Below are 54723 nucleotides of genomic sequence, written 5' to 3' on the forward strand. Positions count from 1 at the left end.
GCCGGCTGTGCGGCGACCGCCCTCCTGGTCAGCCCGATCTCCTGGTCGCACCACTGGGTGTGGTGCGTACCGACGCTGATCCTGCTCGGCCGCCGGGGTGTCCCGGCGCCGCCTCGCCAACCCCGCCTTGTGCTATTCGACCGGGTCCGGGAGGGGGACGGCCTGGCCCGTCACCTTGATCCGGGCGTCGTCCGGGTGCACGTCGACGTAGAGGTCGCTGGGGCGGCCCATGTCCTCGCCCTGCCGGATGTGCACCCGCAGCGGCTCGGTGACCAGGCCCAGGGTGCGCAGATAGCCGCCGAAGGCCGCCGCGGCGGCGCCGGTCGCCGGGTCCTCCACGACACCGCCGACGGGGAAGGGGTCGCGGGCGTCGAAGTCGAAGCGGTCGGGGGCCGCACGGTGGACGAGGTGCACGGTGGTCCAGCCGTGCCGGCGCATGAGGTCGTGCAGGGCGTCGAAGTCGTAGTCGAGGGCGGCCAGTCGGGCCCGGCTGCCGACCGCCAGTACGAGGTGCTCGTTGCCCGCGAAGGCGATGTGCGGCGGGAGGCCGGCGTCCAGGTCGTCCCGGCTCCAGCGCAGGGCCCGCAGCACCGGCTCGACCTGGGCGTCCTCGGCGGGGCGGGAGTGCGCCGGCACGCTGGTGAGGGTGGCGCGCACCGCCCCGCCGTCGGCGGTGGTCCCCACCCGGATCTCGCCCGCGGGCGTCTCGAAGACCAGCTCGCCGGTGCCCGTCCGGGAGGCGAGGGCGACCGCGGTGGCGATGGTGGCGTGTCCGCAGAAGGCGACCTCGGCGCGGGGGCTGAAGTAGCGCAGCCGGTAGCGGCGGGCGGTGGGGTCGAGTGCCGTGACGAACGCGGTCTCCGAGTATCCGACCCGGGCGGCGAGGGCGAGCATCTGCTCGTCGTCCAGGGCGTCGGCGTCGAGCACCACGCCGGCCGGGTTCCCGCCCGCGGGGTCCGTGGTGAAGGCGGAGTAGCGCAGTACGTCGGTGGTGACGGGGCTGGTGTCCGGGCCGGTGGACTTCTGTGTGCTGGTCATGTGCTCACCCTGACAGCCTGGCCTCATCGAGTCCAACGATTCTTCTCGCTTACAGCCATCGACAATCGCGATAGCGTGCGGGGATGGACACCAGACTTCTGCGGACGTTCGTCACCCTCGCCAGGACGGGCAGCTTCACCGCCGCGGCTCGCGCGCTGCATCTCGCGCAATCCACGGTCACCGTTCAGATCCGCACGCTGGAGCGCGAGTTGGGGACGCCGCTGTTCGACCGGATGCCCTCGGGGACGGTGCCGACCCGCACCGGCGAACGGCTGCTGGAGGCGGCCGAAGAGGTGCTCGACGCGGTGGCCAGGCTCCGTGCGACGGCCTCGGCCGGGCAGGGGGACGAGCCGGGCGGGGCGGTCGGGGGCGAGGTGGCCGTCGGGGCGGGTGATTCGCTGTGCTCATCGCGGCTGCCCGCGGTGATCGCCGCCCTGCGGCATGCCCATCCCGGCCTCGACGTCCACCTGCACGCCGTCAGTACGGCCGCGGCGGTGGACGGGCTGCGCACCGGCCGGCTCGACCTCGCGCTGCTGCTGGAACCGGAGGTCGTCGAGAGCGATCTGCTGGCGCGCAGGATCGCGAGTGAACCGCTGGTGTACGTGGCCTCGCCGGGCCATCCGCTCGCCGGCCGGGCGGCCGGCTGGGACGAACTGGCGGAGGAGAGCTTCTTCGTGCATGAGGAGGGGTGTTCGTACAGCGACCGGCTCGTACGGACATTGCAGGGTATGTCCGGCGCCCGCCCCAGGATCACCCGCTTCGGCAGCATCGACGCGGCCCGGTCGTGCGTGGCGGCCGGGCTCGGCCTGACGCTGCTCCCCCGGGTGACGGTCGAACAGCACCTGTCAGAAGGCGGGTTGACCGTGCTGGACGGGCCCGAGGCCGAGCCCGTGCCCGTGCAGCTGGTCCGGCACCGCAGGCGGTGGGTCTCACCGGGCGCCCGGGTCGTCACGGAGGAGCTGACGCGGATGTTCGGCGGGGGCGGCGGTGCGGCAGCGCACGAGGCCTGACGGACGGCCGCGGCCCGCCACGCACCGCGGTCCGCGCCGCCCGCGAACCGCACCCTGTGATATCCGCCATAGCAATTCCCGGCGTCAACTAATCCGTTTAGTAATTGATCTCCCGGCGACATAGGAGACTTGTCCGTCTTGATAGCGGAATACGCGACACGGGATGGAGCGGTATACGGACGGCACGCCGCGCCGGCCCTCGTCTCGGGCTCATAACGGCTTCTGACGAGGCAACAGGAATTCCCGGAAGAGCCGCATGCGGACCAGCACGCACATACATCCATGGCAAGGGCGGACGCGATCTACTAATGGCGGTAGTAGTTCATCTTTCTTGTGTTGCCCGGCGGTGGTCCGAAGAATGACGACCCCACGGCATCTCCGCAGCTCAGGAGCGGGGATAAGGCGGAGCAAGCCGCGCTGGAGGCGCTCCGCGATTACCGAGTGAGGTCATGGATGAGCAAGCACCGCAAGACGAGGCACCACCGGAAGATAGCCATCGCCGCACTCGCCATCGGGGCCGTGGGCGTGCCCTCCGTCGCGCTGGCTTGCATGGGTGATGACCAGGGGGGCCGGGACGGCCACCGGGCCCAGGACCGGTGGGAGCGCTCCTCGCACGAGCAGCACCGCGCGGACAAGGACGAATGGCAGCACCGGGCGAGCAAGCACGACCGGCACCACCGCGCCGACAAGGGCGAACGGCGCCACGGGGCGGGCAAGGGCGACTCGCGCCGGGCACCGGCTTCGGCTGCCTCGCAGGCACCCACCGCGACTCCGAGTGCCCCCGCGACCCCGCGCGCCACCGCGACGCCGCGTGCCACCGCGACTCCGACTGCCACTGCCACGAAGACCGCCGCTCCGGCGTCGACGACGGCCACCGCCCGTGTGGTGGAACTCGTCAACAAGGAGCGCAGCAAGGTCGGGTGTTCGCCGCTGACCGTGAATGCGAAGCTGACCAAGGCCGCGCAGGACCACAGCAAGGACATGGCCGCGCATTCGAATATGTCCCACACGGGATCCGACGGATCTTCTCCCGAGGACCGGATCCAGCGCGCCGGCTACAACTGGAGCTCATACGGCGAGAATGTCGCCTATGGATACTCGACCCCGGAGAGCGTGATGCAGGGCTGGATGTCCAGCCCCGGTCACAAGCGGAACATCCTTGACTGCTCGTTCAAGGAGATCGGTGTCGGCCTGGCGCAGCCCGGCGATTACTGGACGCAGGATTTCGGAACCGCCGGATAACTTCGTAAATTCCGCTCCCCGCCCGCTCATCGGGGCATCGTCTGAGGCCCCCGACGGAATTCCGTCGGGGGCCTCAGCGCTGTCCGGAGGCCGGCGTTCCCGTACGGTCGTGCGCGATCAGCAGATGGCGCGGGCCGCGCAGTACGGGGCTGCGCCGGTAGGGAGGGGGGTCCTCGATCAGGCGGGGGTTGTCGAGGTGCCCGAAGAGCTCGGTCAGGGCGATCTGGGCCTCCAGACGGGCGAGCGGCGCGCCGAAGCAGCTGTGGACGCCGCTGCCGAACCCCAGGTGCTGGATGTCCTCCCGGGCCGGGTCGAAGCGGTCGGGGTCGGGGAACCGCTGGGGGTCCCGGTTGCCGGAGGCGAGCATCAGGATGAGGGGGGCGCCCTTGGGGATGGTGACGCCCGAGACCTCGATGTCGGCCAGCGGGGTGCGCTGCGGCAGCATCTGGACGGGCGGCTCGTAGCGCAGCAGTTCCTCGACCGCCGTCGGCATCAGCACGGGATCGTCGCGCAGCCGCGCCAGCTGGTCGGGGTGGCGCAGCAGGGTGAGGACGCCATTGGTGATCAGATTGACGGTCGTCTCGTGGCCGGCGATGAGCAGCAGGACCGAGGTGGTCATGATCTCCAGCGGTGTGAGCTGCTCGTCGGGGCCCTCGCCGGCGCCGGCGGCGAACGCGGAGAGCATGTCGTCGGACGGCCGGGTGCGGCGCTGTTCGGCGAGCCCGCCCAGATACAGCCCCATCGCCTGACGGGCCTCAAGCGCCGCGTGTTCCCGGTCGGCGGGGTCCTCGCCGGGGGTGGGGTCGAAGCCCGCGACGATGGTGTCCGACCACTGGCGGAACTGCGGCTCGTCCTCGGTCGGTACGCCCAGCAGCCGGCAGATGACGGTGACGGGGAGCGGGTAGGCGAAGTCGTCGACGACGTCGATGCGGTCCTTGTCCTGGCAGCCGGCGAGGAGGTCCTTGACGATCCGGGTCATCTCGCCGTGCAGGGCGTCGACCCGGCCCGGGGTGTGCGGCGGGCCGAAGGGCCGCATGGCCAGGCTGCGCAGCCGGTGGTGCTCGGGGTCGTCGAGCCCGATGAAGGACGGCGGAAGTGCGCTCGCGGCCGCGACCTCGTCCGGCGCGCTGCGGTTGCGGCGGTCGGAGCTGATCCGCGGGTCGTGGAGCAGCGCCATGATCTCGTGGTACGTGCCGACCAGGTAGCTGCCGTCCTCCTGCCGTGCCACTCCCGCCTCGCGGAGCTCGGCGTAGAGCGGATAGGGGTCGGCACGGCTGGCGTAGTCGGTGATCCGTCGGAACAGGGTGTCCGCAGTGTCCGCGGCCATGGGCGGGGGCTCCTCATCGCTCTGTGTCGCCGGGGAGTGACGGGTCTCAGCGGGCCGGCTGCACCAGCCTCAGGCGCCGGTCCGGCAGGTGGCCGGTGAGGGCGACGGTCGGACCGTGCGAGAGCACCTTCGGGTCCGGTACGTCGGAGGGGACCGGGTCGAGGGGTGCGGCCTGGTCGGCGGCTCCCGGTCCGGGCGGGAACGGCGCCGCCGTCTCGATCATGCGCTCGTAGTGCTCCAGCGACCTGGCCTGGTTCACGCTCACCGCCGCGGTGACCCGCCCCCGGTAGCCATAGACGGCGACCAGCCGGGCCTGCTCGACCGAGCCCTGGGCGATGACCACCTGGTCGGAGAAGGTGGGGACGCCGACCGACTTGATGTTGAGGCCGAACTGGCTGGACCAGAAGGCGGGTACGGACAGATGCGGGCGTCTGCGCGGCCCGGGGTTGACCATGTTGTGGGCGGCGACCTCGGCCTGTGCGACCGCGTTGCCCCAGTGCTCCAGGGACAGCAGCTGGTACTCGAAGAGCGGGTGCGGGAACCTGGCCACATCGCCGGCGGCGAACACGTCGTCGGTGACGATGCCGTACATGTCGAAGGCCCGGCACCCCGCGTCGCAGGTCACCCCGCGGGGCCCGGCGGCGAGGCCGGATTCGGCCAGCCATTCGGTGTTGCGGGCCGCGCCCAGGGCGACCACGGCGATATCGGCGTCGATCCGTGTGCCGTCGGAGAACCGTGCGCCGGTGAGCTGCCCGTTGCCCTCCAGCGAGGTCACTGTCACTCCGCAGCGCAGGTCGACGCCGTGTGCGCGCTGGAGCTTCGTGGCGAACTCCCCGAGCGTGCCGCCCAGCGCACCGACCAGGGGCGCCGGCCCCCGCTCGGCGACCGTGACCTCCAGGCCGCGCTCCCGGCAGGCGGAGGCGATCTCCGAACCGGTGAAACCGGCGCCGATGACCAGGACCCGTCGCGGCCCGGCGTCGAGCCGCTCGGCGAGCCGGCCCGCGTCGTCGCTGGTCCGCAGGGTGAACACCCCGTCCAAGGCGGCCTCGGCCGGGTTCGGCCAGGGCCGGGCGCGGGTTCCGGTGGCGATCAGCAGCCGGTCGAAGGGCACGTCCGTACCGTCGGCGAGCAGCACCCGTTTCCCGTACAGATCGAGTCCGGTGGCCCGCACGCCGAGTCGCCACTGCGCGTCCACCTCCCGGCGCCGCGGCAGCCCCGTGCGGTCGGCGGGCACCTTCCCCAGGAGCACCTGCTTGGACAACGGCGGCCTGTCGTACGGGGGGTGCGGCTCCTCACCGATCAGGGTCAGCGAGCCGTCGAACCCCTCCGCGCGCAGCTTCTCGGCGGCCCGCAGCCCGGTCAGTGACGCGCCGACGATGACGATCCGGCGGCCGCCGGGTTCAGCTCCCACCGGCGCCCGCCTCCTCGCCCACGAGAATAGCCCGCACCGGGCAGGCCACCGCGGCCCGTCGCACACGTTCGTGCTGGTCTTCCGGAACGACCGGGGTGTACAACAGGGCCTCCTCGCCATGCATCGTGAACACCTCCGGGGCGAGGAACGCGCACTGCGCGTAGCCCTGACAGCGATTGAGGTCGACGACGACGTTCATCCCCAACGCCCACTCCTCCCGCCGGCACACCCGTGCTCGTCGTCTCCGTCCTACTACCGATCACGGCACCAAGCAGGCGGTGCTGGTCCGTCGGAGGGGTGACGCACGGTGAGAGAAGCGCATTTTTGTCATGCTCATGGTCTACACGCGGCGGTCGATGAGATACGCCGCGACCGGAAGAAACAAGGCCCGGCCCCCCTTCCTCTTCTCCCCGCCGCCCAGCACCCTTTTGGGGACGAAGACGGAAAGTGAGTCACCTCATGGACACTTCACCCCCCGCCGGCTGGTACGTGGACGACCGCTGCAACAACTGCGATGTCGCACGGCAGCTCGCGCCGACCCTCATCGGCGAGGTCGACGGACGGTCCCGGATCCTGCGTCAGCCGCGCGACGAGACGGAAGAACGCCTGCTGCACACCGCCGCGTTCGCCTGCCACTCCCGCTCCATCCGCCGCCCGTCCCGCACGCTGGACGCCGCGCTGGACCCGTTCCCCCTGCCGCTCGACGGCACGGACGACGCGGTCCTGCTCTGCGGCCACAACTCCCCGCACACCGCCGCGGCCAACTCCTACCTCGTACGGCGCCCTTCCGGGACGCTGATGATGGTCGACACCCCGCGCTGGAGCGAGGCGCTGGCCTCGCGCTACGAGAGGCTCGGCCCCGTCACCGACGTACTCCTCACCCACCGGGACCATGCCGCGCACGGCCGTCGCTACGCCGACCGCTACGGCGCCCGGTTGTGGATCCACGAGGGCGACCTCGAAGCCGCGCCCGATGCCGACCACGTGCTGCGCGGCACCGCGCCGACTGAGATCGCCGACGGAGTCCTCGCCCAACCGCTGCCGGGGCACACCAGGGGCAGCGTGGTCTACGTCGTCGACGAGCGGTTCTGCTTCAGCGGGGACAGCTTCTACTGGTCGCGCGCGACGGGCGACGTCGAGGTGGCGGAGAGCGTCACCTGGTACTCCATCGAAGAGCTGGCGGCCTCGCTGGCCCGTACCGCCGACCGGCTCCGCTTCGAGTGGCTGCTGCCCGGACACGGCGACCGCAAGCGCCTGCCGGCCGATCAAATGGCCCGGAGAATGCGGCAGTTGACGGCTCGCGTCGGTGAGTTGAGGCCCCAACCGATCGACTTCACCGCGGTGCGCTGGTGAGCGCCCGGAGGCGGGGGCCCGTCGCCGCGGCGTAGCGGCGGCTCAGCGGACCGACGCGGCCGGCGGGCGTTCGCGTACGGCGCCGTAGGCGAGGAAGTAGGCCGGTACCCGGTTCAGCCACCGCGAGGTGGTGACCAGCTCGGCCATCCGCTTGGCCCGCCTGGGGTTGCCGAACGGCGAGTCGCCCGCCAGCACCGGACCGATGACGCGCGCGTGCGCGAACCGCTGCAGTGCCTGGGTCAGGGCCGTGGTCGGCCACCGGCGGCGCTGGACGGCGCGTACGTCGCGCAGGCCGACGGCGCCCGCGCGCAGCGGCCCGACGAGGTGCCGGGCGGCGGCCACCGCGTCCTCGACGGCGAGGTTGATGCCGATGCCGAAGACCGGCGACATCGCATGCGCCGCGTCGCCGATGCACAGCAGCCCCGGGCGGTGCCACCGCCGCAGCCGGTCGAGCCGTACGTCCAGCAGCTTGACCTCGTCCCAGGACCGCAGCGCCGGCACCCGGTCCGCCAGCCAGGGGGCGGCGGACGCGAAGTTGGCCATGAACGGCCCGAGGCCGGCGGCCCGGCGCTGCGCGTCGGTGCCCTTGGGGATCAGCGCGGCGCACTGCCAGTAGTCGCCCCGGTCGATCATCGCGGCGAGGAGCCGGTCACCGACGCCTCCCACCAGCCCGTGCGGATCGCCCTCGCGCCGTGGCAGCCGGAACCACCAGGCGTCCATCGGGCAGGTGAAGCTGTGCAGCCCGAGTTCCGGCAGCAGCCGGGCCAGCGAGCCGCGCCCGTCGCAGGCCACCGTGAGCGTGGCCCTCAGCTCACCGGTGCGGCCGTCGGACGTGCGGTACCGCACTCCGGTGACACGGCCCCGGTCCACCAGGAAGGACGTCGCCTCGGTGCTCATCCGTACGGAGAAGGAGGGCTCCCGCCGGGCCTCGTCCGCCAGCAGGTCGAGCAGGTCCCACTGCGGCACCATCGCGATGTAGTTGTACGCGCCGCGCAGCGCGCCGATGTCCCCGATGGTGACCAGCGAACGGTCCGGGCCGAGCGGCAGCTGAACCCTCTTCACCCGCCGCTGCGGCAGCCGGGCGAACCGCTCGCTCAGCCCCAGCTCGTCGAGCAGCGCCAGCGTGGACGGGTGCACGGTGTCGCCGCGGAAGTCGCGCAGGAAGTCCCCGTGCTTCTCCAGGACGGTGACCGCCACACCCGCCCTGGCCAGCAGCAGGCCGAGCACCATGCCGGCCGGGCCGCCGCCCACCACACAACAGGTGGTCCGCTCCATGGCAACCGCTCCCTTCGCGCTCAGACGGCATCCGGGCCGGTACGCGGACGCGCTCGCACGCTCACCGCGTCACCAGGTATGTGCCACGTCCACGATCAGCTGGTCGCCGGTCTGCTGCACCCGGAACGGCAGCTTGGCGCGAACGCCCAGCCCGACCTGGGTCTGCCCCTCGAAGCTCGCCCCGAACCTGGTGTCCTTGAACGTCTTGTATCCGGTGAGGTTCACGCCCGGCAGCGGCTTTCCGGCGGTCCCGGCATAGCTCTGCTTGCCGGTCGACGGGTCATAGCTCGGCGCGGATACGTAGATCTCCAGGATGGCGCCGCCGCGGACCGGTATCCGCTCGCCGGAGCCGTCCTGGTGGAACGCGTCGACATAGCCGACGTGGTAGCCGGCCTTGCCGTTGGCACCGCTGATGTCGAAGACCATGCGGTCGTAGCAGGTGCTGCGGCTGGTCTTGATGTTCTTCAGCGGTGCCCCGTTGCCGTCCGTGGCCGACTTGTCGCCGCTGCCCCAGTGCGTCGAGCAGACCGTGGCCGCGCCCGCGGGTCCGGTCGCGGCGCCGGCCGCCCCGGCCGCTCCCAGCACACCGGTGCCCGCCAGCACGAACACCGCGGCCGCTGCCCCCAACCGTCGCATGACATACCTCCAAGAGAGTTCCGTTACAGGCGAATTCGCAATGCATCGGTACCGATGCGTACAGGAGGACGGGCTGCGGTGCGCGCGCGTTGCCTCCGCGTCGGCTTTCGGCCAGCACGGGGCCGAAGTTGTCGGGTGGGCGGACCGTCGGTGGTCACCGCACACCGTGGGGCCGGAACTGGATGCTGATCCGCGGTCCCGCCGCCCGGCTGCTCTTGGGGACGGCGTGCTCCCAGGTCCGCTGGCAGGAGCCGCCCATCACCACCAGATCGCCGTGCCCGAGCGGTCTGCGCACCGTGCTGCCGCCGTGACGCGGGCGCAGCAACAGGTCGCGCGGCGCGCCCACTGACAAGATGGCGACCATGGTGTCCGCGCGCCTGCCGCGGCCCGTCCGGTCGCCGTGCCAGGCCACGCTGTCGCGGCCGTCCCGGTAGTAGCACAGGCCCGCCGTGGTGAAGGGTTCACCCAGCTCGGCGGCGTAGTGGGCGGAGAGCGCGTCCCTCGCCTCGGTCAGGACGGGGTGCGGCAGCGGGTCGTCGGCCTGGTAGAAGGCGAGCAGCCGCGGTACGTCCACCATGTGCTCGTACATCTGCCGGCGCTCGGCCTGCCAGGGAACCTCGGTGGCGAGCCGCAGGAACAGGGCGTCGGCCCCGCTCAGCCACCCGGGCAGCAGATCGATCCAGGCCCCGTCACCGAGCCGGGTCCGGTGCAGCCCGTCCAGCGGGCCGAGGCGGATGTCGTCGGTCTGATCGAAGAGCGAGCCCTGAAGATGCGTGCTCATGGTTACAGCGTACCCAGGGAATCGAATGCGTGTTCTGTGAGGGGTTTGCGGACCGGTCAGGAGGAGGCCTGTGCGGCGGCGCGTTCGCGGGCGGCGGCGGCCCGGTCCGGGGCGCCGAGCTGGTCCTCCAGGCGGGCCTTGGCCGACCAGTTGTACGGGCAGATCGGGCGCAGCTGGATGCGTTCGCTGAGCAGGGTGCGGGCCAGGTCGGTACGCCCGGCGCGCAGGGCCGCCTCGACGAGGGTGCGCTGGATCGCGTCGCGCTGGGCATGGCTGCCGCCGAAGGTGTGCAGGCGGTGGCGGACGGGCAGCAGCAGCTCGGCGGCCCCGGCGTAGTCCTGCTGCCCGTAGGCGATCAGCGCGCGGCAGACCGGCAGGCCGATCTCGGCGGTCATGGCGCGGTTGGCCCCGCCGGGATCCGCAGCCAGCCAGCGCTCCCGGTCCCGGACGAGGCGCCGGGCCCGGGTGATGCGGCCCGCTCCCACATAGGCCATCACGGCATGGGCGTCGTTGAAGGCGTAGTGGGGGCCGTCCTGACGGCTCTCCCAGGCGTCGGCGAGTCGGTCCCACCGTGCGCTGCGGACGTCCTGGGCCAGGTAGAGCCGCCACAACAACGCGGCGGCGTCCAGCAGTTCCATCGCCGCGCCGGCCGATCCCTCGTGGTGCAGAGCCGCGTCGTAGATCTCCAGCACCCGGGCGGTGTCGCCGGCCTCCAGCGCGTAGAGGGCGTAGTGCCACCAGTTGTGGACGGTCAGCAGGGTGCCGCTCGCCCAGTCGTCGGTACGGGCGTCGAGGAAGCGGATCCCGTCGCCGAACCGGCCGCGCATCTCGTACGTGTGGACCACGCTGTGGATGCCCCACACATCGTGCGGGTGCTGGGCGAGGGCCGCCAGCCCGGCCTCCTCGGCGCGTTCGTAGTGGCCCGACTCCTCCAGTCCGAAGGCGTACATGCCGAGCAGCGGGCCGTGGTGGGGGTCGTCCTCGTCCCAGGCGTCCAGTGCTCCGCCGACGCGGTCGCGCAGGCGCTGGGCGTCGCCGGTGAGGAAGTCGTGCTGATGCCCGGCGAAGAGCGCCAGCACATCGCGCGGGAAGGCGATCGAGATATCGCCGAGGACGCGGCCCGCGCCGTGCAGATCGCCGTCCAGCCATGCCGCTGCGGCGGCGAGGTGCATACGTTCCCGGGGCGCCAGCCGCTCCGTGTCCACGCCGGCGCGGAAGCGGAGGAAGGCGTCGCGGGCCGCGACCGCGTCCCTTTCCTCGGTCCCCAGCACGCCCAGGTAGGCGACCAGTGCCCGGCCCATCACGGAATCCGGCGCCGCCGCGAGCACCGACCGCGCGGTTTCCATGACCTGGGGGCGGAAGAAGAGCAGATCGTCCAGCGCCTGTTCGTAGCGGGTGAGGGCGTCGGCCCCGGTGTCGGTCATCGTGTGGCCGTGCCGGTCCGTTGTCATGGGTACCTCCCGTGGGGCACAGGTCACCGCCGCGAGAGCGGAGGCCGTCGTTCACCACGCCATGGTCCCCGTACCGGAGACGCCCGTCAGGCCCTTTCAGGCAACTGGCCGATCCCCGCGCGGTGCTATGCGTCGCCGCCCGCGGCGGAGCGGCAGTCCGGGTGGCCCCAGCCGTCCGGGTTCTTGGCGATGGGCTCGCCCGCGGCGTACGCCCGCCCGCAGCGGCAACGGCCGGGGAACTTGGCCTTGAGCGTCCGCGTGGCACCCGCTGCGGAGCCGGGGGTGCGCCGGCGCGGCGAGGACGCCGTCTTCGCCGACGCGCCGGAGGTACGGCGACGCGCGCTGCCGGGCCGCACGCTGTCCGGCGCGGGCGGCGGCTCCGGGGACCCCAGCTCGCTGCCCGCGGCCTCCTGGACGGTCGCGGCCTGGCTCGCGGCCCGGTCGGCGAGGTCGTTGAGACGGTCGCCGTCCACTTGGTGCGCGGGCACATACCGGAACTCCACCGTACGGCCCGTGAGCAGGGCGTCGATCCGTACGACGAGTTCCTGGTTGGCGACCGGCTTGCCCGCGGCCGTCTTCCACCCCTTGCGCTTCCAGCCGGGCAGCCAGGTCGTGACGGCCTTCATCGCGTACTGCGAGTCCATCCGGATCTCGATCGGGACGGCCGGGTCGGTGGCGGCCAGCAGGCGTTCGAGGGCGGTGAGCTCCGCGACGTTGTTGGTGGCGGTGCCCAGCGGTCCGGCCTCCCAGCGGACGACGGTCTCGTCGGCGCCGGCGACGACCCAGGCCCAGCCCGCGGGCCCGGGGTTTCCTTTCGATGCACCGTCACATGCGGCAATCACGCGTTCAGCCATGCGCGCGATCATGCCAGGCAGCGCCGCGCGGGGCGAAGTCGCGTCCGCGCTGGCTGCCGGCCCGATCAGTTGCCGGCGGCCTTCTCCGGACGGAGCTCACTCGGCCGTACGATCACAAAACCCTCGCCGTCGAGGCGGAGTTGAACGGCCTCTCCGGAGCCGCCCCGGAGCATGGAGCCGAGGCTCTGCGAACGGTGCAGCGCGGTCTGCAGGCTGCTGCTCCAGCCGACCACGGCGTCGGTGTCGACGAAAACCGGAGACTGCGGTGATACGGGGATCACGATGGCTTCTCGAACTGCAGGTCACCGCGGTAGGCAACCATCGAGCCCTGGCGGGCGTAACACTCACCGTCCAGCGCATACTTGATCGACTTCGCGTTCTGCTGCGTCATTCCGGGCGCGGTGGCCGGTATCGCCATGTGCGCCGAGGCGAAAAGATCACTGTTCATGGCCCTCATGGTAAGTGTTTGCGCCGGTGCCTCCGCCGGAAATGACGGGCGCTCGCGGCCAGTTCGCACCGTCGTCAACTCGGGCCGCGATATCACCTGGATGCCTGGTCTTGGTGCGTCATGTCTCTGGAGCGGGAGTCGGCGGGGAAACAACAGCCGTGTACGCACAGAGCGGCTCACCGCCGTGGCGCGGGGCGCCCCCAAAGGGACGCATCGCCCAGGAGCCGCTTCCTTCATCAGTGAGGAGAGATCGATGGCTCACCGGATCAAGAGTGCCTTCCTTTCCGCCGGCGCCTTCGCCGTCGTACTCGGCGGTGCCGGTCTGGCCACCGCCGACAGCGGTGCACAGGGCGCATCGCTCCATTCACCCGGAGTTCTGTCCGGCAATACGATCCAGGCCCCCACCGATGCCGCGACCAACCTCTGCGGGAACACGATCAATATCGTCGGGCTGCTCAACCCCGCATTCGGCAATACCTGCGTCAACGACTGACCCCTGCTGACACGGAGCGTGCGGGGCGAGCACCCGCCCCGCACGTGTCGGCCGAGCGGGCCCTCGGTTCCCATCCCGAGGGCCCGCTTCTTCGTATCCTCCATGCATGGAACGGGCACATAGCCTCGCGCAGCGCTCTTGCCCGGCACGATCGCCCTGGTCGGAAAGGTTTGCGCGGCCACCCCTAGGCAAGCGTCGCCTCCCGTAGCACGATCGACTGTAAAGGTAAAACTTTCCTTGAAATCGACCCAACAGGAATTCAACCCAACAGGAATGCAATACGTCGTCCACCAGTACACACCCCGTATTCGCCTCGCACCCCACCAGACTTTCGGGAAGCGACACCGTCATGAAACTGCTCGCTGAGCGACGGACGGACGCAAACGCCCGGCCCCACGCACTCCATTCCCCCTCGCTCGCCGCCGATCTCGGCCTGCTGCTCCTCCGTCTGACCGTAGGACTGATCATGGCCGGGCACGGCGCCCAAAAACTCTTCGGTCTCTTCGGCGGCCCCGGGCTCACCGCCACCGGCAGGCAATTCGAGGCCATCGGCTACAAACCCGGCGAGTTCCATGCGGGCCTCGCCGGAGCCTCGGAGCTCCTCGGCGGCCTCGGCCTCGCGCTCGGACTGCTCACCCCGCTGGCGTCGGCCGCATTGATCGGCGTGATGATCAACGCGATGGTCCTCGCCGCCCCCAAGGGTCTGTGGGCGCAAACAGGCGGCATGGAATATCCCCTGACCATCGCCGTCGTCGCCCTCGCGGTCGCCGCGATCGGCCCCGGTCGCTTCGCCCTCGACAGGCCCTTCCGCTGGCGCGACGGCGGACTGGCCAGCGCCGCCGTCGCACTGGGAGCGGGCGGCCTCGGCGCCGCACTCGTCCTTGTCCTGTGATCCGGCAGAACAGCGAAGGAGGCGGTGGCTGACGACGAGACCGGCCACAGACGAGTAGAGCTACAGACGCAAAGGGCTACAGCTGGCGCAGGAATGTGGCGTTGTCCGGCGTCTGGCGAAGCCTGTCCAGCAGTGCCTCCCCGTTCGCCGGTCCGCCACCGGTGTGGAGGACACGCCGCAGTCGACGCATGGCGGTCAACTCGGCCGCCGGGAGCAGCAGTTCCTCGCGGCGGGTGCCGGATGTGGTGATGTCGACCGCCGGGTAGAGACGCTTGCCCGCGAGCGCGCGGTCCAGACGGAGTTCCATATTGCCGGTGCTCTTCAGTTCCTCGAAGAAGTAGTCGTCGGCGCGGGAGCCGGTCTCCACCAAAGCAGTGGCGAGGATGGTCAGCGAACCGCCCTCCTCCGCGCAACGCGCGGCCCCGAAGAGCCGCTTGGGACCGTACAGCGCGGCGGCGTCCACACCTCCGCTCAGCGTTCGGCCGCCCGACGCGGCGGCGTTGTTGTGCGCGCGGCACAGACGCGTCAGGGAATCCAGGAGAATGACGACGTCCTGTCCCTGCTCGACGAGTCGTTTCGCGCGCTCCACGGCCAGTTCGGCGAGCGAGATGTGCTCTTTCGGCGACCGGTCGAAGGTGGACGCGAGCACCTCACCACGTACGCAGCGGCGCATTTCGGTGACTTCCTCCGGTCGTTCGTCGACCAGGACCACCATCAGCCGGCATTCGGGGTGATTTTCGGCGAGGGCGGCCGCGAGCCGTTGCAGCAGCATCGTCTTTCCCGTCTTGGGCGGGGCGACGATCAGCCCGCGCTGGCCCTTTCCGACAGGCGCGATCAGATCGACGATGCGCGACGTCAGACCACCTGTCGTGCTTTCGAGGCGGATACGGTGACGCGGGTGCAGCGGCGTCAGGTCCCGGAAGTGCGGCCGGCCCCGCCATTCCTCCGGTGGGCGTCCGTTGACGGACTCGACCCGGGTGAGCGACCGCGTACGGCCGCGCTCGCCCACGACGAAATCACCTTTGCGCAGGCCGTTTTGGCGGATCAGCGCCCCGGGCACCCGGACGTCGGCGGGCGAGGACAGAGAGCCTTGCGCACGGAGAAACCCGTATTCATGCTTCTCGTTCGCGATATCCAGTATCCCGGCCGCCGGCACGGCGACGGTGTCGGTGTCGGTGTCGGTGTCGGTGCTGTGATTATCGCTCTTGGTGCGGGTGTGGGTATGAATTTGGGTTTGGGCTTGGGTGTTGATGTTGCCGGTCAAGGGGTTTCCTCTCGGGATGTACGGAGGTGAGCAGGCGGTGGCAGGGGAGCCGGCGGAAAAGGGGCGGTGCCTTCACGCCCCACGGGCGGGCAGAGAGCCCGCAGCCGGAGAGAGAGGGTGCGACTGCTGAGGCGCAGGGATGCGACCCGGAATGTCAGCGCGGTGAATCCGCGGGATGTGCGAGTCGATAGGGACGCGCAAGCGATGCGGAGGGAAAGACGGTGAACAGGGAGCCAGGCACCGGCGCCGGAAGATGCGGCGAACGAACACGAGTGCGCTCTCCAGCGCACTGTACCACCCGGTGCGGACGCGTGTGACGCACCGGCAGACTCATGAGGAGCCGCTCCGCCCCGCGGGCTGCGGGCTCTCGGCCTCAGATGCGGACGCGCCCTATGCTGAGCGCGATGTTCGCACCCCAGGGCCCCACACTCCGTGAACTCGCCGTCCAGGCACTGTCCTCCGTCGAGCGCGGCTACGACCTGCTCGCCCCGAAATTCGACCGCACTCCCTTCCGGACCCCCGATTCCGTGCTGTCGCCCGTGGCGCGGGCGCTGCGGAGCATGGGGCCGTTCGACAGCGGCCTCGACCTGTGCTGCGGCACGGGCGCGGGGGTGGGCGTACTGCGGCAGGTGTGCCGGGAGCGGGTCACCGGGGTCGACATCAGCGCGGGGATGCTCGCCGTGGGGCGCGCGCGGGAGCGGGCGTCCGCGGACGGCCCGCGCGTCGACTGGGTGCGGGCGGATGCCCGGGCCCTTCCGTTCGGGCCGGTCTTCGACCTCGCGGTGAGCTTCGGTGCGTTCGGGCACTTTCTGCCGTATGAGCGGCCGGGGCTGTTCGCTCAGGTCCACTCCGTGCTGCGCCCCGGCGGCCGGTTCGTCTTCCCCCTCGGTGCGCCTCCCCGCCCGGGGTCGCCGCTGTACTGGACGCTGCTGGCCTTCGATGCGGCGATGCGGGTGCGCAATGCGCTGTGGCGTCCGCCCTTCGTCATGTACTACCGGGCGTTCCGCCTCGCCGACGTACGGGCGGAGCTGACGCGGACGGGCTTCGACGTACAGCTGCACACGCTGCCGGAGCTCGGCCGCCGGCCCGACGGCAGCCCTCGGTGCCGGTTGCTGGTGGCCACGCGAACCTGACGCGACCTCCGTTTCGTATCCCCCTAAAGGGACTGTTCCTCCATCAACTACAACTTTACCGACTCTTGGTGTAGTTGAATCAGTTTTCACACCAGTCTCGAACGCAACAGCGGCGGGGCGCGACGCGCACCCACTCCACTCCGGAACCGTCGCCCCCACAAGGCCGCGTGTGAACTGGGCAACAGGCACGAGAGGCAACAAGCAAGATGGTGAAGAGGAACCGCAGAACGCTCCGGTACGGAAGCCGGCTGATGGCGCTGTCCACGGCCTCGTTGGGCATGGTCGCGGCGATGGCCATGCCCGCGGCCGCGGCCGCGGACGACGGACCCACCCGGGAGCAGCTGATAGCCGACTGCGCCTCCGGCGAGGGCAAGTGCAGCTTCAACGAGCCCAAGCTCGGCAAGGCGTACCTCGGCGACTTCCGACAGGTCTCCAACTCCCTCTACAACTGCAGCACTTCGGACGCGACCCAGTCGATGGGCTGGTCGGACACGGTGGGTTCGACGGACTCCGCCGGAGTCTCGGTCACCGCCGGCGGTAAGATCGCCGGTCTTATCGACCTGAGTGTGACCGCGACCTACAGTCACACCTGGTCGAGCTCGCACACCGAGAACAGCTCCCTGAACATGACGGTGAAGCCGGGCGAGGTGGGCTGGATCTCCCGCGCCCAGGTCATGCAGACCGTCTCGGGCACCTGGCAGACGCACTACGACAGCCCCAAGTGGGGGCACTACTTCTGGTTCGTGCCGGACACCGTCACGGGTCCCGCACCCAACGGCACGGACGGGCAGAGCAATGCGGTGACCGTCAAGACCCGCAAGATGACCGCGGCGGAGAAGGCCTCCTGCTCCGCCGACACGAAGAAGGGCCGGTCCTTCGTGGTGAAGCGCTGACCACGGCGGTGACCGGCTGACGGTAGCGGCTGATGCGGGGGCGCGGGCCGGCCCCGCGCCCCCGCGAAACCGCCGGCCCGGCACCTCCCGGCGCGGCTCTGCCGGACTGCGCCGGGAGGCGGCCCGCACCACGGCGGGTTCGGGGGCGGTGGCGGATTTGGCCGTCCGTGGCGCGACAGCGACCTGAATGGCCGTCATTTCGGCCATGTCCCAGGGTTGTCGGCCCGTTGCGCTGGGTGTTCTACATACAGTCCCGCCATGACACATGGGCATGACAGGGCCGGTGGTCCGGTGCTGGTGGCCGGGGCGTACTCGGTCGATCTCGTGTTCCGCGGGCTCACGGGACCCGTCGCGTACGGGAGGGAAGTGTGGGCCGAGGGCTTCAGCATGGTGCCCGGCGGGGCGTTCACACTGGCCATGGGGCTTCGGCGGCTGGGGCGCGAGGCCGTGTGGGCGGCGGACTTCGGCGATGATCCGTTCAGCCTGGCGGTCCTGTCGGCCGCGCGGGACGAGGGCCTGGACGAGCGGGGTTTTCGGCACCATCCGCGCCCGCTGCCCCATGTGACGGCGGCGCTGTCCCGGCCCGGTGACCGGGCGATGGTCTCGTACGCGGAGCCGGTCGCCGCCCGTCCGCTGGCGGAGCTGATCGAGACATACCGGCCGGTGCTGGTGATGCTGCCGTTCCTGCAGTACGGTCCCGCGGTCTCCGAGGCGCTGGATGTCGCCGCGCGGGTGGGGGCCGAGGTGTTCATGGACTGTCAGGACTTCGCCGGCAGCGTCGATATGCCCGAGGTGGCGAAGGCGCTCGGGCAGGTGGCCGTCTTCGCGCCCAACGAGGAGGAGGCCCTGCGGGTCAGCGGGACGCGGTCCGTGGATGACGCGCTGGAGGTGCTGGCGGGGCTGGTGCGCACCGTGGTCATCAAGCGGGGCGGCCGGGGCGCCGTCGCCGCGGAGCACGGTGTACGGGTCGCGCGGCCGTCGCCGCCGGTGGACGTGGTGGACACCACGGGAGCGGGCGACTGTTTCAACGTGGGCTTTGTGCACCGCCGCCTCGCGGGCGGGTCGCTCGCCGAGTGTGTGAGCGCCGGAGTCGCCTGCGGAGCGGCGTCGGTCACCGCCGCGGGGTCGGGCGCCGCTCCGGACCCGGCCGGGCTGGAGCGGTGGCTCGCACGGCTCTCCATATAGGCGGAGCCACGGCAGGAGGGTTCCGTGGGCTGAGCACGCACCGCGGAGACATGCACGTCCTACGACAACGGGAGAGACATGGCAGCGCTGGAGTCGGACGAGCGGGCTTCGCGCGAGCCGTCGGCCGCGGGGGCCGGAGTCCGGGTGCTGGTCACCGACCTGGACGGCACACTGCTCGGCGGGGACGGCACGGACCGCCGGCGGCTGCGCGCGGCCCTCGACCGGCATCCGGAGGTGACCGTGGTGTTCGCGACCGGCCGCTCGCTGTCGTCCGTCGAAGGCCTGCTGCGCGACGATCCGCTCCTCCCCCGCCCCAGGTGGATCATCGCGGACGTCGGGGCGAGTGTGATCGACGGGGCGGACCGGACGTGCGTCGGCCCGCTGCAGGAACAGTTGCGCCGTGGGTGGCCGGGGCAGCGGCGCGTACGGGAGCAGCTGGCGCGCTTTCCCGAACTCGTCTATCAGGACGGGGTCGTCCAGGAGGGACGCTGCTCGTTCTTCCTGCGTCCCGAGCAGCTCTCGGCGGCGCTCACCGACGCGGTGCGGGAGCTGGGCTGCGGATGGACGTACTCGGCGGGCCGCTACTTCGACGTCCTGCCGGCGCCGGCCGGCAAGGGCAATGCCCTCGCGCTGCTCGCCCGGCGCAACGGGTGGCCCATGGACGCGGTCCTCGTGGCCGGGGACTCCGTCAACGATCTGTCGCTGTTCCAGGTCGGCGCGCACGGCGTGCTCATGAGCAATGCCGAACCCGCCCTCCGGGAGGGGATCGAGCGGATTCCCGGCCGTGCCGGCGTCCACCGGCCGGACCGTCCGGGGGCCGGCGGCATCCTGTCCGCGCTGGAGAGCCTGGGCTGGACCGAACGTACGCGCCCCGTCGTGATCGGGTACCACCGCCCGCCGGTGCGCTGGGCCGACGGGCAGTGGCAGCGGCCGCTGAGTCCGAACGGTGTGCTGCCCACCCTGCAGGGCCTGTCCCGCCCCGACGGTTCCAGCGCCGCAGGTCCCGACGCCGTCTGGGCCACGACGCTGGTCGAGGAAGGGACCGGGGGCGACGCGGGCGCGGACTCGCACGGCGAGGGTGCGCGCACCCGCCCCGGCCCGCCGCACCAGACCGGTCTCCCGCTGGCGTTCCTGCCGGTGGCCGCCGCGCAGTGGACGGAGTACTTCCACCGGGCGTGCAAGGAGACGCTCTGGCCCGCGCTGATGTCCCAGCCCGACCGGATGCGGCACAGCGCCTCGGCCTGGCGGCAGTACGAGACGTTCAACGCGCGCTTCGCCGACCATGTGAGCGCCCATGCGGCGCGCGGCGCCACGGTCTGGCTGCACGACTACAACCTCTGGCTCGTGCCCGGCATCCTGCGCGCCGCACGGCCGGACCTGCATGTGGGGCTGTTCCACCACACGCCGTTCCCGCCGCCGGACGCGTTCGCCCGCATCCCCACCGCCGAGCAGCTCCGCGACTCCCTTGCCTGCCTGGACTGGGCCGGTTTCCACACCGCCGAGTTCGCCGGTCACTTCCGGCGGGCGCTGGCCGGCGCCCGCCGGACACCGCGCACCGGCGTCCACCCCCTGGGCATCGACCGGCAGGCCGTCGAGGAGCTCGCCCGTACGCGCTCGGCGCCGGCGGCACCTGACCCGTACGGGCGGCCGGGGCCGATACTGATCCTGTCGGTGGAACGGCTCGACTACGCCAAGGCGCCGCTGGAGAAGGTCCATGCCATCGCGACCCTGCTGGACCAACACCCCGAATGGGCGGTCAAGTTGAAGTTCCGCCTGGTGTGCCCGCCGCCCGAACCGGGGATCCGCGTCCACGACACCACACGCGCGGCCCTCGAGCGCGCCATCGCCGATCTCAACGGACGCTGGCGCACCAGCGGTGGGGAACCCGTCGAATACCTCCCCCGGACCCTGTCGTTCGGCGAGGTGGTCGACCACTACCTGGCGGCGGATGTGTTCTGGGTGACGTCACTGCAGGACGGTATGAACCTCACCGCGAAGGAGTTCATCGCCAGCCACGCCGCCACCGGCCGGTCCGGGGTGCTGGTTCTCTCCCGCCACACCGGAGCGGCCTCCCAACTGGGCGCCGCGGCCCTCCTGACGGATCCGCGCTCCCCCCGGGATCTCGTCACGGCCCTGCACCGCGCGCTGACCATGACGCCCCCGGAACGCGCGGCCCACCTCGCGCACCTCGCCGCTCTCCTCGACGACCAGACGCCCGCCCGGTGGGCGCGTCAGATCATCGCCGCCATCCGGCGACCGCCGGCGCGGGCGCCGGGGACGACGAGTGCGGCGGCCACAACGGGCACAACAGATCTGCCGCGTACGGCGGTTACGGAGCGCACCGCGGAGACGACGGGCGCCGCGGCGGGTGCGGAAGGGGCCTTCATGCGCTGAGCCGCTCCCCGGCAGGTTCCCCGAAACGCGGTGCGCGCGCCCCGACAGCGGGTATCACCCGTGCGAATCCGCATTTCTGCGCCCCCCGGGAGCTGCTCATGAAGCACACCCGTCCCCAGCCCGGCGACATCGGACTCACCCAGATCTCCGGTGTCACCGGCCGGTTGATCCGCTTCGGACAGTGGCTCAACGGAGACGGTTTCGCCGACTACCAACACGCCTTCCTGGTCCTGCCCGACGAGCGGCTGCTGGAAGCCCAGCCGGGCGGGGCCCGTATCCGGCCGCTCACCGCGTACGCGGACACCGATGTGCTCTACGTGTACCCGGCAGGGCTCACCGAGCAGCAGCGCGCCGGTATCTGCGCGGCGGCCACCCGGTATGTCGGGGTGCCCTACAGCTTCCTCGACTACCTCGCGATCGCCACGCACCGGCTGCATCTGCCCGTGCCGGGGCTGCGACGCTATATCGCCAGCACCCGGCACATGATCTGCTCCCAGCTCGTCGACCAGTGCTATCTCGACGCCGGCGTGCACCTGTTCGCCGACGGGCGCTGGCCCGGCTATGTGACGCCGATGGCGCTGTACAACGTGCTGGCCCGCTGATCCGTCCGCTGCTCAGGTACCGGACTTACGGCCGTAGACGTAGACGTCGTCCCCGTTCCTGAGCAGGGACCAGTACTTCTTCGCGTCATTGGTGCGCATGTTGACGCAGCCGTGCGAGCCGGGGGCCGACCAGACGCTGCCGCTGATGGAGTGGAAGGCCTGTCCCCCGTCGAAGAACTGGCTGTAGGGCATGGGCACGTCGTAGAGGGTCGAGACGTGGTGCAGGTTGCGCCAGTAGATCTTCTTGGCGCCGGTGCGGGTCTCGTGGCCGTCGCGGCCGGTGCGGACCGGGACAGGACCGAACACCAGCCGCGACCCGTCCTGGATCCAGCTGAGCTGCCGGGTCAGATCGACACAGGCTATTCGCCCCTTGTTGGTGGGGCACTTACGGGCCTTGTTCGGGTTGTGGCCGGCCGCCTTCTGCTGGGCTACCAGGCTCATCACGCCCCAGGTGACGGGTCCGGCGTAGCCGATGTTCGGGGTGATGCCGTGGCTGGTCTGGAAGGCACGGATCGCCCGGCAGTCGTCCGCCGACTGCCGCCCGTCGACCCGGAGCCCGAGGAACTTCTCGGCCTGCTTCTGGTAGGGACCACGCAGCGCGGTGCAGGGGGACGCGGATGCCGTGGTGGCGGCCTGGGCGGTGGAGCCGAAGGCCACCGTCAGCGGGAGGGTCAACGCGGTGAGGGCGAGGGCCGCACCCGCGCGGCGGCCGGCGCCGGAGGACTGCCGGCCCAGGTTCAGTCGTCTCTTCATGCCGGGTAGGACTGTTCACCCGACCCGCCGGTTGCAGGCGTGACCGACCCGAAATCTCCGGGTACGTCATATCCGGCCTGACCGGATCCTGCCGGGGTGACGGATCGGCCTCTCACCATTTGTGCCGGATCGGCCTCCCACCATTTCCACCGCTCCCTTGCGACCATGGGCGCGCCGCCTGGGCTGACGCCCGCCGCCCTTCGCCGCAGAGGAGCCCGTATGACCGCCAGTGCGGACCTGCTTGTCGACGCCTTCGGCCGTATCCGCGAGGCCGTCGAGGACGCGGTCGACGGGCTCAGCCCCGACGAGCTCGCCGAGCGCCCCGACGACGGCGCCAACTCCGTCGGCTGGCTGGTCTGGCATCTCACCAGGATCCAGGACGATCATGTCGCCGGTGCGGCCGGGACCGAGCAGATGTGGACCTCCGACGAGTGGTATGAGCGCTTCGGGCTGCCGTTCCCGGCCGATGACACCGGGTACGGCCACTCCCGCAAGGAGGTGGCGGAGGTGCGGGACCTCAGCGCGCAGCTGCTGACCGGCTACCACGAGGCGGTCCACGACAACACGGTGCAGTTCCTCGCCGGGATCGACGACAAGGATCTCCAGCGCGTCGTCGACCGTGCCTGGTCGCCGCCCGTCACCCTGGGCGTCCGGCTGGTCAGCGTCCTCGCCGACGATCTGCAGCACGCCGGCCAGGCCGCGTACGTCCGCGGTCTGCTCGGTCGTTGAGGGTGCGTCTCAGCGGCCGCGGGACGGCAGGGTGTGCAACCGCACGTCGGTGAGCCGGCCCGCGTGCACCTCGGCCGTCATATAGGTGCAGTGCGGCTGGCGCCGGCGGTCGGTCGGCGAACCGGGGTTCAGCAGGCGCAGCCGGTCGTCGGCCAGGGAGTCCCAGGGGATGTGGCTGTGTCCGAACACCAGCACATCGAGGTCGGGGAACCGCTCGGCGCAACGACGCTCACGCCCCTGTGCGGGGCCCGTCTCGTGCACCACGCCGAACCGCACGCCCTCCAGCTCCGCATACGCCACCTCCGGCAGCCGGGACCGCAGCTCCGGCCCGTCGTTGTTGCCGTACACCCCGATCAGCCGCCGGGCGCGGGCCTCCAGCAGGTCCAGGGTGGCGGTGTCGACCCAGTCTCCGGCGTGCACGACGACATCGGCGCGCGGCAGTTCGTCGAGCAGCTGCGGCGGTAGCGCCTTGGCGCGCCGGGGCAGGTGGGTGTCGGAGATCAGCAGGAGTCGCACGGGGTGACGGTATCCGTCCAGGAGCGTCCGGGGGCCCGGGCGCCGCGATGTCCGGCCCGCGGGCCGCGCCCTTCGCCGCCGGTCAGCGCTCCTGGGCCGTCGGCCGGACCATGATCTCGTTGATCGCCATATGCGCCGGCTGGGTGATCATGAAGGTGATGGTGCGGGCGATGTCGTCGGCCCGCAGCCAGGATTCCTGGGGCACGCCGTGGGCCGCCGCGGCCGGGCTGGCGCCGACCGTCATCTCCGTCGCCGTCAGGCCGGGTTCGACGAGCCCGACCCGCACTCCTCGCCCGGTCACCTCCTGGCGCAGCGCCTCGCTGAACGAGCACACCGCGTGCTTGGTCGCCGAGTAGACGCTGTTGTCCTTACGGGGCACCCGGCCGGCGACCGAGCTCACGGTGACGAGGTCGGCGACGCCCCGGGGCCCCTCCCCCGCCGCGCGCAGCAGATGCGGGAGCGCGGCATGGGACATCCGCAGCACCGCGGTGAGGCTGAGATCGACCATCCGGTCCCAGTCCGCCAGGCTGCTGTCCGCCACCGGGCCGCGCGCGCCGAAGCCCGCGTTGTTCACCAGCACGTCGAGCCGCCCGAAGTGGTCCACGGCCCGCTCGACCGCCTGACCGGCCTGGGCGGCCTCGCTCAGATCGGCGGGCACGGCCAGCGAGGCGCTGCCCTGCTCGCCGAGCGCCTCCGCGAGCTCGGCCAGGCGCGCGGGACGACGGGCGACCAGGGCGACCGAGCAGCCCTCGCGGGCGAGCGCCCGAGCGGTGGCCGCGCCGATGCCGCTGGAGGCGCCGGTCACCAGCGCGACACAGCCCGACAGCGGTTGCCGGGCGGGGTGCGGCTGTGCGCCGGCTGCGCCCCGGCCTGCGGCCGTGCCGCTGTCCTCGGTCCGTTCGCTGTCCATCGTGCCCGTGCTCCTCGCGTTCGACGATCGTTGCGGCACACATACCCGGAACGCCGCTCTCGCGTCCCACGGTTCACGCGGCTGTCCGGCGGGCGTACCACCCGCCGGACAGCCGCACCAGGCCTCCTCGCTGCCCGGCCTCGCCTTCCTACTGCGTGACCAGCCCCCGGGGCAGATGGTTCTGCTGGAGGAAGGTCTGCAGGCTGCGGTCCCAGGTGCGGGCGAAGCCCTGGGCCAGCTCGGAGGAGCCGCGGATGGGGATGGGCAGGTGGAGGTCGAGGGCGAAGCCCATCATCCGGGCGATCGTCCGCCACAGCCGGGCGTCGGTGGTGCGGCCGACCGCGGCGTGGTGCACGGCCAGCAGATGGGCGGCGAGCTCGTCGCCGGCACCGGCCGCGAAGCGCCACCAGTACAGCGCGCTGTCCCACTTGTCGAGGGTGTAGAGGAGACAGGCGAAGGTTCTCGCACCGGCCGCGTCGTAGTCGGCCGCGAACGCGCCGAGCGTGTCGATGTCCTTCGAACGCAGCACGACGTTGCACAGCCGCCGGGCCTCCGCGAGGACGACCGCGGACGGGATGGCCGGGGTGAGGATGGGCGTCGGACGGCGCCGCCGGCGGCCGCGGGCCGGGGCAGGGCGTACGGGCGTGGGCCGGATGCCGCCGACCGTGGCGCGGGTGACGGGCTCGGGTTCGCGGCCGGCGCCGTCGGCGATACGGGCCGCCAGGCGCTGGGTGAAGGCCACCGGGTCGTGGTCGGCGAACTCCAGGTTGAGGGCTTCGGCCTGACGTCGTAGCAGGTCTTCGAGCATCACGCGTCCTCTCCGGTCCTGGCAGAACCATTCGTCATGATCTCTTTGAGCCGTTGCAGTCCGATGCTGGTGCTGACCTTCGCGGCGCCGGGGGTGGTGCCCAGCCGCTCGGCGATCTGGTCGTAGGACAGGCCCGCCAGGTGGCGCAGGCGCACGGAGTTGGCCTGCAGGGGCGCGGTGGACTCCAGTTCGTCCAGGGCGAGGTCGAGCGGCTCGTAACTGCGCAGCTCCTGGAGGTAGGCGGTGTCGGGCGGGTCGGCGAAGGGCTGCACCCGGCTGTGGCGGATCTCGCGGCGGTAGAAGTCGGAGATGACGCCGTTGAGGATGGTGTACGTCATGGCTTTGGGGTTTACGTGGGCCAAAATGCGCTCCCACTTGGAGTACATACGGCAACCGGCTTCCAAGGTGGCCTCCTCCGCGTCCCGGCGGTCCCTGAGGCGGGAGGCGGCGATGGCGAGGAGCGCCTTCTGTTCGCGCTGGAAGAAGACCTCGAAGTCCAGCGGCAGGTCGGTCGGGCTGGCCAGGGGCGAGTGCTCGTTCACCGGGCCTCCTCGCAGGGATGGCCCGTCGGTGGCAGCGGAACGGAGGGGACGGCGGGGACGGCGGGATCCGCGGATGCGCCGTAGCGCGGGCGGTCCTGGAAGAAGGCGCCGCGCGGTGGTGGCACGGCGGTGGTTCGGGTGGTGGCGATGGCGCGGTGGTGCTCCGCACGGGCCTGAGAGGCGGTGCGGACCACGCGCCGGACAAGGGCGTCGAGTCCTGTGGCGGTCAACCGGTAGACGCCGACCAGTGCCAGCGCGTACCAGGGCCATGAGTGCCCCAAGTGCTCCACGAGCCCTCCCTTCATGAGAGTTACTGCCACCCGCGTCGTTGCGGGTGGGGCGCAACGTGCGATGCGCTTCTTGCCCCTCTCACCGACGAGAGGGGCCCTCAGGGTTAATCAGGCTGCGTACACAATCAGCAGAAAGTGATCGATCAATTGCATACTGTGCTTCCGACCTGCACTTTTGCGCAGCGGGCGTGATCAATGCCACATTGACGATAGGTTTAACGACCAGTAACTCCTGTTCGAGAAACGGTGGTTCGCCTTCCGTGCGGACAGGACGGGGCGTCGGGGACGGGCAACACCCTTCGCGCGGCGGCCGACTCGGGCCGCACACCGCATGCCGCGCCCCTCCGGTCCCGGCCCGGCCCGTTCCGAACTGCCCCGGCAGGACGGGTGGTTGCACCGTCGCACCGGGCCAGGACGAGCCGTTGCACTGCCCAGAGGTCCGTGCGCGGTGCGTGCGTGCCTGCGCAGCGCATGCACCAAGCGCCCCGGATGCGCTCGGCGGACACCCCCGCGGCGGGTGAACGATCACCCGGCCCCGGGGAGGCATGCGCCTACGGCATGAGGGGTGCGCCCCCGCCCGTCAGAGCGGGTGCGCCGTGGGCAGGCATGCCCGTGCTCCGGAGGCAAGGGGGCAGGGCGAGCCGCGGCGGCGCTACCGCGCGCTCTGCCGATGCGAACTCGGTGCGTGGTTGTCTCGTCCCCGTCGAATTCATGGCGCCGCACGGAAATCGCGGTACGGGCACCACTCGAACGCGATTTCCGACAAGGCGTCACGTTTCCTGAATGGCCGCCAGGGAACTGCGCGGCAAGCGACGGGAGCAAACGCATGGAATTTCCGCAGGTATCGGAGTCGACCGACCGGAACGAATTCCGGAGCTACGGGGTCCGGGGCATCACGGCGGCGGCCGTACTGCTGGCGGCCGGCGCGCTGAACGTGGCGGCCGAGCAGCCGGCCGAGGCGGCGGCAGGCGGGACGTGGGACCGGCTGGCCGGGTGCGAGAGCGGAGGCAACTGGCGTATCGATACCGGCAACGGGTTCTCCGGCGGGCTGCAGCTCGCCCACTCCACCTGGCGTTCGTTCGGCGGCCGGGCGTACGGGGCACGGGCTGCGCACGCGAGCCGGGCACAGCAAATCCACGTGGCGGAGCGGGTGTTGGCCCGGCAGGGATGGGGCGCCTGGCCCGCCTGCTCGGCCCGGCTCGGCCTCAACTCGGCCAGCCGGCACACCGCACCGCGGGTCACCACCCCCCGCCCGGCACCACAGCGGGCGGCCCAGGCGCCGGCCCACCAGCCGCCGCGGCACCCGCAGTTCCACCAGAAGCGGTACAAGCCGCGCCCGCACCGCAGCGCCCACGGCAGCACCGTCGTCGTCAACACCGGGGACACGCTCAGCGGTATCGCCTCCGCGTTTGGATTCCGCTGGCAGGAATTCCACCGGGTGAACCGCGAGGTGATCGGCAAGAATCCGGACCTCATTTTCCCCGGCACCCGCCTCGCGGTACCGCGCAGCAATTCCCACTGAGCGTCAATTCGGCGCGAAGTGCGCACGAAACGAGCACGAAGTAGTCGCGCTCCGCAACACGAAGTAGTCCCGATCCGAAACCCGTTCTGAGACCCGTAGCGGAATACCCGGGTATTCCCCAGCGGTGGGTTGCAGGCCGTCCGTGGCGCCGCGGACGGCCTGCCCGCGCGAGCGGACCGGCCCGGGAACACCCCGCCTCGCCGGACGAGGTGAGCCGGACCGGCCCCGCGGCGCCGTTCGAACGGGGTGCCCGCCTCAGCGGGTCAGGTCAGACCTTGGTGAAGCAGAGTGTGTAACTGCCGCCACTGCGACGACGGCCCGAATAGTCGATGCCGTAGTCGGCGCGCTTCCCGTTCTGCCCGCACTCCTGGCCGGCGCCGTACAGCCGCTCCACCATCTTGTACTCGGCCTCTGCGGAGCTGCAGTCGACGATCGTCGGCACCGGGGTGCCGTTCGGGTCCTGGACCTTGACGCAGTCACCGACATCCGGATTGTGCTTCTCGGCCTCCTTGGCCCGCGCGGACGCCGAGGCCTCCGCCTTCGCCTTGCCGCCGTTGGGATCGGTGTTGTAGTTCCACACGTACCAGCCGACGCCGCCGAAGACGGCCAGCACGACGACGGCGGTGATCAGCCCGCGCAGGGGGCTCCGCTGCGGCGGCCGCTGCTGCCCGCCCCGCTGCTGCGGGTACGCGTGCGGCTGCGGGGGCTGCTGACCGTACGGCTGCTGCGGCTGTTGCTGCCCGTACGGCTGCTGCGGCGGATACCCGTAGGGCTGCTGCGGCGGCTGGTTCTGGTAGGGCGGCGGTGCGGACACGGCTGAGGTCCCCCATGGTTGACTGCACTGACAGAGGTCAACGTGATGTTGACCGGTGCAGGCTACCTGCCGGCATCGGCCCGCTATCAGGCAGTCCCCGCGCCGGGGGCGCGCCGGGCTGAAGCTCTCCCGACTCCAGTTCGCCGGTGCGCCAGGGCGTGTCTGCGCGGATTCTCAGGCGGTCGCGTACACGCGGGTCGCGAACTCCGCGATCTGTTTGTCGTTGAGGTTCTTGGCGACATTGGCCTCGGTGATCATTCCGACCAGGCGGTGGCCGCCCTTCACGTCGATCACCGGCAGGCGCTTGATGTGGTTGTTCTCCATCGTCTCCAGCGCCTTGGTGGCATCCGCGTCAGCGTCGATCCAGTGCAGTTCTCCGGCCAGGGAACCGGCCTGCACGCTCGCCGGGTCCACTCCTTCCGCGCAACAGGTGACGACGATGTCGCGGTCGGTGATCATGCCCGTCAGCTTGTTGTTGTCGCCGCAGATGGGCAGAGCCCCGACGTCGAGGTCGCGCATCATCTTGGCCGCGTCGTAGAGCGACTCGTGCGCACCCACGCAGCGCACGCCGCCGGTCATGATGTCTCGGGCTCGCAGTTTGCCGGCCATGGTTCCTCCCGTCTCAGGAGTGTTGCTTGCCTCGCCTTCGATGACACCACGAATGGCCCCACGTCGCTTCCCGGAGAGGGGCCCGGCCGACCGTATCCGGCGCCCTCCCTTCCGTATTCCGTGACTGCCGGACCCGGCGCCGCTCCCGGGCGTAGGGTCGACGCCCGTGATGGCGAACCCCTTCTTCGAACCCAGTGAGCTGCCCTACGAGCTGCCGCCCTTCGCGCGGATCCGGCACGAGCACTATCTGCCCGCCTTCGAGCGCGGAATGGCCGACCAGCTGGCGGAGGTCGCGGCGATCGCCGGCCGCGCCGAGCCGGCGACCTTCGAGAACACCGTGGAGGCGGTGGAGCGCACCGGTGCGCTGCTGGGCCGGGTCCGCCGGGTGTTCTTCAACAAAGCGGCGGCGGACACGGACGAGGAGACCCAGGCGCTGGAGGCCGAGATCGTGCCCCGGCTGGCCGCCCACGACGATGCGCTGCTGCTCGACTCCGCTCTGTTCGCCCGGCTGGACACGGTCTTCGAGCAGCGCGAACGGCTCGGGCTGGACGCGGAGCAGCTGCGGCTGCTGGAGCGCCACCACACGCTCCGGGTCCGGGCCGGCGCACGCCTCGCCCCCGAGCAGCAGCGCCGGCTGCGGGAGCTGAACACCGAGATAGCCGCCCGGAGCACCGAGTTCCGCAGGAATCTGCGCGCCGCCACCGCCGATGCCGCACTGGTGCTGGACCACGCCGAGGAGCTGGCCGGGCTGCCGCCGGACCAGATCGCCGCGGCCGCGGAGAACGCCCATGCCCTGGGGCACAAGGGCAAGTTCGTGCTCAGCCTGAAGAACTTCTCGAACCAGACGGAGCTCGCGGCGCTGGACGACCCCGCGCTGCGCGCGCGCCTGCTCGATGCCTCGCTCCGGCGCGGCAGCGACAGCAACGGCCCGGTCGCCGTCGCGCTGGCCGCGCTGCGCGCCGAGCGCGCCGCCCTGCTCGGCTTCGCCAGCCACGCCGACTGGGAGCTCGCGGACCGGACCGCCGGCACCACCGGCGCCGTCGAGGACATGTTCGCCCGGCTGGCCGCGCCCGCCGTCGCCAGCGCGGAGCGCGAGGCCGCGGCGCTGGCCGAGGCCGCCGGCGTCGCGGAGATCCACGCCGCCGACTGGCAGTACTACGCCGAGCGGGTCCGCAAGGAGCGGTTCGACCTGGACGCGGCCGCGCTGCGGCCCTACCTGGAGCTGGAGACCGTACTGCGCGACGGTGTCTTCCACGCCGCCCGGCTGGTCTACGGGATCACCCTGACCGAGCGCCCCGATCTGGTGGCGTACCACCCGGACGCCCGGGTCTTCGAGGTGCACGACGCCGACGGCAGCGAACTCGGGCTGTACATCGGTGACTTCCACGCCCGCGAGTCCAAGCGGGGCGGCGCCTGGATGGACTCGCTGGTGGTCCAGTCCCATCTGCTCGGCCAGAAGCCGGTGGTGGTCAACAACCTCAACATCGCCAAGCCGCCGGAGGGCGAGGCGGTGCTGATGACCTGGAGCGAGGTCACCACGCTGTTCCACGAGTTCGGGCATGCGCTGCACGGTCTGTTTTCCGACGTCCGCTATCCGCTGCTGTCCGGCCTCCAGGTGCCGCGCGATTTCGTCGAGTTCCCCTCGCAGGTCAACGAGGTGTGGGCGGACTGGCCCGAGGTGCTGGCCCACTACGCCCGGCACCATGTCACCGGTGAGCCGATGCCGGCCGGCCTGCCGGCCCGGCTGCGTGAGGCGGAGAACTTCGGCGCGGGCTTCCGGATGGTGGAGCACCAGGCCGCCGCGGTGCTGGACTGGGCCTGGCACACCCTGTGCGCGGACGGTGAGCTGCCGGGCGAGGGCGACGCCGAGGCGTTCGAGGCGGCCGCCCTGGAGCGCGCTGGTCTCGCCATGACGTCGATCCCCCCGCGCTATCGCACCGGCTACTTCGCCCACATCTTCACCAGCGGGTACGCGGCCGGGTACTACGGCTACCGCTGGGCGGAGGTGCTGGACGCCGACGCGGTGCGCTGGTTCAGCGAGAACGGCAAGACGGTCCGCGAGAGCGGTGAGATCTTCCGCCGGGAGCTGCTCGCCAAGGGCGGCAGCGTCGATCCGCTGGCGGCGTTCCGCGCGGTGGTCGGGCACGATCCGGAGATCGGGCCGCTGCTGGCCCGGCACGGTCTGGCCGGCTGACCCGGGCCGGACCGGCGCCTCAGCCGGCCATGAACCGGTGCTGCGGCTCCCCGCGGAGGCGTCCCGCGGGGAGCTTGCGGCCGAAGGCGACCAGCAGCAGGTCCTGGGCGGCGCCGGACAGCGGCGCGCCGGCGCCAAAAGACCAGTCGAGGTCGTCGGCGCGCAGGGCGACGCCGCCGAGGTCGGCGCCGAAGAACCTGGCGGACCTCGGGGTGACGTGCTCCAGGAGGAGGCGCACCCGGTCTTCGGGGACCCGGCGGTCGAGGCCGAGGGCGACGGTGATGTCGAGGCCGTGCACCACGTCGTGGCCCAGCGCGGAGGCGAGTCCGCCGACCGGGGGCGTCCAGGGGTGGTGGGCGTTGTCCCGGAGGAAGGCGGCGAGTTCGCCCGTCGAAGCGCCGGCCGCGTCCTTGCGGGCGAGCCGGTCGGCCACCTTGTTGATGTTGCCGCCCGCCTTGAGGAGTTCGGCGGCCACCTTGGGGAACGAGTAGCGGAATCCCATCGACATATGGGCCGCGACCTCCCGCACCCGCCAGCCCGCGCAGAGCGTCGGCGCGTCCCACTGCTCGTCCGTCAGCCCCGTCAACAGGTCGGCCAGCTCCCGCCGTTCGGCCGCGATCGCCGTTTTGATGTCCATGGCTACAAGGATCTTGCTCTGGCTGCCATAAGTCCAAGAGCTGGTGGTTCTCCGGCCCATAACCGGGAGTTCTAGAATCCGGCCCATGGAACTCCGGCAGCTGCAGTACTTCGTCGCGGTGGTGGAGGAGGCGAGCTTCACCCGCGCCGCGGCTCGTCTGCATCTGGCGCAGCCAGGGGTGAGCGCCCAGATCCGGCAGCTGGAACGGGAGCTCGGTCAGCCGCTGCTGGACCGCTCCGGCCGTTCGGTGACGGTGACGGAGGTGGGTGCGGCGGTGCTCGCCGCCGCGCGGGCCGCGCTCGCCGCCGTCGAGGGCATCCGGCACACCGTCGACGAGTTCACCGGACTGCTGCGCGGCCGGGTCGCGATCGGGCTGGTCTCGGGCGCCACCATCGGTGCCTTCGACGTGCCCTCCCTGCTGGCCGATTTCCACGACGACCACCCGCAGGTGGAGATCTCCCTCACCGAGGACACTTCGGAGCGGATGCTCGCCGCGCTGCACGCCGGCGAACTCGATGTCGCGGTGATCGGTCTCGCGCAGGAGGAGCCGCCGCAGGGGGTCTCCCTGCAGATCCTGATCGATGTGCCGCTGGTCGCCGCCGTTGCGCCCCACGATCCGCTCTGTGCGCCCCCGGGACGCAGCAGCGTCCCGCTGACCGCGCTGCGCGACCGCCCGTTGATCAGCCTCCCGCGCGGTACCGGCCTGCGCGGCGTGCTGGAGCGCGCCTGCGCGGACGCCGGCTTCCGGCCCCGGATCGCCTTCGAGGCGGCCGCCCCGCCGGTGCTGGCACAGCTGGCCGCCCGCGGTCTCGGCGTAGCGGTGATTCCGGCCGTGCCGGCGGAGGCGGCGGAGTCCGGGCTGCGGATGCTGAGGATCACCGGGCCGCAGCCGCGCGGCCGGGTCGCGCTGGCCTGGCGGACGAAGGGCCCGGCCACTCCGGCGGCCAGGGCGCTGCTGGAGCGGCTGCGCAGCGCCCTGCCCGCGCCCGGCTGAAGCCCGGGGCTCACCAGGCGGTCGGCGCGTAGTCCTTCAGGAAGCAGCCGAACAGGTCCTCGCCGAGTTCGCCGCGGACGATCGGGTCGTAGACCCGGGCCGCGCCGTCGACCAGGTCGAGCGGGGCGTGGAAGCCCTCGTCGGCCAGCCGCATCTTTTCGGGGTGCGGGCGCTCGTCGGTTATCCAGCCGGTGTCCACGGCGGTCATCAGGATGCCGTCGGTCTCCAGCATCTCCCGGGCGCTGGTGCGGGTGAGCATGTTCAGCGCGGCCTTGGCCATGTTGGTGTGGGGGTGTCCTGCGCCCTTGTAGCCGCGGCTGAACTGGCCTTCCATCGCGGAGACGTTGACCACGTACTTACGGCGCGCGGCGGCCGCGGCGAGCGCCGGGCGCAGCCGGCTCACCAGCAGGAACGGCGCGGTCATATTGCACAGCTGGACTTCCAGGAGCTCGACCGGGTCGACCTCGTCCACCTTCTGGATCCAGCTGTTGGTCGCGTGCAGGTCCGGCACCAGACCGCCCGCGTCGATCGCGGTGCCCGCCTCGATCCGGGCGGGCGAGGCGGAGCCGGTGGTCAGGGCGAGCGCGGTGACGTCCTCGGCGGTCAGCGCGCCGGGGGTGGCCGGGCGGGCGGCGGGGAGGGCCGCGGGGGCGCCGCTGCCGAAGTGGCCCAGGACGAGGGAGGCCGGCAGCTCCCCGGCGGGCAGGGGCGCGGACTCGGCGGCGAGCAGCTGCCCGTACGCCTCGGGCGAGCGGCGGACGGTCTGCGCGGCGTTGTTGATCAGGATGTCGAGCGGGCCCTGTGCGCTCACCTCGTCGGCGAGCGCGATGACCTGGGCCGGGTCGCGCAGGTCGATTCCGACGATCTTGAGCCGGTGCAGCCACTCCGCGCTGTCCGGCATCGCCTTGAACCGGCGGACGGCGTCGTTCGGGAAGCGGGTGGTGATCGTGGTGTGGGCGCCGTCACGCAGCAGCCGCAGCGCGATGTACATGCCGATCTTGGCGCGGCCGCCGGTGAGCAGCGCGCGCCTGCCGGTGAGGTCCGTACGGGCGTCGCGGCGGGCCCGGTTCTCCTGGGCGCAGGGCCGGCAGAGCTGGTGGTAGAACGCGTCGACCTCGGTGTAGCGGGACTTGCAGACGTAGCAGGACCGGGGGCGCTCCAGGATTCCGGCGATCTCCGTGCTGACCGAGCTGGTGAGGGCCAGGCCCTGGGTCTCGTCGTCGATCCGGCCGGGCGCTCCGGTGGCGGTGGCCGCGGTCACCGCACGGTCGTTGGCGGTCTTCGCCGCCCGGCGTTCCTGGCGTCGGCGCTGCTTGACCTTGCGGTAGATGCCGGCGGTGGCGCGGCGTATGGCGATCGCGTCGGGGTGGTCGAGCGGCAGCGCGTCCAGCTCTTCGAGCACGCTCAGGCAGACCGCCATCCGCTCCGAGTCGATACCCGCGCCATCGGCCCGGCCTGTTTCGGTCACCGTCATCGCCGCTGCCGCTTCCCTGGGATCGTACGTTCTATTTCTCTTGCTTCGGCGGAACTGTACGTAGACGGGGGCGGGTCCGCCAAACCGGTGCGCGCCGGGCGCCGGCCGCGGGCAGGGCGCAAGGGAATCCTCCGGAGCTGCTCACTCCGCGCCGGAACCGCACTGTTCGTCGTCCTTGACCACGGTGAGGGTGACCTTGCGGTCCGCCCTGGGCGTGCCGGGCGCCGGGGTCTGGTCGCAGACCTTCCAGGAGGACGGCCAGAGCACATGGCGGCCCGCCCCGCGCCCGTCCTTGAACTGGATCCCGGTGTCGTAGTCCAGCGCCTGGAAGGCCTCGACCAGGCCCTTGCCCGTCACATCGGGCATGGTGTGGCCGTCGGCGTGGGCGAGTCCGCCCATTGCCAGCGCGCAGAGGGCCAGCGCCGCGGCGGTGGCGGACTTCGCGGCGAGGGTCTTCGTGGCGACGGGCCGTGCGGTGCCGCCGTTCGCGCTGCGGGTGTGTGCGGTGAGGATGTCGTTCACCACCGGGAAACGATCCGTGCCGGAGACGGTCACTCGTGGTCAGCCGGCGCCCTTTCCCGGGCACCCACCAGGTCCCGGGCCAGGGCGCTGCGGGAGAGCAGTACGGCGCCCCACAGGACCAGGGCGATGCCCAGCGCCTCGGGGAGCAGCCACCAGCCGGTCCGCACCCGTTCGTCGAAGAGGGTGACGCCCAGCGACAGGCTCACCAGGGCGTCGCCGAGGGTGAGCACCGGCTGTGAGGCCGTGAGCGGTCCGGACTGCATCGCGTTTTCGAAGAGGAAGAGCGCCAGCACTCCGGCAGCCGCGAAGCCGTAGGTCTGCCAGGACGCGAAGAACGCGCCGGGGCCGCCGGTCTCCCAGGTGCGGGTGGCGTCCTTCATCAGGGCCGCGGTGAGTGCATAGCCGACCGCCGCGGCCGCGGCGAAGCAGGCCGCCCGTACGCCGCCCGCTCCCCGGCGCAGCGCGGCGCCGACCGCCGTGGCGATCACCGCGGCGCAGACCACCAGGGCCGGGACCCAGCGGCTGAACGGGGCCTGTTCGGTGCCGAGGGTCGGCGCGGCGGCCGCGAGGGCCGATCCGAGGCCGATGACGATCAGCGCCACGCCCCTCCAGCCGTCGCGGGAGATCCGCCCGCCGAGGAGCAGCCGCCCGATCAGCAGGGTCAGCGGCAGTTCGAGGACGAAGAGGGGCTGGACCACCGACAGCGCGCCGCGGGACAGCGCCAGCGCCTGGAAGCAGGCGGCGGCGATGACCGCGAGCATCCCGCCGAGCCAGGCGGCACGGTGCAGCAGATCGACGAGCAGGCCCAGGCGCAGCCCGGCGGAGAGCGGGACGGTGCGTGCGGCCCGGCGCTGGAGCACCGTCGCCAGAGCGTTGCTGGCCGCCGCGAGCAGCGCGAACAGCACGGCCGGCCATACGGTCATGCGTCCACCTCCTGCGCGCTGCCCGGCGCCGACGCTATCCGGACGGGGGTGGGCACCGGCGGACGACACGGGCACGGGACGGCGGCGATCCGGTGCCGCCGCGGCCCGGGGAATGACACACGTTCGGGCCGTCCCGGTGGCCCGCGGGTTCCGGTGGCTGAAGGCTGGGGGCGAGGGTGCGTCCGTCCCGCACAAGGAGTTACCGATGGCCCCCACGTACCGCTACGACGACCTGAGCGCCCTGTTCGTCAACTGCACGCTCAAGCGTTCCCCGGAGACGAGCAACACCGACGGGCTGGTCGACAAGAGCCGCGGGCTCATGGCGGACAACGGTGTGACCACCGAGGTGGTGCGGGCCGTCGACCATGACATCGCGACCGGGGTGTGGCCGGACATGACGGAGCACGGGTGGGCGTCCGACGCCTGGCCGGAGCTGTACGCGAAGGTGCGGGCCGCCGACGTCCTGGTGCTCTGCGGGCCGATCTGGCTCGGCGACAACAGCTCGGTGATGAAGCGGGTCATCGAGCGGCTCTACGCCTGTTCCAGCGTGCTCAACGACCGTGGCCAGTACGCCTACTACGGCAGGGCGGGCGGCTGTCTGATCACCGGCAACGAGGACGGGATCAAGCACTGCGCGATGAACGTCCTCTACAGCCTCCAGCACCTCGGCTACACCATTCCGCCGCAGGCCGACGCCGGCTGGATCGGCGAGGCCGGGCCCGGTCCCTCGTACCTGGACCCGGGCTCGGGCGGCCCGGAGAACGACTTCACCAACCGCAACACGACGTTCATGACGTGGAACCTGATGCATATCGCGGCGATGCTCAAGCGGGCCGGCGGCATCCCGGCGCACGGCAACCAGCGCACCGCGTGGGACGCCGGCTGCCGCCCGGACTCCGCCAACCCCGAGCACCGCTGAGCGCCCGGGACCGGGGCCGCGCCGTATGAGGGACGTTCCGATCCCGCCGTCCTCCCCCCGATGGCCCCGGTACGTCCGGTTCGCCCCGGGCGCCCTGGTCGTCAGCGGGCTCGTGTGGAACGCGCTGTCTCCGCAGGAGTACTGGGGCGATCCCATGCTGACGGCGGCCAGCGTGACGGCCGGTGCGCTGCTCTCGCTGCGGCACACGCTCGCGGTGGGCCTCGCCATCGTGTGCGGCGTCTTCGCGCTGACGGTGAAGGACGGCACCGCAGACGACATCGTGGGCCACCTGGAGCTCGCCAACACGCTCTTCGCCGCGCTCATGGGGGTCGGGGTCAATCGGGTGATCGCCCGCCACGGCCGCCATCTGGACGTCGTCCGTACGGTCGCGGAGGCCGCCCAGCGTGCCGTGCTGCCCGCACCGCCGGAGCGCATCGGTCCGCTGGCCATCGCGGCGCGCTACCAGGCCGCCCAGAGCGAGGCCCGGATCGGCGGCGACGCCTACGCCGTCCAGCGGACCCCGTTCGGCGTCCGGCTGCTGATCGCCGACGTGCGCGGCAAGGGACTGGGCGCGGTCAGCGCGGTGTCGGTGGTGCTGGGCGCCTTCCGCGAGGCCTCCCAGGAGGTGCCGGAGCTGGCGGAGCTGGCCGACCGGATGGAGCGCGCGCTGCTGCGGGAGAGCGAGCAGACCTCCGAGGAGGTCCGGCTGGAGGGCTTCGTCACGGCCCTGATCTGCGAGATCCCTGCGGGGGACGGCAGGCTGCGGCTGCTGAACTGCGGGCACCCCGCGCCGTACCTCTGCGTCGGCTCCGAGGTGCGCGCGCTGGAGACCGGCGAGCCGGGTCTCCCCCTGGGCATGGGCGTGCTGGGCGGGGCCCGGCCGGCTCCGGCCGACCGGCCCTTCCCCGCGGGCAGCACGCTGCTGCTGGTCACCGACGGCGTGACCGAAGCCCGCGACCGCAACGGAGCGTTCTACGACCCCGCGGCACAACTGGGGGGCCTGGGACCGTTCCGGGAACCGCGGGAGGTCATCGATCTGCTGGCGCGGGAGATCGAGCGCTGGACCGGCGGGCCGCGCGACGACGACATGGCGATGCTCGCGCTCACCCGTCAGCCGATGCCGGCGCCGAATCTCCTCGTGTGATACGGGCCTTGCGGGGCGAGAAATGAGAAGATCAAGCAGAGCATCAGCATCCGCACGAGCGAGCCATCGCTCCCGCGCAGATCGGAGTTGATGTGTCCGAGCACAGATCAGCACTGCACAACGGATCCGCACTCCACAACTCTTCGGCAGAGCAGAACAGTTCGGCGCCGCACGGCAGAGCGGCACGGCACGGCAGACCGGCCGCACACGGCGGTTCGGAACGGCCCGCGGGATCGGCGGCGCACGGCAGTCCGGCGCCGCAGGACAGATCCGCACTGCTGAGTCAGCGGGCCGCCGTCATCCTTCTGCTGGGTGTCCTCACCGCCATCGGCGCCGGGGTCCTCACCTGTTTCAACGGCGGCACCCTGCCGTCCGCGGCCCTGGTCGGCGGCGCGGCCTTCGGCGCCGGCGTCACCTTCTTCCATACGGTCATCGACTGAGCTCAAGTCCCGTGGCCGGCGCCGTACTTCGGCGAGCCGGGCGGTACCGTGCGGCGGCCTGCGGGACGCGATACCGCACGCGGTGACCACTGCGTGGCGGCCGGGGACGGTTTTCGCGGCCCCGCACGGTCGTGGTCGAGCAGCCGGTGCACGGCGGCGCGGACGGCGGCGCCGAGGCCCGGTGCGGGCGGGGCGGGCCCCGGGGCGGATTAGTTGAAGGAGAAACGTAGGAGGAAACGTATGCGGGTGGTGTGGCGGTGTGCGCCGGGGCCGCGTGGAGGCGCCGGGGCTGACGGACGGCGCCCGTGCGGCGCCCGCCGACTCCACAGCGTGACCGAGGTGCCGGTGTCCGGGGACCGATCCCGACACCGGCGGAATTCGCGGCCCCGCATACGCTGCGCGGCCGCACCGCTAGTGCCAGACTTGAGGCACCGCGCCCGGCCGCCGGCCGGGGCCCTTGTCGCCGAGGGGAACATCATGACCTGGGCATCTTGGACCACAGTCGGGATCCACGCCCTACCCGGCGCGGTTCGCACGGAAGAGATCGGCGTGATCAACGGCGACCTGACCATCCACACGACCTGGTCGGAGAACCTGGCCCATGTGGCCGTGCAGCACACCGGGTCCTCGGACTGGTACACCATGGCCGGCAGCCCCGTCCCCTGCCCGTCCGAAGAGGCCAGCCGCAGCTTCCACCAGGCCGTCGTCGAAGCCGTACGGGGCGGCGAGCGGGCCGATGCATCCCTGGAGGAGCTCTTCAATCCGCAGGGCGCGGCCGCTCCGGCGGATCAGCCGACCCAGACCCGCGGGCAGCGCGAGTCGTAGCGCGGACACTCCCTGAGGCCGGGGGCGGACACGCCGTGAGGCCGGGGACGGACACGCCGTAGCCCCTGTAGCCCCCGTAGCCCCGCCTGTCTCCCCAGGTCATCCATCGCCCGGCGCATAACGGCGCCGCTCCGTAGCGTGCGCGCACCGCGCCCCCGGCCCATCGGCCCGGCGCATCGGCCCGGCGCATCGCCCCCCCGAATCAGCCCGGCGCATCGCCCCGGCGATCCGTGCGGCAATTCGGTGCGGCAGTGGGGCAACCCTTTCGCGCCTCTCCGGGTCTCTTGAGACAGACCACAATTGGTCACCTTGTGACTACCCAAACATGACCAATTGTCAAATTTCGACGACAAATCTCGAATACTGATCATTTCGCTTTACATGCCCATGCCAGGGCATACAGGGTTTGCGCGGGGTCTCACGGCCCCCGCGGTGCGCAACAGCACCGCGTGTACGGGTGGTTGGCCTGCCCACCGCCCCACAGCGCTAAGGACCCCCATCAGTGCGTAGACCCCACATACGCAGCCGCCGCCTGGCCATAGCCGTCGCGGTGGCCACGGCCGCGACCCTCACGGCCGGAGTGGCGACCGCAGCCGCGACCACGGCGGCCCCGCCGGCCGCGGCCCCCTCCTCAACTCCCTCTGCTGACAAGGCCGTTGAAGCCGCCCGCAGCGCGGCGCAGGCGCACTCCCCGGCCACCGGAGTCGGCAAGCAGGACACCCTCAAGGCCGTCGACACGATGATCGACCCGGACGGCCGGCAGCATGTCCGTTTCGTCCGGACCCATCGCGGACTGCCGGTGCTCGGCGGCGACCTCGTCATCCATCTGACCGCCGACTCCGCGTACGAGGGCGTGACCCGGGCCTTCCGCCACGAGGTCCAGGTGCGCACCACCGACCCGAAGCTGTCGGCCGGTCAGGCCCGCTCCAAGGCCGCCGCGGTGGCGAAGGGCGACGCCGGCGAGGCCGAACTGGTCCTGGCCGCCCAGGGCGACCGGACGACGCTGGCCTACCAGGTGCAGGTCGCCGACAGCCGCACCACGGAGGCCGGCGGCGCCCGTACGGTCGTCCTCGACGCCGCCACCGGGTCGGTGCTCAGCAACACCCCGGAGAACGACTCGTTCCTCTCCCCCGCCCTCAAGGACAAGCTGCGCGAGCGGGGCGAGCGGCTCAACCCGGTGACCGGGCTGGTGGCCCCCGCTCCGCCCGCCGGGGACCAGGCGGCCGGGGCCGCCGGCTATCCGTCCGCGGCCAAGGGCACCGGCTCGTCGTTCTTCGTCGGCAGTGTGCCGCTGTCCACCACCAGGACCGCGAAGAAGTCGTACACCCTCAAGGACTCCACCCGGGGGAACACCGAGACCCGGGACGCCGGGGACAAGGAGCTGGAGAAGTTCACCAGCGGCAAGGCGTTCACCAGCACCACCAACCGCTGGGGCAACGGCACCACGGGCAACCGTGCCACCGCCGCCGTGGACGCCCAGTACGGCATCACCAGCACCCTGGACTTCTACAAGAAGACCTTCGGCCGCAAGGGCATCAAGAACGACGGCCGCGGGGCGCGCGCCCTGGTGCACTTCGGCAACAAGGTCGGCAACGCGTTCTGGTCCCCGGACTGCGGCTGCATGCTCTACGGCGACGGTGACGGCCGGACGTTCACCAAGCCGCTGGTCGTCCTGGACGTCACCGGCCATGAGCTCAGCCACGGCGTCGTCGACGCGACCGCGGGCCTGCGGCCCACCCGCGTCGACGAAGAGGGCAACCAGTTCGGCGAACCCGGCTCGCTCAACGAGTCGCTGGCGGACATCTTCGGCAGTGCGGTGGAGTTCGCCACCAACAACCCGAAGAACCCCCCGAACTACCTCCTGGGCGAGAAGCTCGGCCTGGAGCAGAAGTTCCTGCGCCGCCTGGACAAGCCGTCCCTCGACAAGCTCGAAGGAACCGTCGACTACTGGTCGAAGGAGTCCTACGACACCGAGGTGCACGCCGGCTCCGGTGTCTCCTCGCACGCCTACTACCTGCTCGCCGAGGGCAGCGGGAAGAAGAAGATCGGCGGCGTGACCTACGACTCCGCCACCTTCGACGGCTCCAAGGTGACCGGCATCGGGCGGAGCAAGGCGACGGCGATCTTCTACCGGGCGATGACCCGGTACATGGTCTCCACCACCGACTTCCACGACGCCCGGACCGCGACCCTGCACGCGGCCAAGGATCTGTACGGCGCCAGGAGCACCGAGTACAAGACGGTGAACAAGGCCTGGGCCGCGGTGAACGTGACGGCGGCCAACACTCCGTCAGCCAAGCACTGAGCACGGGCCCCGGCTCGTGGTGCCCCCGCCCGCCGGGCGGGGGCACCGTGCTTTCCCCGTCGGCGGTCCTCGACGTCACGGCCCGCCGGCGCCTACGTTTGAGCTCATGATCACCGATCGCGGCAGCGGGCAGCGGCGTCCCGGCTATCCGGTGGCGGCGGGCGTGTTCGCCATCGGCATGGCCGGTACGACCCTGCCGACTCCGCTGTACGGGCTCTACCGCGAGCAGCTGGGCTTCTCCGAGCTGATGGTGACCGTGGTCTTCGCCGTGTACGCCCTCGGCGTGATCACCGTTCTCTTCCTCGCGGGCAACCTCTCCGACGAGACGGGCCGGCGCCCGGCGCTGCTGTGTGCCCTGGGGCTGTCGGCGGCGAGCGCACTGTGCTTCCTCTTCGAGGGCGGGCTGCCGCTGTTGCTGCTGGGGCGGGTGCTGTCCGGGTTCGCCGCCGGCCTGTTGAGCGGTGCCGCCACCGCGGCCGTGCTGGAGCTGGCCAGGCCCGGCCAGGAAGGCCACGCGGGATTCGCCGCGACCGCCGCGAACATGGGCGGCCTCGGCTGCGGCCCGCTGCTGTCCGGGCTGCTGGCCCAGTACGCGCCCTGGCCGCTGGCCCTGCCGTTCCTGGTGCACCTGGTGCTGGTGGCCGTGGCGGCCGTGGCGACCTGGCTGCTGCCGGAGACCGTCGCGCACCCCCACCGGCCCCGTGCCCTGCGGCCCCAGGGGCTGCGCGTGCCGCCCGAGGTGCGCGGGGTCTTCGCTCCGTCGGCGGTCGCCGCCTTCGCCGGGTTCGCGCTGCTGGGCCTGTTCACCGCCGTCGCACCCGCCTTCGTCAGCCAGACCCTGGGCGTGCAGAACTTGGCCGTCGCCGGATTGATCGTCTTCACGGTGTTCCTGGGCTCGACCGCCGGGCAGCTGCTGACCGGACGGATCGGCGTGACCCGGGCGCTGCCGGTCGGCTGTCTGGTGCTGGTGGCGGGGCTGCTGCTGGTGGCCGCGTCCCTGGCCGTCGTCGCCCTGCCCGTCCTGGTCATCGGCGCGGTCTGCGGGGGCACCGGCCAGGGGCTGGCCTTCCGCGCCGGACTGACCGCGGTGGGCCGCGCGGCGCCGCCCGAGCACCGCGGCGGCACCATCTCGGCCTTCTTCCTCGTCGCCTACCTCGGCATCTCCCTGCCGGTCGTCGGGGTCGGAGCGCTCACCCTGGAGCTCGGCCTGCGCGGGGCGGGCCTGACCTTCGCCGCCTGCGTCATCGTGCTGGCGGTGGCCGTCGGCCTGTACGTCCTGCGGCGGCCGCTCCCCGGCACCGGCTGACCGGGCCCCCGGGGAGCCGCACCGGCCCTACCCGGCCGCCAGCCGTACCCGCAGCTGTTTCGGCCCCCGGGTGAAGACCCCGGCGTCGGCGGGCGCCGTACCGTCCGCGAAGTCCATGGCGGGAAAGGCGTCGAGGAGCTGGTTGACGCCGGTCTCGACCTCGGCCCTGGCCAGCAGGGCGCCTACGCAGAAGTGCCGGCCGAGGCCGAAGGCGACGTGCCGGGCGGCGGCGCTGAAGGCGCTGTCCGGGGTGAGGTCGGCGCGAAAGACGTCGAAGGCGTCGGGCCGCGCGTACCGGCTCTCATCGCGGTTGGCGGCACCGATCAGACAGGTGACCGTGGCGCCCGCGGGGACGGTGCCGCCGCTGAGGGTGACGTCCGCAGCGGGCTGACGCATGATCATCTGGACCGGCGGGGTGCAGCGCAGCGTCTCGGCGAAGGCGACCGGCACCAGCGACCGGTCGGCGCGTACCGCGGCGAGCTGCTCGGGGTGGGCGAGCAGATGGCGGAAGAGCAGCCCGAGGGCCTTGTCCGTGGTCTCGCCGCCCGCGGCCAGCAGCAGACTGACGAACGCGGTGATGTCCTGATCGCTCATCCGGACGCCCTCGACCTCGGCGGTGCAGAGCCTGGAGAGCAGGTCGTCGCCGGGTGCGGCACGGCGTTCCCGGATGACCGGGTGCAGATAGGCGGCGAGCTCGCGGCCCGCGCGGCGGCCGGCGTCCGCGACGCCGGGGTCCTGGGCGAGGTTGGACAGGAAGGCGACGACCGCGACGTACCAGCCGTGGAAGCGGTCGTGGTCGGCCCGGTCCAGACCGAGCATGTCGACGATCACGTTGATCGGGAAACGGGTCGCGAACCGCGCCACCAGGTCGGTCTCCTCCGCGTCGCGGAAGGCGTCGATCAGCTCGCGGGCGTTGCGCTCGATGACCGGGAGGAACGTCTCGCGCAGCTCCCGGCCGCGGAAGGCGGGGGCCACCAGGGCGCGGCGTACGGCGTGTTCGCGGCCGCTCATCTGCGGGAGGGTGCGGCCGCCGTGTGCCGGTTCGATCTGCCACGTGTAGTTGTCGCTGGTGAACACCGGCTCGCGGAAGGCCCGTTCCACGTCCTCGTACCGGGAGATCAGGTAGCTGTCGATGCCCTTGTCGTGGAAGAGCGGATAGTGCTCGCGCAGGATGCGGTAGGCGGGGTACGGGTCGGCCGCGAACTGGGCGGACAGGATGTCGGGCGGCGGGGGGATGCTGGTCACGGGCCGTGAGGCTAGGGACGGGCGGTGTCCCCGTCCAGGGTGCGTGTGGTGGTGCGCGGAGGCGGTCGGGGGCGCATGGCCGCCCGGGCCTCGCGCAGGGCCGGCGCGTCAGTCGTCGCGGGCGGCGCGCAGGCGGGCGGCCTCGCGGGGCGCGTTCTCGTTGGGCCGTCCCGCGCGGGAACCGGCGAGCTTCGCGGCGAGGTGCGCGCCGACCGTGGTGGGCGGGTAGAGCGGCTCGGTGCCGGCCGGGACACAGCCGGGCAGGCAGCCGATCTCCGCGTCCCAGTTGCCGTCGTGGAAGTACGCGGCCGAGCGGCGCCGGACGAGCCGTCCCGTGGCGTCGGTGGGCGGCAGGACCCTGTGCATCGTCGACAGCCAGCGGCCGTTGGTCCAACGGGCCAGCAGATCCCCGAGGTTGACCAGCAGACAGCCGGGCTCCGGCAGTACGTCGTGCCACTCTCCGCGGGTGTCGAGGATCTGCAGCCCCGGCACGCGGTCGGCCCACAGCACGGTGACGATGCCGTAGTCGGTGTGCGCGCCCATCCCCATCCGGGCGCGGCCGATGACGGTCTCCTCGTCAGGGAGCGGGTAGTGGTTCATGCGCAGCGTGTCGACGGAGTGGTCGGTGAACGGCACGAAGTAGCCCTCGCCCAGGCCCAGCGCGTGCGCGAAGATCCCGGTCAGCTGGCGGGCGAGGGCCCCGGCCTGGGCGCACCACTCCTCCACCGCCCGGCGAAAGCCCGGCAGCGGCGGCCAGATGTTGGCCGGGTACAGCGCCTCGGGGAGGTCCAGGCCGGGGTGGGCGGACGCTTCGGAGCCGACGTTGAAGGCCTCGAAGAGGTCCTCGGCGGCCGCGGGCACGCCCAGGCTCAGGCTGAGTTTCTCGGAGCGTGGCGGGGTGTAGCCGCGGTTGATGTCGGGGGACGGCGCACGCAGCTGCTTCTTCTCCTCCAGGGGAAGCGCGAAGAAGGCGTCCAGCGCGTCGGCGAGGGCCTGCGCCGTGGACTCGGGGATCCCATGCCCACGCAGCTGCAGAAAGCCGACGGTGCTCGCCGCCCGGTCGATCGCCGTCGCGATGGCCGCGCGGTGGCCGTCGGTGCCGGTGTGCCAGTCGGTGATGTCGATGACGGGTACCTCCGGTACGCCGTCCACGGTGGCGGCCCTTCCCGCGCTCGTGCCCATCGTGAGACGTCCCTTCGTCGGCGGGTGCGCTCCGCTCCACGGTGCGGCTCAGCACGTGTGGTTCAGCATTCTGCTGCACCGGCGCCGGGTGCCACCGGGCTGCGCCATTCCGGGGAGCGGCCGAGTGAGGTGAGGAGGTGTGCCAGGGGGCTCGCGTCGGCGTGCGCCGGGAGTGCGGGGCGAAAGGGGCTGCCGGGGGCGCGCCGGTTGTGGCCGTCGGGGACGGCGCGGGCTATCGGCAGGGCGGCCCGCAGGAGTTCGGGGCCGGGGTCGTAGGCGAGGTCCAGGGTGCGGGCGACGTCCCAGGCGTGCACCACGTAGTCGATGAGGTGGAAGCCGATCGCCCGGTGGGCGGGGAAGGTCCGGTCGGTGGTGAATTCGGGGAGGGCGAACGGGCGGTCGGGGGTGTCGACGGTCGCGAAGGCCGCGACGACCTTGTCGGCGGCCTGGTGGTACCGCGCGACGGGGTCGTCGCCGAGGGGGCGGACCGTCCAGTGCGCCGGGTCTTCGCCGTCGCCGAGCGCCGCCGCGGCGAATCCGTGGTGCTGGGCGGTCATATGGGCGAGCAGATCGGCCAGCGTCCATGCCGAGCAGGGTGTCGGCCGGGACAGATCACCGGGGGTGGTGCGGCGGACGAGGTCCACGCTGTCCTGGACCGCCTGGGCGTGGAGCCGCCTGAGGGTGTGCAGGCTCCCGCCGCCGCCATCCGGGCCCGTACCCGCGGCCGTGTCCGTACTCGCGGCCTCTTTATTGATATGCATGTGCTTACGATCTGCGTGAGCATACGAATTGTCAACGGGTATTTTCGTGACCATGGCCAAGAGCGCAGCCGACAGGGACACCACAGCCGGAGGGCGGCCGCACCGTCCCGACCTGGCGGCGATGGTCGTGCCGTTGGGGCGCGCCCTGATGGCCGCCGAGCGGCCGGTGCTCGACGCCCACGGCCTGACCATGTGGGCGTATGCGGTGCTGCTGCACCTCGACGAGACGCCGATCCGCACCCAGGCCGCGCTGGCCGAGGCCATCCGGGCCGACAAGACCCGCATCATCGCCGTCCTCGACGATCTGGAGGCACGGGAGCTGATTCACCGTCAGCCCGACCCCGGGGACCGGCGGGTGCGGCTGCTGTCCCTCACGGCCGAGGGGCGGCGGCTGCGGGATGCCGCACAGTCCGCGATCCAGCTGGGCGAGGAGCGGCTGCTCGCCCAGCTGCCGGCGGCGGACCGGTCCGGCTTCCTCAGGGGGTTGCAGGCGCTGTCCGCACTCCCGGAGCTGTCGGCCGGAAAGCCCTGACGGGCGCGGGCCGGGGGCCGGGCAGGTCCGGTCCCGCACAGATGCGCCGGTGCCGGCCGAACGACGTGGTCGTGGCGGCCGGCACCGACGGATTGCCGGTCGTGATTACTTGCGGCCCTTGCCGCAGCCCTTGCTGAAGACCGGTTCGCCGTCCTTGAAGCCTGCGAAGAACCAGCAGTGGTGGTGGCGGTCCTTGTGGTCCTTGCCGTGAGCCAGGGTGGCGCTCGCACCGCCCATGACGATGGTGGTTGCCAGGGCGCTGGCGGCGATCGCGGCGCGGATGCGCATGTCTGCTCCTCAGGAGGATCAAAAGGGGTGTTTAGACCCTCTCAGGGATCACCTTCGCCGCTTCCCGCAAAACCTGACTCCTCGTTAATTGGGCGAGTCGGAGTAAGACACCGCGGTCGGCGCTCTGTTCACCGCCGGTCGCCGCTGCGGCAGACCGAAGGTCACCAGCGCCACGGCCACGGCGAGGAAGGCGGACAGTACGGCGAAACCGGTCACACTGGAGCCCGTGGTGTCGGTCAGCCAGCCGACCAGATAGGGGCCGGCGAATCCGCCGAGGTTCCCCAGGGCGTTGATCAGGCCCATGGCGACGGCCACCACGTCAAGGCGGAGCAGCTCGCCGGGGATCGCCCAGAAGGGGCCGTACGGGGCGTAGACCGCGGCGGCCGTCAGGCACAGCAGCAGCATCCTGGGCAGCGCACCGTCCACCGCCTGGCCCAGCAGCAGGGCCGCGATGCCCACGAGGAGGGGGACGGCCACCGCCTGCCGTCGTCTGCCGGTGCGGTCGGACCACGCGGCGTTGGCGATCATGACGGCCAGGGCGACGGTGAAGGGGATCGCGGTGAGCAGCCCGACCTCGGTGGGCGATCCGTCGTGGGTCAGCTCCTTGATGACGGACGGCAGCCACAGGTTGAAGCCGTAGAAGCCGGTGATCCAGAAGAAGTAGACGCCGATGAGCGCCAGGACCGGCCGCTGTGTGACCGCGTCGAGGTACGAGCCGCCGCCCGCCGGTGGCTTGGCGGCCTCGTCGGCGGCGATCGCGCGCTCCAGGTGGCCGGCCTCGGCGCGGGAGATCCACCGGGCCTGCGCGGGCCGGTCGGCGACGGTGAACCACCAGACCACCGCCCACAGCAGGGGCGGCAGGCCCTGGAGCACCAGGACCCAGCGCCAGCTGGCGTGGTCGAGCATCCAGCCGGACAGCGGAGCCATCAGGACCGAGGACAGCGGCAGGCAGGCCATCCACAGCGCGTTGGCGCGGGCCCGCTCGCGCAGCGGGAACCAGGAGGCGAGCAGGATGAGGACCGCGGGCCAGACACCGCCCTCGAAGAAACCCAGCACGAAACGGGCCACGTAGAACTGCGACTTCGTCTGCACGAGGCCGGACAGCGCGGCGGCCAGCCCCCACGCCAGCATGAGCAGCAGCACCGTCTTACGGGCGCTCCAGCGCTGTGCGAGGATCGCGGCCGGGATCTGCAGGAAGACATAGCCGACGAAGAAGACGCCGCCGACCAGCCCCTTGTCGGCGTTGGACAGCTCCAGGTCGCCGTGCAGGTACGGGAGGATGACGGAGACGTTGTTCCGGTCGAGGTACGCCAGCATGTACATGACGGCGGCGACGGGGATGACGTACACCCAGCGCTGGGCGGGGGCGGCCCCCGCGGTCGGTTCCGTCATCGGGCGGCTGCCGCTCCGTAGGCGGCGCGGATCCGGTCGGTGCAGCCGCTGAATTCGGCGGCGGCGCGGAAGGCCGCGGCCATGGTGCCGTGCGAGGCGCGGCCGCTGCCCGCAATGTCGAACGCGGTGCCGTGGTCGACGGAGGTCCGCAGGATCGGCAGGCCGACGGTGACGGATACCGTGCCGTCGAAGTCGACGGTCTTGGCGGGGATGTGGCCCTGGTCGTGGAAGTGGGAGAGCACGCCGTCGAAGCGGCCTTCGAGGCCCTGGTGGAAGACCGAGTCGGCGGGGACCGGCCCTACGACGCCGAGGCCTTCGGCGGCCGCCTTCACCACCGCCGGGCGCAGAGCGGTGATCTCCTCGTCGCCGAAGTGGCCGCCCTCGCCGCCGTGCGGATTGATCGCGGCGACCGCGAGCCGGGGCTCGTCATGGCCGAAGACGCGCAGTGCGGTGACCGCGTGCCGGATGGCGGCCGCGACCCGCTCCTCGGTGATCTGGTCGAGGGCCTTGCGCAGCGCGAGATGGCGGGTGGTGAAGAAGATCTTGAGGCCGCGGACCACGAACATGGTGTCGAAGTGTGCGGCACCGGTGAGCTCGCCGAGCATCTCGGTGTGGCCGAGGTGCCGCGAACCGGCGGCCCAGATGGCCTCCTTGTTGATCGGCGAGGTGACGATGCCGTCGACCTCGCCGGCGAGCGCGGCGCGGGTGGCCGCCTCGATCGCGGCCACGGCGGAGCGGCCCGCGACCGCGTCGACCGTGCCCCAGGGGAGGTCGCCGGGCGCGATGCCGAGGTCGAGCACGTCGATGGTCCCGGGCTCGAACCGCGCCTCGCCGACCGCGCCCACCGCGTTGACCTCGACGTCCAGCCCGCAGACGGCGACGGCGCGGCGTAGCGCGGCGGCGTCGCCGACGGCCAGGCCGCGGCCGAGTGCGGCGGTCGCCGGGTCGGCGAGCGTACGGGCGGTGATCTCGGGGCCGATGCCGACGGGATCGCCGAGGGTGACGGCGAGGACGGGCAACGGGCGGCCGGAAGCGGAGCGGTGGCCGGCCGGCGGCTGAGGGGTGGTCATGGCTCGCCTTTCACGGTGCGGTTGCGGGGTTCCTGGGCGCGCGGGGGCGGGGCGGGGCGTCGAGTGGGCGTGCGGTGGGCGGTGCGGGGTCCGGTGGCGGTCATGAGGCGCTCAAGGCGCGGCCGAGGGTGTGCCGGGTGCAGGCCGCGCGCAGATGCTCCAGGCAGTCGCGGGCGGCGTCGGGGCCGCCGATCAGTCCGCCCTTCGTGGCGAAGAGCAGTCCGTCGTGCGGGCCGCCGACCAGATGTCCGGCGATGGCCAGCGGCAGTACCTCGGTCTCGATGGCGAAGCCGTCGGCGCCCAGCGCCGAGGTGACGGCCGCGGCGACATCGCCGCCCGACGCGTACAGCCCGCCGGGGCTCAGTTCGGCGACCGCTCGCCGGGACACCTCGGCCAGACAGCGCAGGATGCGCCCGGCGGTCCTGGGATCGGGTACCGCGACGCCCGCCCCGAGGGCGGCCGCCGGCGGCTCGGCGGCGACCCGCACGCCGAGCACCGTCGCGCCCTCCTGCGCCGCCGCCCGCAGGGCCGAGAGCACCCGCTCGGGGTCCGGGTCGGCGGGGTCGAGGCCGGCCCAGCGGGCGCCGAGCGCCGTTTCCGTACGGGCGAGTTGGGTGCGGGTGCGGTCCGTGACGCTGCCGACGACGGCGAGGACGCGGGCGGCGGGGCCGCTCTCGGGGCGCAGGCCCAGCTCGGCGGCGAGGGCGGCGCCGAACGGTCCGGAGTCCAGCGCGACCCAGCGGATGCCGTCCTCCTCGGCGAGGCGGGCGGCGGCGGCCGCGACCGTGCGCAGATGGGCGTTCTCGGTGGCATCGCAGACCGTGATCTCGGTTCGGCTCGCCCGCAGCGCCGCGGCCACCGCCTCCACGCCGCGCTCGACCACGTCCAGCGCCAGTTCGCCCGTGGTGCGCCGGCTCTGTGCGCCCAGGACGTCCGCGACCCGGGAGTGCCGTACGGGGTCGAACGGGTCGCGGGCGGCGGCCGTCCGGGCCAGCGGCACACCGTCGACCAGGTGCAGACCGCCGACCGTGCTGCGGCCGGCGTCGGGGAAGGCGGGGACGGCCAGGGTCCGGATCCGGGCCGAGGGCTCGCGGGCGGTGAGGACGTCGACCACCGCGTCGAGCTCGCTGCCGGGGTTGCCGCGCAGGGTGGTGTCGACCCGCTTGACGGTCAGGGGTGCGGTGCCCGCCGTCTCCGCGGCGGCGCGGACGGCGGCGTAGGCACGGTCAGGGGTCCAGTGGCGGGAGGCGGTGTTGACGACGAGGACGTCCACCCGGTCCGCGTAGCGCTCGGCCTGGCTGAGCGCGCCGACGGTGACGGCCCGCAGGCCCAGCCGCGCATAGAGCGCGCCGGTCGCATTGCTTCCGGTGAGGTCGTCTCCGATGACGAGCACCTGGGCCATGAGGCCTCCCCCCGAAGTGACTGAACCGCGCAACATTTGCTGCACGGTTCACGCAATATGCGCACTCAGGGTGGCCAGCGGCCCCACACGCTGTCAAGGGGTGTGCACCGGCCGCACCGTCCATCCGGCGTCCGCGAACGCCGCCAGCCGCCGCTCCTCGCCCCCGGAGATCAGGCCCGTGCCGGCCGGCGTCACCGCCCAGTAGGGGAAGCCCGCTCCCCCGCTCAGCTTGGAGCGGTCGGCGAGCACCCAGGCGGCGCGGGCGCACTCGGCCATCGTCTCCTTCAGGGCGGCCTGTTCGAGGTCGGGGCAGTTGATGCCGCGCCGGGGGTCGAGCGCGTCGACACCGAGGAAGGCGACGTCCGGGGTGAGCCGGCGCAGCGCCTGTTCCGTACGGGTGCCCAGCAGCGACTCGTTGGGCCGCCGCAGCCGGCCGCCCAGCACCACGACCTCCACCGCCGCGTCCGCCAACTCGACCAGCGAGGAAAGCCCGTTGGTGACGACGGTGACGTCGGTGCGGTCGCGCAGCGCGTGCGCCAGCCGCGCCACGGTGGTGCCCGCGTCGAGGAGCACCACGTCGCCGCTGCGGACCAGTGCGGCCGCGGCGCGCGCGATGGCGTCCTTCTCGGTGCGCCGGTCGCGCTCCTTGTCGTGCCGGGACCGCTCCACCGCGCGGTGGTCGACCGCGCCGCCGTAGGTACGGGTGATCCGGCCGAGCGCCGCCAGCGTGGCCAGATCGCGGCGGACCGTGGACAGCGAGACATCGAACTCGGCCGCCAGGTCGTGCACGCTGATGTCGCCCGCACCGAGCAGCTCCACCATCCGCTCCCGTCGGCGCCGGGTGGCCGAGCGCTCCCCACTGGTCACGTCACTCTCCGCCTCTCAAGTTGCGCGATTCACGCAACTTGAGATTAACAGCCGTGGAGACGGCAGCGGAGTCCCGAAGGCATCCTCCGTAGGGCAAACGCCGTCAGGCGAGCACCTTGGCCTTGGCCTTCTGGAACTCCTCCTCGGTGATGTCCCCGTGGTTCTTCAGCTCGGCGAGCTTGGCCAGGGAGTCCGCGTGCCGGGCGGTCTGCTCCTCCGTCCTGACGGTCTCCCGGAGGTAGGCCTGCACCTGCCTGTGCTGCCGCTCGGCCTGCGCGATCTCGCGTTCGGTCATTCCGTGGCCGCGCGCGATCACATAGATGAAGACGCCGACGAAGGGCAGCACGATCGCCAGGATGAGCCACCCCGTTTTGGCCCAGTTGTTCATGTCCTGGCTGCGGAAGATGTCTCCGACGATCCTGACCAGCAGGAACAGCCACATGACCCACAGGAAGATCAGGCACATCGTCCAGAATGCGTTGAGCAGCGGGTAGTCCATCACGGCCTCCTTCGGATGCGCGCCGTGCCGTCACCTCAAGGATCCCCGCCCTCGGCCACCGCCGCGAACACTGCCTCGCCGGCCAGCGTCTGCTCCGTCCAGATGACCTTGCCCCCGGCGGTGTAACGGGTCCCCCAGCGCTCGGCGAGCTGGGCGATCAGGAACAGCCCGCGGCCGCCCTCGTCCGTGGTGGCGGCCTGCCGCAGATGCGGCGAGGTGCTGCTGCGGTCGGAGACCTCGCAGATCAGGGCGGTGTCGCGGATCAGCCGTACCCGGATGGGACCGGAGGCGTAGCGGATGGAGTTGGTGACCAGCTCGCTGAGGATGAGCTCGGTGGTGAACGCTTCGTCCGCCAGCCCCCACTCGATCAGCTTGCGGACCGCCGCGGCCCTTATCTGGGCCACCGCCGACGGGTCGGGCGGCACGTCCCAGTCGGCGACATGGGCGGCGTCCAGCACCCGGGTCCGGGCGACCAGCAGCGCGATGTCGTCGCTGGGGCGCTCCGGCAGCAGCGCGCCGAGCGCCGCCTCACAGGTCTCCTCGGGTGTCCGCTGGGGGCGGCCGGCGAGGGTGCGGTGCAGCAGCGCCATCCCCTCGTCGAGGTCCCGGTCGCGGTCCTCGACGAGCCCGTCGGTGAACAGGACCAGCCGGCTGCCTTCGGGCAGTTCCCGCTGCCAGGTCTCGAAGGGCAGACCGCCGAGCCCGAGCGGCGGCCCGCCCGGCACCTCGGCCGTCTCGGCACCGCCGTCCGGCCGCAGCACCACGGGCGGGACATGCCCTGCGCGGGCCATCGTGCAGCTCCCGGTCGCCGGGTCGTAGATGGCGTAGAGGCAGGTGGCGCCGGTGACCCCGGCCCCCTCGCGGTCCTCGGTCCCCTCGTCCTGGTCGATGCGGGTGACCAGCTCGTCGAGGTGCCAGAGGATCTCGTCGGGCGGCAGGTCCAGATTGGCGAAGTTGTGGACCGCGGTGCGCAGCCGGCCCATGGTGGCCGCGGCGTGCAGGCCGTGCCCGACGACATCGCCGACCACCAGCGCCACCCGGGCCCCGGGCAGCGGAATGATGTCGAACCAGTCGCCGCCCACCCCGCCGAGCCCGCTGTGGCCGGCCTGTGCGGGCAGATAGCGGTAGGCGGCCTCGACGGCGTTCTGTTCCGGCAGCGCGCGCGGCAGCAGGCTGCGCTGCAGGGTGACGGCCATGGTGTGCTCGCGGGTGTAGCGGCGCGCGTTGTCGATGCTCACTCCGGCACGGGCGACCAACTCCTCGGCGAGGGAGAGGTCCTCCTCCTCGAACGCCTCGGGCTCCTGCGAGCGCCAGAACATCACCACGCCCAGGAGGGCGCCGCGGGCCCGCAGCGGCACGGCGATCATCGAGTGGATGCCGCATGCCACGATCTTCCGGGCCCGCTGGGGGTTCTGCAGATGCCAGCCGGAGAAAGCGGTCAGGTCGGCTTCGAGGACCGGTTCGCCGCTGGTGATGCCGGCGCCGACGGAGGCGGTCGGGTCGAAGCGGATCAGACTGCCGACGGCGTACAGGCCGCTGTCCGGCGGTACGCCGGTGGCCGCGGTGCGCCGCATCCCGCTGCCCGCACCGGCGGAGACCGCCGGCTCCTCACCGGTCAGCACGTCCTCGGCCAGGTCGACGGTGACGATGTCGGCGAACCGGGCCGCGGCGAACTCCGCCAGCTCCTCGCAGGTGCGCACCACGTCGAGGGTGGTGCCGATCTCGGTTCCGGCGTCGTAGAGCAGCTTGAGGCGCCCGCGGGCCACATCGGCCCGGCCGGTCAGCGCCCGCAGCTCGGTGGTGTCCCGCAGCGTGGTGACGCTGCCGGGCGGGCCGCCGGCCTGTGCCGTCGAGCGCTGGTTGACGGCCAGCAGCCGTTCGCCGACCGGGTGCACCTCGTCGGTGACGGCCCGGCCGGAGGCCAGCAGATGGGCGGTGGCGGGGTCGAGACCGAGGTCGGGGATCCGGCGGCCCTCGACGTCCGGCGGCAGATCGAGGAGCCGGCGCGCCTCGTCGTTGGCCAGCAGCACCTTGCCGTCGCCGCCGACGATGATCACGCCTTCGCGTACGGCGTGCAGCACCGCGTCGTGGTGCTCGTACATCCGGGTCATCTCGGCGGGGCCGAGGCCGTGGGTCTGGCGGCGCAGCCGTCGGCTGACGAGTGCGGTGCCGCCGGTGGTGAGGATGAGGATGCCGGCCGCGGTGCCGAACAGCAGCGGGAACTGGTCGTCGACGACGCCGCTGACCTTCTCGATGGTGATGCCGGCCGAGACCAGCCCGACCACCTTGCCGTCGCCGTCGAAGACCGGCACCACGGCCTGGACGAGCGGGCCGATGGTGCCGACGATCTTCTCGGTGACCACTTTGCCGGCCAGCGCCGGCTTCAGCGTGCCGACGAACTTCTTGCCGATCCGGTTGGGGATCGGATGGGTGTAGCGGATGCCCTGGGTGTTCATCACGACGATGAAGTCGACGCCGGAGCGCTTGCGGGCGGCCTCCGCCCGCGCCTGCAGCACGACGGTCGGATCGGGGCTCCGCAGCGCCGCCTCGGTGCCGGGCGCGTTGGCGAAGGACTCGGCGACGGCGACCGATCTGTGCCGGGCCTCGCGTTCGGAGTCGGTCCGGGA

The 54723-nt window shown here is 71.9% G+C and carries 53 protein-coding genes and 1 pseudogene (1 of these 54 only partly in view); 21 read left to right on the plus strand and 33 right to left on the minus strand.

The window, feature by feature from the left end; genetic code table 11:
• Nucleotides 1–132 precede the first annotated feature (132 nt).
• Nucleotides 133–1038 (minus strand): PhzF family phenazine biosynthesis protein, encoded by a 906-nt coding sequence (locus tag ACWD6P_RS18570; RefSeq protein WP_451445179.1) that lies wholly within the window; start codon nucleotides 1036–1038, stop codon nucleotides 133–135.
• 83 nt (nucleotides 1039–1121) lie between these two features.
• Here ACWD6P_RS18570 and ACWD6P_RS18575 point away from each other — a divergent pair, with 83 nt between their 5' ends.
• The gene (locus ACWD6P_RS18575) at nucleotides 1122–2048 is read left to right on the plus strand and encodes a LysR family transcriptional regulator (RefSeq protein WP_451445180.1); all 927 of its coding nucleotides are present in this window, start codon (nucleotides 1122–1124) and stop codon (nucleotides 2046–2048) included.
• 453 nt (nucleotides 2049–2501) lie between these two features.
• Nucleotides 2502–3290, plus strand: coding sequence for a CAP domain-containing protein (locus tag ACWD6P_RS18580; protein ID WP_451445181.1), 789 nt, complete (start codon nucleotides 2502–2504; stop codon nucleotides 3288–3290).
• A 73-nt stretch (nucleotides 3291–3363) separates the two neighbouring features.
• Here the strand turns inward: ACWD6P_RS18580 and ACWD6P_RS18585 are convergent, their stop codons facing one another.
• From ACWD6P_RS18585 to ACWD6P_RS18595, 3 genes are read right to left on the minus strand one after another with little or no spacing between them, the layout of a single operon-like run.
• Nucleotides 3364–4617 (minus strand): cytochrome P450, encoded by a 1254-nt coding sequence (locus ACWD6P_RS18585; protein WP_451445182.1) that lies wholly within the window; start codon nucleotides 4615–4617, stop codon nucleotides 3364–3366.
• A 46-nt stretch (nucleotides 4618–4663) separates the two neighbouring features.
• Nucleotides 4664–6028 carry an NAD(P)/FAD-dependent oxidoreductase gene (locus tag ACWD6P_RS18590; RefSeq protein WP_451445183.1) on the minus strand — a complete coding sequence of 455 codons (1365 nt, stop codon included), beginning with the start codon at nucleotides 6026–6028 and terminating at the stop codon, nucleotides 4664–4666.
• A complete protein-coding gene (locus tag ACWD6P_RS18595; RefSeq protein WP_451445184.1) occupies nucleotides 6018–6227 on the minus strand; it encodes a ferredoxin in 210 nt (69 codons plus the stop codon). Before ACWD6P_RS18595 ends, ACWD6P_RS18590 begins: the two co-directional genes overlap by 11 nt.
• A 260-nt stretch (nucleotides 6228–6487) precedes the next feature.
• Here ACWD6P_RS18595 and ACWD6P_RS18600 point away from each other — a divergent pair, with 260 nt between their 5' ends.
• A complete protein-coding gene (locus ACWD6P_RS18600) occupies nucleotides 6488–7381 on the plus strand; it encodes an MBL fold metallo-hydrolase (protein WP_451445185.1) in 894 nt (297 codons plus the stop codon).
• Between the two features lie 42 nt (nucleotides 7382–7423).
• Here the strand turns inward: ACWD6P_RS18600 and ACWD6P_RS18605 are convergent, their stop codons facing one another.
• The 6 genes and pseudogenes from ACWD6P_RS18605 to ACWD6P_RS18630 all read right to left on the minus strand — a co-directional run bounded on the left by ACWD6P_RS18605 (nucleotide 7424) and on the right by ACWD6P_RS18630 (nucleotide 12826).
• A complete protein-coding gene (locus ACWD6P_RS18605) occupies nucleotides 7424–8656 on the minus strand; it encodes an FAD-dependent oxidoreductase (RefSeq protein WP_451445186.1) in 1233 nt (410 codons plus the stop codon).
• A gap of 69 nt (nucleotides 8657–8725) precedes the next feature.
• Nucleotides 8726–9292 carry an AMIN-like domain-containing (lipo)protein gene (locus ACWD6P_RS18610; RefSeq protein WP_451445187.1) on the minus strand — a complete coding sequence of 189 codons (567 nt, stop codon included), beginning with the start codon at nucleotides 9290–9292 and terminating at the stop codon, nucleotides 8726–8728.
• 154 nt (nucleotides 9293–9446) lie between these two features.
• Nucleotides 9447–10073: an alpha-ketoglutarate-dependent dioxygenase AlkB gene (locus tag ACWD6P_RS18615; protein WP_451445188.1), complete on the minus strand. Its 627-nt coding sequence runs from the start codon at nucleotides 10071–10073 to the stop codon at nucleotides 9447–9449.
• A 56-nt stretch (nucleotides 10074–10129) separates the two neighbouring features.
• On the minus strand, nucleotides 10130–11524 hold the full coding sequence (locus ACWD6P_RS18620; protein ID WP_451445189.1) for a tetratricopeptide repeat protein: 1395 nt from the start codon (nucleotides 11522–11524) through the stop codon (nucleotides 10130–10132).
• A 125-nt stretch (nucleotides 11525–11649) separates the two neighbouring features.
• The gene (locus ACWD6P_RS18625; RefSeq protein ID WP_451445190.1) at nucleotides 11650–12390 is read right to left on the minus strand and encodes a ribonuclease H family protein; all 741 of its coding nucleotides are present in this window, start codon (nucleotides 12388–12390) and stop codon (nucleotides 11650–11652) included.
• A 53-nt stretch (nucleotides 12391–12443) separates the two neighbouring features.
• Nucleotides 12444–12826, minus strand: a pseudogene (locus tag ACWD6P_RS18630) (AIM24 family protein).
• A 253-nt stretch (nucleotides 12827–13079) separates the two neighbouring features.
• On the opposite strand from ACWD6P_RS18630, the gene ACWD6P_RS18635 reads away from it, so the two are divergent.
• Complete coding sequence (locus ACWD6P_RS18635) at nucleotides 13080–13319, plus strand: chaplin (protein ID WP_451445191.1); 240 nt, start codon at nucleotides 13080–13082, stop codon at nucleotides 13317–13319.
• Between the two features lie 349 nt (nucleotides 13320–13668).
• Nucleotides 13669–14211: a DoxX family protein gene (locus ACWD6P_RS18640; protein WP_451445192.1), complete on the plus strand. Its 543-nt coding sequence runs from the start codon at nucleotides 13669–13671 to the stop codon at nucleotides 14209–14211.
• A 76-nt stretch (nucleotides 14212–14287) separates the two neighbouring features.
• On the opposite strand, the gene rho is transcribed toward ACWD6P_RS18640, so the two are convergent.
• Nucleotides 14288–15367 carry a transcription termination factor Rho gene (gene rho / locus ACWD6P_RS18645; protein WP_451445260.1) on the minus strand — a complete coding sequence of 360 codons (1080 nt, stop codon included), beginning with the start codon at nucleotides 15365–15367 and terminating at the stop codon, nucleotides 14288–14290.
• Nucleotides 15368–15879: 512 nt separating this feature from the next.
• On the opposite strand from rho, the gene ACWD6P_RS18650 reads away from it, so the two are divergent.
• The 5 genes from ACWD6P_RS18650 to ACWD6P_RS18670 all read left to right on the plus strand — a co-directional run bounded on the left by ACWD6P_RS18650 (nucleotide 15880) and on the right by ACWD6P_RS18670 (nucleotide 21682).
• Nucleotides 15880–16608: a class I SAM-dependent methyltransferase gene (locus tag ACWD6P_RS18650; RefSeq protein ID WP_451445193.1), complete on the plus strand. Its 729-nt coding sequence runs from the start codon at nucleotides 15880–15882 to the stop codon at nucleotides 16606–16608.
• A gap of 251 nt (nucleotides 16609–16859) precedes the next feature.
• Complete coding sequence (locus ACWD6P_RS18655; RefSeq protein WP_451445194.1) at nucleotides 16860–17501, plus strand: hypothetical protein; 642 nt, start codon at nucleotides 16860–16862, stop codon at nucleotides 17499–17501.
• Nucleotides 17502–17759: 258 nt separating this feature from the next.
• Entirely contained in the window at nucleotides 17760–18686 is a 927-nt protein-coding gene (locus ACWD6P_RS18660) for a carbohydrate kinase family protein (protein WP_451445195.1), read from the plus strand.
• A gap of 78 nt (nucleotides 18687–18764) precedes the next feature.
• Complete coding sequence (locus tag ACWD6P_RS18665; protein WP_451445196.1) at nucleotides 18765–21080, plus strand: trehalose-6-phosphate synthase; 2316 nt, start codon at nucleotides 18765–18767, stop codon at nucleotides 21078–21080.
• 98 nt (nucleotides 21081–21178) lie between these two features.
• Nucleotides 21179–21682, plus strand: coding sequence for a hypothetical protein (locus tag ACWD6P_RS18670; RefSeq protein ID WP_451445197.1), 504 nt, complete (start codon nucleotides 21179–21181; stop codon nucleotides 21680–21682).
• Nucleotides 21683–21694: 12 nt separating this feature from the next.
• Here ACWD6P_RS18670 and ACWD6P_RS18675 read toward each other — a convergent pair whose 3' ends face one another.
• Nucleotides 21695–22435: a L,D-transpeptidase family protein gene (locus tag ACWD6P_RS18675; protein WP_451445198.1), complete on the minus strand. Its 741-nt coding sequence runs from the start codon at nucleotides 22433–22435 to the stop codon at nucleotides 21695–21697.
• A 219-nt stretch (nucleotides 22436–22654) separates the two neighbouring features.
• On the opposite strand from ACWD6P_RS18675, the gene ACWD6P_RS18680 reads away from it, so the two are divergent.
• Nucleotides 22655–23164 (plus strand): mycothiol transferase, encoded by a 510-nt coding sequence (locus tag ACWD6P_RS18680; protein ID WP_451445199.1) that lies wholly within the window; start codon nucleotides 22655–22657, stop codon nucleotides 23162–23164.
• Nucleotides 23165–23173: 9 nt separating this feature from the next.
• Here ACWD6P_RS18680 and ACWD6P_RS18685 read toward each other — a convergent pair whose 3' ends face one another.
• The 5 genes from ACWD6P_RS18685 to ACWD6P_RS18705 form a co-directional block, all read right to left on the minus strand.
• The gene (locus ACWD6P_RS18685; RefSeq protein WP_451445200.1) at nucleotides 23174–23680 is read right to left on the minus strand and encodes a metallophosphoesterase family protein; all 507 of its coding nucleotides are present in this window, start codon (nucleotides 23678–23680) and stop codon (nucleotides 23174–23176) included.
• A gap of 82 nt (nucleotides 23681–23762) precedes the next feature.
• The gene (locus ACWD6P_RS18690) at nucleotides 23763–24590 is read right to left on the minus strand and encodes an SDR family oxidoreductase (RefSeq protein WP_451445201.1); all 828 of its coding nucleotides are present in this window, start codon (nucleotides 24588–24590) and stop codon (nucleotides 23763–23765) included.
• Between the two features lie 148 nt (nucleotides 24591–24738).
• Nucleotides 24739–25398 carry a hypothetical protein gene (locus ACWD6P_RS18695; RefSeq protein WP_451445202.1) on the minus strand — a complete coding sequence of 220 codons (660 nt, stop codon included), beginning with the start codon at nucleotides 25396–25398 and terminating at the stop codon, nucleotides 24739–24741.
• On the minus strand, nucleotides 25398–25940 hold the full coding sequence (locus tag ACWD6P_RS18700; RefSeq protein WP_451445203.1) for an RNA polymerase sigma factor: 543 nt from the start codon (nucleotides 25938–25940) through the stop codon (nucleotides 25398–25400). The genes ACWD6P_RS18695 and ACWD6P_RS18700 overlap by 1 nt, the downstream gene beginning before the upstream one ends.
• Complete coding sequence (locus tag ACWD6P_RS18705; protein WP_451445204.1) at nucleotides 25937–26230, minus strand: hypothetical protein; 294 nt, start codon at nucleotides 26228–26230, stop codon at nucleotides 25937–25939. Before ACWD6P_RS18705 ends, ACWD6P_RS18700 begins: the two co-directional genes overlap by 4 nt.
• An 826-nt stretch (nucleotides 26231–27056) precedes the next feature.
• Between ACWD6P_RS18705 and ACWD6P_RS18710 the strand changes: the two genes are divergently transcribed.
• The gene (locus ACWD6P_RS18710; protein WP_451445205.1) at nucleotides 27057–27752 is read left to right on the plus strand and encodes a transglycosylase family protein; all 696 of its coding nucleotides are present in this window, start codon (nucleotides 27057–27059) and stop codon (nucleotides 27750–27752) included.
• A 268-nt stretch (nucleotides 27753–28020) separates the two neighbouring features.
• Here the strand turns inward: ACWD6P_RS18710 and ACWD6P_RS18715 are convergent, their stop codons facing one another.
• Together ACWD6P_RS18715 and ACWD6P_RS18720 are read right to left on the minus strand one after the other, a co-directional pair.
• Nucleotides 28021–28566 carry an LppU/SCO3897 family protein gene (locus tag ACWD6P_RS18715; protein ID WP_451445206.1) on the minus strand — a complete coding sequence of 182 codons (546 nt, stop codon included), beginning with the start codon at nucleotides 28564–28566 and terminating at the stop codon, nucleotides 28021–28023.
• Between the two features lie 174 nt (nucleotides 28567–28740).
• On the minus strand, nucleotides 28741–29175 hold the full coding sequence (locus ACWD6P_RS18720) for a CBS domain-containing protein (RefSeq protein ID WP_451445207.1): 435 nt from the start codon (nucleotides 29173–29175) through the stop codon (nucleotides 28741–28743).
• Between the two features lie 169 nt (nucleotides 29176–29344).
• Here ACWD6P_RS18720 and ACWD6P_RS18725 point away from each other — a divergent pair, with 169 nt between their 5' ends.
• Nucleotides 29345–31369 (plus strand): M3 family metallopeptidase, encoded by a 2025-nt coding sequence (locus tag ACWD6P_RS18725; protein WP_451445261.1) that lies wholly within the window; start codon nucleotides 29345–29347, stop codon nucleotides 31367–31369.
• 19 nt (nucleotides 31370–31388) lie between these two features.
• Here ACWD6P_RS18725 and ACWD6P_RS18730 read toward each other — a convergent pair whose 3' ends face one another.
• Nucleotides 31389–32006: a maleylpyruvate isomerase family mycothiol-dependent enzyme gene (locus ACWD6P_RS18730; RefSeq protein WP_451445208.1), complete on the minus strand. Its 618-nt coding sequence runs from the start codon at nucleotides 32004–32006 to the stop codon at nucleotides 31389–31391.
• Between the two features lie 85 nt (nucleotides 32007–32091).
• On the opposite strand from ACWD6P_RS18730, the gene ACWD6P_RS18735 reads away from it, so the two are divergent.
• Complete coding sequence (locus ACWD6P_RS18735; protein WP_451445209.1) at nucleotides 32092–33000, plus strand: LysR family transcriptional regulator; 909 nt, start codon at nucleotides 32092–32094, stop codon at nucleotides 32998–33000.
• Between the two features lie 10 nt (nucleotides 33001–33010).
• Here the strand turns inward: ACWD6P_RS18735 and ACWD6P_RS18740 are convergent, their stop codons facing one another.
• The 3 genes from ACWD6P_RS18740 to ACWD6P_RS18750 form a co-directional block, all read right to left on the minus strand.
• Nucleotides 33011–34474: an SDR family NAD(P)-dependent oxidoreductase gene (locus tag ACWD6P_RS18740; RefSeq protein WP_451445210.1), complete on the minus strand. Its 1464-nt coding sequence runs from the start codon at nucleotides 34472–34474 to the stop codon at nucleotides 33011–33013.
• A 141-nt stretch (nucleotides 34475–34615) separates the two neighbouring features.
• Nucleotides 34616–34999, minus strand: coding sequence for a PASTA domain-containing protein (locus ACWD6P_RS18745; protein ID WP_451445211.1), 384 nt, complete (start codon nucleotides 34997–34999; stop codon nucleotides 34616–34618).
• A 26-nt stretch (nucleotides 35000–35025) separates the two neighbouring features.
• Nucleotides 35026–35919, minus strand: a complete 894-nt coding sequence (locus ACWD6P_RS18750; RefSeq protein WP_451445212.1) for a DMT family transporter — start codon at nucleotides 35917–35919, stop codon at nucleotides 35026–35028.
• A 205-nt stretch (nucleotides 35920–36124) separates the two neighbouring features.
• Here ACWD6P_RS18750 and ACWD6P_RS18755 point away from each other — a divergent pair, with 205 nt between their 5' ends.
• From ACWD6P_RS18755 to ACWD6P_RS18780, 6 genes are all read left to right on the plus strand, one after another.
• The gene (locus ACWD6P_RS18755) at nucleotides 36125–36838 is read left to right on the plus strand and encodes a flavodoxin family protein (protein ID WP_451445213.1); all 714 of its coding nucleotides are present in this window, start codon (nucleotides 36125–36127) and stop codon (nucleotides 36836–36838) included.
• 25 nt (nucleotides 36839–36863) lie between these two features.
• Complete coding sequence (locus ACWD6P_RS18760; protein WP_451445214.1) at nucleotides 36864–37982, plus strand: PP2C family protein-serine/threonine phosphatase; 1119 nt, start codon at nucleotides 36864–36866, stop codon at nucleotides 37980–37982.
• Between the two features lie 92 nt (nucleotides 37983–38074).
• Nucleotides 38075–38422 carry a hypothetical protein gene (locus ACWD6P_RS18765; protein ID WP_451445215.1) on the plus strand — a complete coding sequence of 116 codons (348 nt, stop codon included), beginning with the start codon at nucleotides 38075–38077 and terminating at the stop codon, nucleotides 38420–38422.
• A gap of 477 nt (nucleotides 38423–38899) precedes the next feature.
• Complete coding sequence (locus ACWD6P_RS18770; protein ID WP_451445216.1) at nucleotides 38900–39247, plus strand: hypothetical protein; 348 nt, start codon at nucleotides 38900–38902, stop codon at nucleotides 39245–39247.
• 502 nt (nucleotides 39248–39749) lie between these two features.
• Entirely contained in the window at nucleotides 39750–41552 is a 1803-nt protein-coding gene (locus ACWD6P_RS18775; protein ID WP_451445217.1) for a M4 family metallopeptidase, read from the plus strand.
• A gap of 106 nt (nucleotides 41553–41658) precedes the next feature.
• The gene (locus ACWD6P_RS18780) at nucleotides 41659–42858 is read left to right on the plus strand and encodes an MFS transporter (protein WP_451445218.1); all 1200 of its coding nucleotides are present in this window, start codon (nucleotides 41659–41661) and stop codon (nucleotides 42856–42858) included.
• A gap of 27 nt (nucleotides 42859–42885) precedes the next feature.
• Here ACWD6P_RS18780 and ACWD6P_RS18785 read toward each other — a convergent pair whose 3' ends face one another.
• The 3 genes from ACWD6P_RS18785 to ACWD6P_RS18795 form a co-directional block, all read right to left on the minus strand.
• Nucleotides 42886–44103 carry a cytochrome P450 gene (locus ACWD6P_RS18785; protein WP_451445219.1) on the minus strand — a complete coding sequence of 406 codons (1218 nt, stop codon included), beginning with the start codon at nucleotides 44101–44103 and terminating at the stop codon, nucleotides 42886–42888.
• A 108-nt stretch (nucleotides 44104–44211) separates the two neighbouring features.
• On the minus strand, nucleotides 44212–45285 hold the full coding sequence (locus ACWD6P_RS18790) for an isopenicillin N synthase family dioxygenase (protein ID WP_451445220.1): 1074 nt from the start codon (nucleotides 45283–45285) through the stop codon (nucleotides 44212–44214).
• Nucleotides 45286–45347: 62 nt separating this feature from the next.
• Complete coding sequence (locus tag ACWD6P_RS18795) at nucleotides 45348–46046, minus strand: TIGR03086 family metal-binding protein (protein WP_451445221.1); 699 nt, start codon at nucleotides 46044–46046, stop codon at nucleotides 45348–45350.
• 52 nt (nucleotides 46047–46098) lie between these two features.
• On the opposite strand from ACWD6P_RS18795, the gene ACWD6P_RS18800 reads away from it, so the two are divergent.
• Nucleotides 46099–46578, plus strand: coding sequence for a MarR family winged helix-turn-helix transcriptional regulator (locus tag ACWD6P_RS18800; protein WP_451445222.1), 480 nt, complete (start codon nucleotides 46099–46101; stop codon nucleotides 46576–46578).
• A gap of 105 nt (nucleotides 46579–46683) precedes the next feature.
• Here ACWD6P_RS18800 and ACWD6P_RS18805 read toward each other — a convergent pair whose 3' ends face one another.
• From ACWD6P_RS18805 to ACWD6P_RS18835, 7 genes are all read right to left on the minus strand, one after another.
• Nucleotides 46684–46866 (minus strand): hypothetical protein, encoded by a 183-nt coding sequence (locus ACWD6P_RS18805; RefSeq protein ID WP_451445223.1) that lies wholly within the window; start codon nucleotides 46864–46866, stop codon nucleotides 46684–46686.
• An 84-nt stretch (nucleotides 46867–46950) separates the two neighbouring features.
• The gene (locus tag ACWD6P_RS18810) at nucleotides 46951–48258 is read right to left on the minus strand and encodes an MFS transporter (protein ID WP_451445224.1); all 1308 of its coding nucleotides are present in this window, start codon (nucleotides 48256–48258) and stop codon (nucleotides 46951–46953) included.
• Complete coding sequence (gene pdxA / locus ACWD6P_RS18815) at nucleotides 48255–49328, minus strand: 4-hydroxythreonine-4-phosphate dehydrogenase PdxA (protein ID WP_451445225.1); 1074 nt, start codon at nucleotides 49326–49328, stop codon at nucleotides 48255–48257. The genes ACWD6P_RS18810 and pdxA overlap by 4 nt, the downstream gene beginning before the upstream one ends.
• Nucleotides 49329–49428: 100 nt before the next feature.
• Entirely contained in the window at nucleotides 49429–50730 is a 1302-nt protein-coding gene (locus tag ACWD6P_RS18820) for a four-carbon acid sugar kinase family protein (RefSeq protein ID WP_451445226.1), read from the minus strand.
• A 93-nt stretch (nucleotides 50731–50823) separates the two neighbouring features.
• Nucleotides 50824–51597 carry a DeoR/GlpR family DNA-binding transcription regulator gene (locus ACWD6P_RS18825; RefSeq protein ID WP_451445227.1) on the minus strand — a complete coding sequence of 258 codons (774 nt, stop codon included), beginning with the start codon at nucleotides 51595–51597 and terminating at the stop codon, nucleotides 50824–50826.
• Between the two features lie 103 nt (nucleotides 51598–51700).
• Entirely contained in the window at nucleotides 51701–52096 is a 396-nt protein-coding gene (locus tag ACWD6P_RS18830) for an SHOCT domain-containing protein (RefSeq protein WP_451445228.1), read from the minus strand.
• A 35-nt stretch (nucleotides 52097–52131) separates the two neighbouring features.
• On the minus strand, nucleotides 52132–54723 hold the 3' portion of the coding sequence (locus ACWD6P_RS18835; RefSeq protein ID WP_451445229.1) for a SpoIIE family protein phosphatase. 129 nt of this gene lie beyond the right edge of the window; 2592 of the gene's 2721 nt are visible here — the last part of the coding sequence; the start codon falls outside the window, past its right edge — the gene reads right to left on this strand; the stop codon is at nucleotides 52132–52134.

Source organism: Streptomyces sp. NPDC002446, from assembly GCF_053595675.1.

What these genes read in the sequence shown, in the direction of transcription:
- ACWD6P_RS18570 (WP_451445179.1), bottom strand. Translation starts at nt 1,038, where the DNA reads ATGACCAGCACACAGAAGTCCACCGGCCCGGACACCAGCCCCGTCACC.
- ACWD6P_RS18575 (WP_451445180.1), top strand. Translation starts at nt 1,122, where the DNA reads ATGGACACCAGACTTCTGCGGACGTTCGTCACCCTCGCCAGGACGGGC.
- ACWD6P_RS18580 (WP_451445181.1), top strand. Translation starts at nt 2,502, where the DNA reads ATGAGCAAGCACCGCAAGACGAGGCACCACCGGAAGATAGCCATCGCC.
- ACWD6P_RS18585 (WP_451445182.1), bottom strand. Translation starts at nt 4,617, where the DNA reads ATGGCCGCGGACACTGCGGACACCCTGTTCCGACGGATCACCGACTAC.
- ACWD6P_RS18595 (WP_451445184.1), bottom strand. Translation starts at nt 6,227, where the DNA reads ATGAACGTCGTCGTCGACCTCAATCGCTGTCAGGGCTACGCGCAGTGC.
- ACWD6P_RS18600 (WP_451445185.1), top strand. Translation starts at nt 6,488, where the DNA reads ATGGACACTTCACCCCCCGCCGGCTGGTACGTGGACGACCGCTGCAAC.
- ACWD6P_RS18605 (WP_451445186.1), bottom strand. Translation starts at nt 8,656, where the DNA reads ATGGAGCGGACCACCTGTTGTGTGGTGGGCGGCGGCCCGGCCGGCATG.
- ACWD6P_RS18610 (WP_451445187.1), bottom strand. Translation starts at nt 9,292, where the DNA reads ATGCGACGGTTGGGGGCAGCGGCCGCGGTGTTCGTGCTGGCGGGCACC.
- ACWD6P_RS18615 (WP_451445188.1), bottom strand. Translation starts at nt 10,073, where the DNA reads ATGAGCACGCATCTTCAGGGCTCGCTCTTCGATCAGACCGACGACATC.
- ACWD6P_RS18620 (WP_451445189.1), bottom strand. Translation starts at nt 11,524, where the DNA reads ATGACAACGGACCGGCACGGCCACACGATGACCGACACCGGGGCCGAC.
- ACWD6P_RS18625 (WP_451445190.1), bottom strand. Translation starts at nt 12,390, where the DNA reads ATGATCGCGCGCATGGCTGAACGCGTGATTGCCGCATGTGACGGTGCA.
- ACWD6P_RS18635 (WP_451445191.1), top strand. Translation starts at nt 13,080, where the DNA reads ATGGCTCACCGGATCAAGAGTGCCTTCCTTTCCGCCGGCGCCTTCGCC.
- ACWD6P_RS18640 (WP_451445192.1), top strand. Translation starts at nt 13,669, where the DNA reads ATGAAACTGCTCGCTGAGCGACGGACGGACGCAAACGCCCGGCCCCAC.
- ACWD6P_RS18650 (WP_451445193.1), top strand. Translation starts at nt 15,880, where the DNA reads ATGTTCGCACCCCAGGGCCCCACACTCCGTGAACTCGCCGTCCAGGCA.
- ACWD6P_RS18655 (WP_451445194.1), top strand. Translation starts at nt 16,860, where the DNA reads ATGGCGCTGTCCACGGCCTCGTTGGGCATGGTCGCGGCGATGGCCATG.
- ACWD6P_RS18660 (WP_451445195.1), top strand. Translation starts at nt 17,760, where the DNA reads ATGACACATGGGCATGACAGGGCCGGTGGTCCGGTGCTGGTGGCCGGG.
- ACWD6P_RS18665 (WP_451445196.1), top strand. Translation starts at nt 18,765, where the DNA reads ATGGCAGCGCTGGAGTCGGACGAGCGGGCTTCGCGCGAGCCGTCGGCC.
- ACWD6P_RS18670 (WP_451445197.1), top strand. Translation starts at nt 21,179, where the DNA reads ATGAAGCACACCCGTCCCCAGCCCGGCGACATCGGACTCACCCAGATC.
- ACWD6P_RS18675 (WP_451445198.1), bottom strand. Translation starts at nt 22,435, where the DNA reads ATGAAGAGACGACTGAACCTGGGCCGGCAGTCCTCCGGCGCCGGCCGC.
- ACWD6P_RS18680 (WP_451445199.1), top strand. Translation starts at nt 22,655, where the DNA reads ATGACCGCCAGTGCGGACCTGCTTGTCGACGCCTTCGGCCGTATCCGC.
- ACWD6P_RS18690 (WP_451445201.1), bottom strand. Translation starts at nt 24,590, where the DNA reads ATGGACAGCGAACGGACCGAGGACAGCGGCACGGCCGCAGGCCGGGGC.
- ACWD6P_RS18695 (WP_451445202.1), bottom strand. Translation starts at nt 25,398, where the DNA reads ATGCTCGAAGACCTGCTACGACGTCAGGCCGAAGCCCTCAACCTGGAG.
- ACWD6P_RS18710 (WP_451445205.1), top strand. Translation starts at nt 27,057, where the DNA reads ATGGAATTTCCGCAGGTATCGGAGTCGACCGACCGGAACGAATTCCGG.
- ACWD6P_RS18720 (WP_451445207.1), bottom strand. Translation starts at nt 29,175, where the DNA reads ATGGCCGGCAAACTGCGAGCCCGAGACATCATGACCGGCGGCGTGCGC.
- ACWD6P_RS18725 (WP_451445261.1), top strand. Translation starts at nt 29,345, where the DNA reads ATGGCGAACCCCTTCTTCGAACCCAGTGAGCTGCCCTACGAGCTGCCG.
- ACWD6P_RS18730 (WP_451445208.1), bottom strand. Translation starts at nt 32,006, where the DNA reads ATGGACATCAAAACGGCGATCGCGGCCGAACGGCGGGAGCTGGCCGAC.
- ACWD6P_RS18735 (WP_451445209.1), top strand. Translation starts at nt 32,092, where the DNA reads ATGGAACTCCGGCAGCTGCAGTACTTCGTCGCGGTGGTGGAGGAGGCG.
- ACWD6P_RS18740 (WP_451445210.1), bottom strand. Translation starts at nt 34,474, where the DNA reads ATGACGGTGACCGAAACAGGCCGGGCCGATGGCGCGGGTATCGACTCG.
- ACWD6P_RS18750 (WP_451445212.1), bottom strand. Translation starts at nt 35,919, where the DNA reads ATGACCGTATGGCCGGCCGTGCTGTTCGCGCTGCTCGCGGCGGCCAGC.
- ACWD6P_RS18755 (WP_451445213.1), top strand. Translation starts at nt 36,125, where the DNA reads ATGGCCCCCACGTACCGCTACGACGACCTGAGCGCCCTGTTCGTCAAC.
- ACWD6P_RS18760 (WP_451445214.1), top strand. Translation starts at nt 36,864, where the DNA reads ATGAGGGACGTTCCGATCCCGCCGTCCTCCCCCCGATGGCCCCGGTAC.
- ACWD6P_RS18770 (WP_451445216.1), top strand. Translation starts at nt 38,900, where the DNA reads ATGACCTGGGCATCTTGGACCACAGTCGGGATCCACGCCCTACCCGGC.
- ACWD6P_RS18780 (WP_451445218.1), top strand. Translation starts at nt 41,659, where the DNA reads ATGATCACCGATCGCGGCAGCGGGCAGCGGCGTCCCGGCTATCCGGTG.
- ACWD6P_RS18790 (WP_451445220.1), bottom strand. Translation starts at nt 45,285, where the DNA reads ATGGGCACGAGCGCGGGAAGGGCCGCCACCGTGGACGGCGTACCGGAG.
- ACWD6P_RS18795 (WP_451445221.1), bottom strand. Translation starts at nt 46,046, where the DNA reads ATGCATATCAATAAAGAGGCCGCGAGTACGGACACGGCCGCGGGTACG.
- ACWD6P_RS18800 (WP_451445222.1), top strand. Translation starts at nt 46,099, where the DNA reads ATGGCCAAGAGCGCAGCCGACAGGGACACCACAGCCGGAGGGCGGCCG.
- ACWD6P_RS18805 (WP_451445223.1), bottom strand. Translation starts at nt 46,866, where the DNA reads ATGCGCATCCGCGCCGCGATCGCCGCCAGCGCCCTGGCAACCACCATC.
- ACWD6P_RS18810 (WP_451445224.1), bottom strand. Translation starts at nt 48,258, where the DNA reads ATGACGGAACCGACCGCGGGGGCCGCCCCCGCCCAGCGCTGGGTGTAC.
- pdxA (WP_451445225.1), bottom strand. Translation starts at nt 49,328, where the DNA reads ATGACCACCCCTCAGCCGCCGGCCGGCCACCGCTCCGCTTCCGGCCGC.
- ACWD6P_RS18820 (WP_451445226.1), bottom strand. Translation starts at nt 50,730, where the DNA reads ATGGCCCAGGTGCTCGTCATCGGAGACGACCTCACCGGAAGCAATGCG.
- ACWD6P_RS18830 (WP_451445228.1), bottom strand. Translation starts at nt 52,096, where the DNA reads ATGGACTACCCGCTGCTCAACGCATTCTGGACGATGTGCCTGATCTTC.